The sequence below is a fragment of the Salinimonas profundi genome (assembly GCF_014750655.1).
Classification (GTDB): Bacteria; Pseudomonadota; Gammaproteobacteria; order Enterobacterales; family Alteromonadaceae; genus Alteromonas; species Alteromonas profundi_A.
Window position 1 is genome coordinate 113,652 of record NZ_JABBXD010000008.1, and the last position, 57,671, is coordinate 171,322.

Below are 57,671 nucleotides of genomic sequence, written 5' to 3' on the forward strand. Positions count from 1 at the left end.
ATAGACCGCATTGCCCTTGTTGGCATCAGCTTTAACCGAACACGCCTCATCTGTGATGAGCGACATCGGGACACTGCCACTCAATGTGCCAACCGCATCATTACTGACCAAACGCACACCTCTTGGCTTTAAGAAAACCGCGTCTTTACCCTGAGGGTTGACCAGACTTTTGCGCAAATCGAATTCAACGGTAAAAATCTGACTGGTTTCAGGTTGCGCCTCAAAACCATCAAGTTTTAGTTTATTGCTGGGCACTTCAAGGGGATACGTGCCGTCATCCATTACAATGAAGGAGTCTTCATCAATGACTAACCGCATCTGACCATATTCACCAGAAGGGATTTCCACGTCATCTACCAGATTGGCAAACTTATCACCCTGCAGCTCCAATAGATCGAACATTCGCGGGTTGCCGGAAGGGTCGGTGACATCGATAACGACAGGCTCACCCTCGCCCACAAGTTCAACTTCGCTGAAATACACCACAACTTCAGACGCATTGTCGACAGGCGCATCAGAGACATTCAATGTAAAGTTAGTAATGAATTTCTCTTCTGGTGTAGCAGCATCATTATTCGCAGACCCTGTGTCATCGCTTCCGCCGCCTCCGCCGCACGCACTTAGCAGCGTGACTGAAGATAAACAGGCCAGCGTCAGTAATCCTTTTTTAAGGCGTGATGCAGTTGCAGACCGAACTGGTAATGGATACAGCAAATCAATTTCCTCTTGTCAGTTCAAAACAGCTATCTGTAGATACACGACAACGAGATAGCGAATATACGACCTAGGTAGCGATAACCATGCCAAAGAGTAATAGTTAAATTAAATCATGGACTTAACGAGTATTAGAGACATGCAGTTCCTCGCTCAACGGTTTAAACGTTGCTGACCGGCAACACATCAGCAGGTCGAAACGCTATTGATGCAGATTCGTTCAAAAAGCAGTCTGCATACCAAGGCAGCCCGCTGATAGTTGCGCATGCGTTCAAAGGATGTGGCATATATCAGGAGAGACGGGCAGCGCACAAATTGGTTAAAGTGGCCGTTGAAAAGCGTCAGTCTGCCAATGTTGCCAGATACAGACGACGAGAATAATGAAAGGTAGCAGAACTAAGAAGCGGCCTGAAAAGTAAGCGTGTGCTTACCAACCAATTCAGACCGCCAGGGGTTGAAGTTACAGCTTCTTAAATGCTTACACGTTTGTAGGGGCGATATTCAGGACGCCAGAAGTTACGCTCTATACTGGACATCAATGCTTCCTCGGTCATCTCAAGGGCCAGATCCTGCTCCATTGCCACTCTGGCAACCGCGTAAGCAATTTGTCTGCTTAAATCCGCAATTTGGGTAAGCGGAGGCAGCAATTCACCTGTTCCGGTGTTCGCCATCGGTGACGCTGAAGCCAGTGCATTACTGGCCGCCATCAGCATCTCATCGCTAATCAGGCGGGCTTTGCTTGCAATTACGCCCAGCCCAATCCCCGGGAAGATATAACTGTTGTTACATTGTGCGATGGGATAAGTCTTACCTTTATACTCAACAGGCTTAAACGGACTGCCTGTGGCAATTACCACTTCGCCCTCTGTCCACTCAATAACCTGCTCGGGTCTTGCTTCAACCTGACGTGAGGGATTACTCAGCGGAAAGATAATCGGCAGTTCGCAGTTGAGCTTCATCGCTCTGACAACCTGTTCAGTGAATAGGCCTGGCTGACCGGATACACCAATTAGGACATCAGGCTTTGCACAGTTGACCACATCAAGCAGCGAGGCATATTCACCTGAAAAGGTCCAGTCCCCAATCTGTGACATCGGCGTGGCAAGCTTTGCCTGGAAGTCCCGCAGGTTCTCCATGCCTTCTGTCACCAAACCGTAACGATCAACCATAAAGACCTGTCGTCTGGCCTGTTCATCAGATAAGCCTTCGTGGCGCATTTGCTGAATCAACATTTCAGCAATACCGCAACCTGCAGAGCCTGCGCCGACAAACACGACATTTAAATCGGATAACTTTTGCTCTTTCATCCGGCATGCAGCCAGTATGGTGCCCAGGGTCACTGCGGCAGTACCCTGAATATCATCGTTGAAGCAGCAAATTTCATCGCGATAACGGTTTAGTAGCGGCATCGCATTAGGCTGGGCAAAATCCTCGAACTGAATCATCACGTCGGGCCAGCGGCGTTTGACGGCCTTAATGAACATATCGATAAATTCATCATAATCCTGCTGTCCGATACGCGGGTGGCGAGCGCCCATGTACATAGGATCGTTAAGCAGTTTTTCGTTATTGGTACCCACATCCAGCATAACCGGCAATGTGTAAGCCGGGCTGATTCCGCCACAGGCGGTATAAAGCGATAGCTTACCAATGGGTATCCCCATACCACCAATACCCTGGTCGCCCAGACCAAGAATGCGCTCACCGTCGGTAACGACAATCACTTTCACTTTGCGTTTAGTGGCATTACGCACAATATCATCTAACTGATGACGCTCTTCCCAGGAGACAAACAAGCCGCGTGAAGAGCGGTAGATATCAGAGAACTGCTCGCACGCATCGCCTACGGTAGGCGTGTAAATGATAGGCATCATCTCATCAATGTGACGCTGAACAAGGCGATAAAACAACGTTTCGTTATTATCCTGAATCGCGCGCAGATAGATGTGTTTGTTAAGCGGGTCATCAAACGTATTATATTGCATATACGCACGCTCAACCTGCTCCTCAATGGTTTCAAAGCGTGGCGGCAGCAACCCGGTAAGGTTAAATGAAGCGCGCTCTCTGGCAGTAAATGCACTGCCCTTGTTCAGCAGTGGTGTTTCTAGCAATGAAGGCCCGGAATGGGGAATATAAAGATATCGGTTATCGTCTTGTGACATTTTCTTTCCGAATGTTAGTTCAGGCAACAACACATCTGAGCCAGCTCAGGTACAAAAGTGAATTAAAATATTTCTTCTGGCTCAGGCGCGTTTTTCGTATCTTCTTGTGCAGGATCTACCACATCGTCGTCCCTTACATAGGATGACGGCTCAGTCCCTTTTTCGAAATACTCGAATAGTGTCGTATGGTCAGTGCGCCGGGTCAACTTTCCACTGGTACGATCAATGCGAACCCGGACAATATCTTCTGGTACCGGCAGCGCTTCTTCAGGCTTTCCTTCCAAGACGACTTTCATAAAGCGGATCCAGGCTGGCTGGGCGGCATGGGAGCCGCTTTCGCTGCCAATCATGGCATTACCAATCCAGTTGAACCGCTCAGGATTGCGATTAATAAGATTCTGATTGCGCGTGGCACGCCCCAAATTACGGTTCATGTCATCAAAGCCGACCCAGGCTGTAACCACCATATCTTTCTGGAATCCCGAGAACCAGGCATCTCTGGAATCGTTGGTGGTACCGGTTTTTCCGGCAAGATCATCACGCTGCAGCAGATTTTTCGCGCGCCACCCGGTTCCCATCCAGTACGTTTTCTTATTCCAGTTACCATTCGCCTGCACACCTGTGCGCATCATGTCCGCTACCAAAAATGCATTTTGTGCGCTGATAACCCGTGGGGCTGAGCGTTTGGGTGTTTCCATTTCAGATGCCCGCTGACTGGCCTCCAGCGCCATCGCCAATTGTGATTCCACATCCTGCTGTACTGATTCAATGCTTGGCTCATCACATTCATCACACGCCCAGACGGGATCTGCCTGCCACAGAACAGTATTTTGTTCATCCAGTACTCTGTCAATAAAGTGCGGCTTAACCAGATACCCGCCGTTAGCGATGGTGGCAATGCCTCTGGCTACTTCCAGTGGAGTGTGTGAGCCGGAACCTAATGCCAGCGTCTCGTCACGGGGAATATCTTCACGCTGAAAGCCAAAGCGCTCCAGATAAGTGGCAGTGTTGTCTAGCCCTACCCCACGCAGCAAGCGTACCGAGACCACGTTCTTAGACTTACCCAGCGCCATACGCATGCGAATAGGACCGTCGTATTCCGGTGGTGAGTTCTTAGGACGCCAGGCTACGCCTGTCGCCTGATTCCATTGATTAATTGGCGCATCGTTAATGATTGACGCTGTGGTATAGCCATTATTGAGCGCTGCAGAATAAACAAAAGGTTTGATGTTCGAACCCACCTGACGCTTAGCCTGCGTTGCCCGGTTAAACTGGCTTTGATAGAAACTGTAACCGCCCACTACCGCCTGCACAGCGCCATTTTTTGGATTCAACGCTACCAGGGCACCGCTCACAGCAGGCATTTGCGCCAGACGCCACTGCCCTTCCTGCTTGCGAATATAAATCACGGCACCTTCACGCAGAATATCGGCAGCCGACTCTGGCTCATCCCCCTGACGTGAATCCGTAATATAGGGCCGGGCCCAATCAATATTTTCCCACGTAAGCGTGCGGTTAGTTGCATCTGCATCCAGCACATCAACAGATTGCTCATTGACCGCAAGTACGACAGCGGGAACCAGTGGCGCGATACGCTCTACATCGCCAAGCGCACTGAGCATTTGCTTGTCAGTCCAGTCGTCTCTGGTCTTCTGTGAGAGAGGCTCGGTTTCTTCCACATCAACTGTGACTTGTTGCTGCTCATCTGATGCAGCCATCTGTGAATCTGCTATCTCGTTTTTGTCAGGACGATTCCACAGGTAATCGATGGGTCCGCGATAGCCGTGGCGCTCATCATAATCGTGAAGGTTTCTTACCACTGCATCCTGGGCCGCCTGTTGAATATCTGAAGGCGCGGTGGCATACACCTGATAACCGCCAGTTTCCGCCTCCTCCTTACCATACACCTCGACCATTTCGCTGTAGATTAGATCGGCAAGATACGGCGCGCTTATCTCTATCTCTGCGCCGTGTTTTTTGGCCGTTATTCCCTCATTAACAGCCTGGTCAAATTGCTGACGCGTAATAAGCTGCTCATCCAGCATTCGCAGTAATACAACGCGACGACGCGCTTTAGCGCGGTCGGGACGACTGATGGGATTAAGCACAGAAGGCGCTTTGGGTAAGCCCGCAATTGTAGCGATCTGTGCCAGATTCAGGTCCTGCAGAGACTTTCCGTAATATACCTGAGCAGCGGCACCGACACCGAACGCCCGATGGCCCAGTTCGACTTTATTGAGATACAGCTCAAGGATTTCCTCTTTAGATAAAAGCTGCTCCATGTGCCAGGCAATGAAAATTTCTTTTATCTTTCGGATATAGGTTTTTTCTCTGGTCAGGAAGAAGCCACGCGCCAACTGCATGGTCAGTGTACTGGCACCTTGTTGTTTCTCTCCGGTAATGAGCAGATTCAGCGCGGCCCGACCGATCCCGATAGGATCAATGCCCGAATGCTGATAAAAACGGCTGTCCTCGGTGGCTAGCACCGCATCAATCATTTGCTGCGGAACGTCCTCAAGTTTTACCGGGATCCGCCGTTTAACACCATACTGAGAGATTAATTTGCCGTCCTGCGTGTAAATACGCATAGGCGTTTGCAACCGAACATCCTTCAGAACAGTGACGCTGGGCAAGTCTGGTTTGATATAAAAATAGATACCGATCAACGCGGCAGAGCCGACGATCGCACCGATAAAGATAAGAATTAACAGGGATTTTAGAAACTTCACGGAGACTTCATTACCAAGGCCAAAATGCCCAATTGATTAATATTCTATACGTACGTGCTTTTATGAGAACCAAAATATTCAAAAAAAGTGCGTAAGATTCTAAATTAAAGCAGACCCCAAACTTTGGATCACCGGTTACTACCATGAAATCGTTGTTTAGGAAAAAGATGCCGTCTATTGTGGGCCTTGATATAGGCACTCGTCAAATTAAAGCGGTACTAATTGAAAAATCCGGCGACCAGTACAAACTGGCCGGTTTTGCCTGTGAGCTCATCAATAAAGAAGCATTCCAGGAACGTGAAATTCGTGATTTTGATGCGGTCGGCCTGGCGCTGAAAAAAGTGCAGAAGGCATTGAAAGTGAAAGGCAAGCAGGTGGCTATCGCCGTTTCTGGCAGCTCTGTTATAACCAAAGTTGTGCAGATGGAGCCCGATCAAAGTGACCTTGAGTTAGAAGGCCAGATTGAGATTGAGGCAGATAGTCTGATTCCTTACCCACTGGACGAAGTTTACCTCGACTTTGAAGAACTCGGCCCCAGCCAGAGCCATGCCGGAAAGGTCAATGTACTGCTTTCTGCAGCGCATAAAGACATGGTAGACAATCGCATCACGCTGGTACGCGAAGTCCCGTTTGAACCTAAAGTGGTGGATATTGAAGGGTACGCGCTGGGCAATGCGCTGACGCACTTCTATCCTGCTGAAGAGGACGAGCGCGTATGCTGTATGAATATCGGTGCCACCCTCCTACAGATGTGTGTCTGGCAAAACGGTGATGTGATTTATGCTAAAGAGCATAGCTTTGGTATGGGCATGCTGGTACAGGACATTTCTGTTATCCAGATGATGGACAAAGAAGAAGCTGAGCGTCAGCTGCTGGATAAAACGCTGACCGGTAATTGGCAGGAAGAAACATTGCCTATTTTTACCGCTAATCTGGTACAGCAAATCAACCGTGCTTTGCAGATGTACATGAGTACTTCGCACACTGAACGCCCTAAAAAGCTCTTGTTGTCAGGTGGTGGCGCGACACTGACCTCGCTGACGGATGCTTTACAGCAAGACCTCGGGCTGGAAATAGAAGTTTTTGACCCTTTTGCAGGGATGCAGATCAGCGAAAAAATCGACCCACAACGTCTTAAGAGTGTCACCCCGCAGCTTGCAATTGCCGCAGGGTTGGCCAGCCGGAGTTTCGACACATGGCACATGTAAACCTGCTTCCCTGGCGTGAACAGCAGCGCCAGTTACAAAAAAAGAATTATTTAGGCTTCCTTGCTTTGGTAGCGCTTACTATCGGGCTCATCTTCTGGGTGGCCGGCCAGACCATTGAACAACAAACACAGCACCAGAATGCGCGTAATACTTTTCTGACCCAGGAAATCGCTAAGCTGGATGCGCAGATTACTGAAATTCAGAAAATCAAAGAGAAAAAGTCTGCCATTGAACAACGCATGGCGCTGATTGGCCAGTTGCAGGTCAGCAGGAATGTGGCGCCGCGGGTATTCCACGAGCTGGCGCAGATTGTGCCGCCGGGCGTGTCTTTTAAAACCATGCAGCGTTCTGGAAACAGCATCACGATTGAAGGTATCAGTGAGTCAAATAACCGCCTGTCAGATTTTATGCGTCGCATTGAAAATTCTGAGGTGTTTTCTCACGGTGATTTATCGTCAATTATTGCCGATACTTCCGCAGCTGATGCGGTGAGTGGCTTTACCTTAACCTTTCAGATCAGCCCTGACGTTGCCCCTGTCCCGGCTGATACTACTGCCAAGAAGAGTTAGCCATGAAGTTTGATGTTAATAAACTAAAAGAGCTGAATGACCTGGATTTCGAGCAGGTTGCGATCTGGCCTAAGGAAATAAAAATTGTTGTTGCCGTATTTGTAGCAATCATCATTGCCGGAGTAAGTTACTGGTTTGTGGTCAAGCCTAAACTGCCAGTGCTTGAAGCGGCACAGAAAAAAGAAGCAGAGCTGAAAATGCAATTTGAAGCGAAATACCGGATTGCGGTCAATCTGGACGCTTACGAATCGCAACTGGCAAAAATTAAGCAGGATTTCTCGTCCATGCTGCGCTCTTTGCCCACCAGCAACGAAACCCCGGGCTTGCTGGACGATGTCACCTATGTCGGCACGTCTGCAGGATTAACATTTAAAGTGTTGAACTGGCAGCAAGAGATTCCAAAAGAGTTTTATACCGAGCTTCCCATTGAGATGGAAGTCAGCGGCGACTATCACAGTTTTGGTCAGTTTGCCTCCAAAGTGGCTGACTTGCCCCGTATCGTGACACTGCATAATTTCCGGCTTGAGCAACAGGATGAGCGACTGCAACTGCGTTTGCAGGCGAAAACCTACCGTACCGCACTCACCGGTGTTCAGGAGACAGACAATGAAGCTGAGTAATGTCATTTTTCCGTCACTTTGTGTTGGCCTGCTATCTGCATGTGCGCCCCAACTGGATGATTTAACGGCATATACTAATAAGGTCAAACAAAACACTCAGGTCCATATTGAGCCCTATCCGGAGTTCTCATCGCAACCTGCGTTTCAATATGACTCAACAGACCGCAGAAGCCCTTTTAAACGGCCCGTTGACAGAAGTGAACCGCTGGTTGCTAAAACGCAGTCAAATTGTCTGCAGCCAGATTATGATCGTCGCAAAGAGTCTCTCGAACAATATGGCCTTGATGCGCTGGCATATACCGGCAGCTTTAAAAGTAAGGGAACTGAATGGGTGTTGTTTAAAACTGCGGATGGCTCGCTTCTGAAGGGGACCCGGGGCAGTCGTATCGGCTTATTTTACGGCACGATAAAGTCTATTAACCGCCAGTCTGTAAAAATAGAACAGTTGCTTCCCGACGGTGCGGGATGTTGGCAGAGGGAAGAAACCACGTTGTCGCTGAATTCGACAGCAGGAGAAAATAATAATGTCTGAGCGATATATTTTTAATAAACGGTTAAACAGTACGCATCGCAGAAAGTGGATGCTTTTCACAGGCCTGATGGCGTTTTTCTTTGTCATGAACGGTATGCCTCTGGCCGGCGCGCAGGAACAGCCTGTTCTGCTGGATCCTTATGAAGATAGCGAAGCAGGTTTTAACAATATCCTGACCAATATCGATTTTACCCGCGCCAAAAATAACACTGCCGTCACATTGGTGTCGTTCGAAAATGACAAAGTCAGCCCGCAACTGGTTGAGTCTCAGGGTCAACTGACTGTGACATTGCCTGGTGTTGCGCTGGCAGAAGAGCAATTTGTTGAACTTGATGTCACGCAGTTCGGCACTGCCGTAACGCATATCGAAAGTTTTCAGGATGAAGAGTCTGCTCGTCTGGTTATTGACTATGTTGACCCGGTATTCGCGCGTCACACGATGACCGATGAAGGTCTGCGTATCGAAATTGAACCTATGAGCGAAGAGCAACAGGAAGCGCTGAACGAAAAATCAAAGTATACCGGTAAGCCTATCTCACTGGACTTTCAGGATGTGCCTGTTCGTCAGGTGCTACAGATAATTGCACAGGTCAATGATTTCAATCTGGTAACAACCGATACTGTAACCGGCAATGTTACGATTCAGCTTTCCGGTGTGCCCTGGGATCAGGCGCTGGACATGATCTTGCGTATCAAGGGGCTGGATAAGCGCCTTGACGGTAATATCTTACTGGTCGCTCCTTCTGAAGAGCTGGCTGCCCGCGAGACACAGCAGCTGCAGTCTGAACAGCAGGTAAAAGAACTGGCACCGATGCAAACTGCGAATATCACAGTTAATTACGCAAAAGCTCAGGAAATGGCGGCCATTCTTAAGTCTGAAAGTGGCGGCATTCTAAGTGAGCGTGGCTCGGTCAGTGTTGATGAAAGAACGAATACATTGCTGGTAAGAGATACTCAGGAGTCTATCGATCAGGCCAGGGCAACGGTCAATGCGCTGGACATTCCGGTGAAGCAGGTCCTTATCGAATCTCGCATGGTAACGGTTCGTGACAATGTCGGTGAAGAACTGGGTGTTCGCTGGGGCATCACTGATCGCGGTTCTGATGCGGCTGTATCGGGGTCACTGGAAGGTGCTGATACTGCCATCGGTGGTGGCGTGCCTGGCATAGACAGCCGACTGAATGTCAACCTGCCCGTTGCGGCTGCAGGTGCCGGTCGTATCGGTTTTCAGGTAGCCAGTCTGGTAGATGGCACCATTTTGGATCTGGAGCTTTCGGCACTGGAATCTGAGAATAAAGGTGAAATTATTGCCAGCCCGCGTATTACCGTAGCGAACCAGCGTGAAGCCTATATTGAACAGGGTACGGAAATTCCGTATGTACAGGCTACCTCGTCTGGCGCAACCTCTGTAGAGTTCAAAAAAGCCGTATTAAGCTTAAAAGTAACGCCACATATCACACCAGATAACCGCGTTATCCTGGATCTAGTTGTTACTCAGGATACGCGGGGTGAAACCGTATCAACGTCTACAGGCCCAGCGGTGGCCATTGATACCCAGGAGATAAAAACACAGGTTCTGGTGGAAAACGGCGAAACGGTTGTGCTGGGTGGTATTTTCCAGCAACTGAATACCGATGATATATCGAAAGTCCCATTATTCGGCGACCTGCCAGTGGTAGGTAACCTGTTCAAGAAAAGTTCTGAGATTTATCAAAAGCGTGAACTGCTTATCTTCGTGACACCCAAAATCGTCACCGAGACACTTTAAAACACGATAATGATTAAAAAGGCGTCATGAGACGCCTTTTTTTATGAATAAACGCTCCCTAACCCGCTGTTTTTCAAGCCTGCCGATTAAAACAACAACAAAACTTGCATCAGGACAGATGAAACTGAGATAATCCCGCTCTCGAAAATTAAGCGAGGTTCTAGAGTGGTGCTTATAAATCGAGATTTTAAGCACGCGTAAATGGGTAGGCTGAGAAGGTAAGAGACGCGCCGCCCTTAACATAATGAAAGTTGTGATATAAGCAAATATGGCTGAAAAACGTAATATCTTTTTGGTTGGCCCAATGGGTGCTGGCAAAAGTACCATTGGCAGACATCTGGCAGACGAACTTCACCTTGAATTTTTTGACTCGGATCAGGAAATCGAACGCCGCACTGGCGCTGACATTGCGTGGATTTTCGATTTAGAGGGTGAGGAAGGCTTTCGCAAACGCGAAGAAAACGTCATTTACGATCTTACCGACAAGCAGGGTATTGTGCTGGCAACCGGTGGCGGTTCAGTGATGAATAAAGACGTACGTAACCGTCTTTCTGCACGGGGTATCGTTGTATACCTGCAGACCACAATTGATAAACAGGTTGCTCGTACACAGCGTGACAAGCGCAGACCGCTACTCCAGCATGGAGAGCCTGAGACTGTACTTCGCGAGCTGGCCGAAGTGCGCAATCCGCTTTATGAAGAAGTCGCGGATTATGTTATCGATACAGATGACCAGTCTGCACGTGCGGTAGCTAACCAGATTGTCAGTAAAATCGATTTGTTTTAATTAACATCAGGAGTTGCGCTCATGTCGACGTTAACGGTGGATTTAAACGAGCGTAGTTATCCCATTGAAATAAAAGCCGGTCTGCTTGCGCAGACTGGCTTTTTTATGCCCTATATAAAAGGGCCGATGGCAGTGATCGTCACCAACGAGACCGTAGCGCCTTTATATCTGGATAAGGTTATCGCTGCCTGCGGCGATAAACAGGTTGAAACCATCGTTATCCCTGATGGTGAGCAATACAAGTCGCTGGCGCAGTATGAACATATCATGACGCGCCTGCTTGAACTTAATGCAGCCCGTGATACGACACTTGTCGCGTTGGGCGGCGGTGTTGTGGGTGATTTGTGTGGCTTTGTTGCCAGTACCTATCAACGTGGCATTCCCTTTATTCAGGTTCCGACGACCCTGTTGTCGCAAGTAGACTCGTCCGTAGGCGGCAAAACAGCTGTTAATCACCCGTTGGGTAAGAATATGATTGGCGCGTTTTATCAACCAGTGCTGGTCGCGATTGACGTTAACACGCTGCAAAGTCTTCCCCCCAGAGAGTTTGCTGCGGGCATGGCAGAGGTCATCAAATACGGCATCATCTATGATGCTGACTTTTTCTCACATCTTGAGCAAAAGGTCAGTGCACTTCGCTCGCTCAATGAAGAAGCGCTTATAGAGGTCATCTACCGGTGCTGCGCAATAAAAGCCGAGGTCGTCGCGCAGGATGAGCGCGAGGGTGGTTTGCGCGCTATTTTGAATCTGGGTCATACATTCGGACATGCCATAGAGGCTGAGCAGGGTTATGGCAACTGGCTTCACGGCGAAGCTGTTGCAGCAGGCATGGTGATGGCCTGTCAGGCGGCAGAGCAATTAGACTGGCTGAACGCCGCACAAACGGAGCGCGTCAGACAATTAATCGCTGCTTTCTCCTTGCCTGTGAAAGGGCCTGATTCGATGCATATTGATGCCTATCTGCCTCATATGCGTAGAGATAAAAAGGTAGAGGCCGGTCAACTTCGCTTCGTTATTCCAACGACTATTGGAAAGGCAGTGGTGACGCAGCAAGTCACACAGCAAATGTTAGAAGACATACTGGGCCGTTAATCGTTGTCGATAATTCCCCTTCCTGGTAAATGCTGATTACATGCAACAGGAAACCGGGCAGTTATCGACAGGCAAGTCTTTAGGGAGCGCGCGTGCAATCACCACTGCATGAACGACTGGAGTATCTGGTAACCTATTCCTCTCAGCTGATTTTTGTCAGCGGAGACTCTGTTGCCCAGCAGCAAAAGACTCTCGATGCCTTCGTTTTTAATCAAAACGACGATACGGACATTGCCTACCTGACAGCAAAACCTACTCTCGAACTTCATGATTATCGTAGACTGCTGTGTCAGCAATTACTGGGGCAACAAGTGGGAAGTTACGTTCGCCCACTTAATGAGCTGATGGCCGATTTAAATCAGCATCATGGTCCTGTCCTGATTACCATTACTCAGGCCGAGCATATGCCAGATGCACTACTTCAGGAGTTATGGGATCTGGTTTTACAAAGCCGGTTTGCCAGCAACAAACAACACCTCAATGTTCTGTTGTTTGGTCAGTCGGACTGGGCAGAACAGGCAAAACAGTGGCTTCCGGCCAAGAACACCAATACGCCCTTACTTATCTCCAGTCAGTCAGTCATGGCCCAACAGGTGGGTTCTGAGCTGGACCAGCTTATCAGCCAGCGCCGCCAGGCATTTCAGGCCAGACTGGATGAACGTAGCGCCGCACAGCACACGGTTTCACAAAACCGGTTGAAGTCTCCCTGGTTCTGGGGCATTGCCGTTTTGCTTTTCTTATTGTGTTTCACTGCACTCATCGCCTGGCAATATTCCAGCGAGCTGGAAGCATTATTTTCACCGATAGAAAAGGAAGCCGCAGAGGATAAAGCCCCCTTACCCACACCCGGTAGTGCTTACCGCGAGTTGGTCGAACAACAACCGGCGGATGTAAATGATGAAACATTGAACAAAGCGGATTCATCCGAATCGATACCGGAAGCTGGCAAATCACAAGCTGACACGTCTTCGGCTACGACTGATGATGTCACAAGCGCGCAAGCCAGAATTACCGACTGGCAAAGTGCCGTGCAGCAGATGAACGAAAAGCGCATGAGCCGGGATAATGAGGTGTCCGCCGCCCAGGATAACACCGTCAAAGAAAAACCGAGCGATGTAGAGGCCGACGTTAAACCTGTGCCTGTTATCGATGCAGAGTTTGCCACATCAATGATTCAACGGGCTCGCGAAGCAAATACAGCGATTACTGCGAATACAGCGAATACAACTGCACCAGAATCGAAAACAGACGCGTCAGATACCCTGGATAACCAGACACTTTTATCACTGCTCACCCCTAAGGACTATGTTATTCAACTTGCTGGACTGAAAGATGCGCCGCTTCTGCGCGACTTTATCAATGACCACAAGCTTGAGGACAAAGTATGGATATATCAGACACAGCGATATGGTGGGCCCTGGTACGTACTGTTATTTAAACAGCCATTTGGCTCAGTTACCGAGGCACGTCAGGCGATGTCGCTGTTGCCGGAATATCCCGGAAAAAGTAATGCCTTTGTTAAAGCCGCAGACCAGGTACTTGCTGAAATAAAGGACAACTCCTAGCCTTTCCTTTTTCTTACTTTACAAATGCTTGCCCCCTCGTACGGTTTGATTTGCAGAAAACATGATCAAACAACAATAGCCTAATGTATAAGTACTATCTCATTAACCCGGCTATCTCACAGATGTTGAAAACATTGTTTGGGAAAATTCAGGAATGTCCCGATTTAGACAATTAACCTCATGCAAAAATATTCTCAATTAATTACACGCCCCGGTAAGATGCAATATGGCATCCTGATTATTCTGGCGATCACTGTGCTTGGTGGTTCGGCGTGGGCTTTGGTTAAGGCACAGCAGCCGGGTGCACAATCAATTGGTTTTCTTGGTGCTTACGGTACTGCAATTTTTATTCTGGAAGCTATCTCAGCCATTTTACTTTATGCACATTTTCGTCGCACGGGCATGCTGACATTTGGCATTTTATCTATGGCGTATTTGTGGGTCGCGTTACTGGCACCGTTTCAGGTCGGACTTCTCACCGATAACCTGGAAACATTTTCACTCATAACCGCTTCTACCGGTGATGCAGCATGGCTTTGGATTGCCTGGCACTTAGGCTTTCCCATCATTATTACGGCGGGTATGCTGGTCGATGGCTCCTACCCTATTGTTACCAAACGGGTCTGGCGATGGACACTTGCGCTTTTCGGCACAGAGCTCTTGGTTATTGGTGGTATCATTGCCGCCACGCTTCTGTCATGGGTTGAGCTCCCCCCGTTGATTTCAGAAAGTCGTGCTTATTCTGATTCTTTATCTCTTATCTATGGCCCGGCGGTGATGTTTTGTTGCGCACTGGCCCTCACCGTTGTTGTCGTAAAAGGTAAGTTCGAGAATGAGATTTATGCCTGGTTGTCGCTGGCTATGCTTGCTGCATTGTGCGAGGCCATCCTGTCAATATATTCCGGTGCCAGGTTTAGCTACGGCTGGTATGCCGCCAGGGTCCTGAGCCTTGTGTCATCGGCAGCCGTAGTCGTCAGCTTACTAATAGAAAATATTCACCTGCAACACAAGGTAGTTAAACAAAACCAGACACTGAAGCGAATGGCGACAATGGACGAATTGTCTGGCCTATCAAATCGCCGGGAACTGGATGAACGTCTCAAAGCTGAGATTAAACGGGCGATGCGCGACAGAACCACAATCAGTATGATTCTGCTGGATATCGATAAATTCAAACAGTTTAATGATACCCACGGCCATCTGATTGGGGATCTGTGTTTAAAGCATGTCGCTAAATGTTTACAAAGAAACATTCTGCGCCATACTGATTTAGCCGCGCGTTATGGTGGCGAAGAGTTTGCTATTCTGTTGCCTAATACCAGTGAGAATGACGCATTTGATTTGGCTGAACACATTCGCAAAACTATCGCCTACTCACCCATCGTGATGGAAGATGGCAAAATGTTATCCGTCACCGCCAGCTTCGGTATTGCGTCGCTCGTTCCCAGTCAGGCAGAAGATGTCACAGAACTGTTGAGCATTGCTGATGCTTCCTTGTACAGCGCAAAAAGAGCGGGACGAAATTGCGTACAGCGCCCTTCCCAGTCATGGCACGCCAGTCGCGATGCGCTGGAAAAGAAAGTCTCTTCCAACACCCACTACCTGCGTGGAAGAACCGTGCAATCAGGACATAAACGCTAGCATTACAATCACAAATAATGGCTATTTTGCTGATAGTTCGTATTGTTGGTTGTCGCGATCGATGATGCCGGATACAATCACTTAACTGGGTATTGTGTTGGTCTGCTTCGTCTGACTTTTTAGCGCTACACCTGCCAAATAATAACAGTCCATATCAAATTGAAGCACACCTGTAGCTTCGACTGCGTGTAGGTATTAATCAATCAGCATGACGCAAAAGAAAAACCGGGCCTTTTTGAAGTGGGCCGGGGGTAAGTACAGTCTGGTAGAGCACATTAATGCGAAGTTACCGCAAGCTAACAAACTCATAGAGCCTTTTGTTGGTGCTGGCTCGGTGTTTTTAAATACCGACTACAAGCGGTATCTGCTCAACGACATTAATCCTGATCTGATTAACCTGTATAACTTGCTCAAAGCCCAACCAGATGCACTGGTATTTGATACCCAGCGTTATTTCACTGCAGCTTACAATTGTGAAGATGCGTACTACGCTCTGCGGGAAGAATTTAACCATACCAGTGATGAATATCATCGCGCGGTACTCTTCGTCTACCTGAACCGTCACGGTTATAATGGGTTGTGTCGGTACAGCCTGGGCGGCAGGTTTAACGTTCCATTCGGACGCTACAAAAAACCTTATTTCCCGGCGGAAGAAATGTACCGGTTTGCTGAGAAAGCACAACAAGCCACCTTTACCTGTCTGCCCTTTGAAAAAGTGTTTTCCCGGGCACGCAAGGGCAATGTTATTTATTGCGACCCGCCCTATGCCCCCATCAGTAAGACAGCCGCATTCACAAGTTATGCTACCCGTGGGTTTGGCATGGATGCGCAATCAAAGCTGGCATCGCTGGCGCACAAAACCTCAACACGGCGGGGCATACCTGTTTTGATTTCCAATCATGACTTACCGGTTATCAGAACAATGTATCAGGGCGCATCAATCTCGATGCTGTCGGTAAAACGCTCTATCAGTCAAAAGGGTGCGTTACGCAAACCAGCAGCCGAGGTTCTGGCTTATTTTTCGCCCCCCGATATGGCTCGTGCACTCTGATCAATAACTATTCGCTGGTGATGAAGAGAACCAGCGCCATCAACCCTCCCACCAGCAACGCCGTAACGATAATACCGGTGATAATGTAAGGAAGGGGTGACTTTTCTGAGAAATCCCGTTGATAGTTTTGCTGACTTTGCACGCCAAAGGCGCTCGCCAGGACACTTAAAATCACTGAGATAATTCGTGGACGCGATTTGTCTGACTGACTAATTGCCCTGACCAGAAAAACGGCCATCTGATTCGCCGCCATAGAGAAGCTCCAACAAATCGAAGAAGTGGAACTGAAAAGAAAGTGATTTGCCGGAAGCCCAAGCTCGCCAGCTAATCTGCATTTGTGACCCGCACTCGCTATCAACCTGCTCAGTATTCATACCTGCGGTGATTTTCTGACGGCATTGCTCTGCCTGATCCAGCGCACTGACAGAGGCTAACATCCATAAACCTGCTGTTACACTTCCCAGAGCAGCCAGCGTTTTTACCTTTTCCCTGATAAACATGATGGGCTCGTAGACTAAAATTTAACCTCATTATAATACGCTGGCAAAAATGAACAAGCTGATCTTTTGTTCGAATACAAAAAAAGCCGGTGTGCAGAATCTCTGCTCACCGACTTGCTGGTAAAGCTTGGTTAAAGCTGGAAGTCTATCGCGTACGAGACAACAAATTTAATCTCGTCATTGTCATACGCGCCGCCTGCTGCCGGCTCATCAGAGTCCATATCGGTACCGGTAATGGCAAAGCCAAACCCATCTTTAGACAACGACACAGCCCAGTCAACATAGCTATCGGTTAAACCGTTGAATGCTTCAGCGAAATCACCTTGATGATGACCCACATGTAAGCCTAGTTCAGTACCGTTCATGATCGGCATCGCGTAATCCAATGAGACATAGGTAGCTTTACCAAATCCGAAATCCTGACCAGGCGCTTCATCAGCTTCTGTATTGGCCAGAACATAGAGACTCAGGCTCAGCGCATCGTAGCCGACTGTGCCGTAGATCTCCCCGAAATCAAATTCGGCTTCAGCATCATAATTGTAATAAAGATAACCGACATCATAAGTGAAGCCTTCTGCTTCACCTGCAAAGCCTGCATACAGATCGTGCTCGTAAGAATACACATCATCCGCACCATACTGGACATTCGATGCCCAAGTGCCGGCATAAAAGCCACTTTCATGCGCATAGTCGATACCGCCCTGCACTGCAGCCTCATTGGTTGTCTGAGTGAGACCGCGCCAAATGTAGTTATTAGTGACGCTGACATTCGCCGTCAGTTCATCTGCATGGCTGGGGGCGGCCACCAAACCTGCGGCAATAAGACTGGCAACGACTGGTGCTAGCAATGACTTTCTCATGTGTGTTCTCCAAATTTCGATAAGTCGATAATAATTAAGTTTTTTCTGTCTATTTTTATTGTTGGCATGACTCAACGCAAAAGCGGTGCCCGTGCGTCGCAGAGATGGAGATTCCACCAAAAGAAATGCATAACTAGTTGTTTAAAATGAATAAATATTTTATTTATTCAGGGAGGATTTTGAGTTTTCAGCATGTATAAAAAGATGCTTATGCACCATAAGAAAGCAAGCTTTGTGCAACTGCACAAATTGTGCGCAAACCACCCGATTGAAGTGAAAGATGTGGTAAATCTGCTTCTTACATGACGACATGGTGAAAATGCGGTAGTCTGTGACTCCTTTGCATGCCCCCTGAAAGCACGGCATCTGACCCCACTGTGCCGGTGCTGCGTATCAGGTCACGTTTGAGTACTGAGGAAAAAAGCATGTCTGACTTTTTGATTGCACCATCTATCCTTTCTGCCGATTTTGCGCGTCTTGGCGAAGAGGTAGATGCTGTGCTCGCAGCAGGGGCTGATATTGTCCACTTTGATGTGATGGATAATCATTATGTGCCCAACCTGACTATTGGCCCGATGGTCTGCAAAGCGTTGCGGGACTATGGCGTTACTGCGCCCATCGATGTGCATCTGATGGTTGAGCCGGTAGACGACATGATAGAAAAGTTCGCCGAAGCCGGTGCCAGTTATATCAGTTTTCATCCTGAGGCGTCAGCCCACGTGGATCGCTCAATTCAGGCGATTATCGATGCGGGCTGTCAGCCAGGATTAGTCCTTAATCCAGCGACGCCGTTGCACTATCTTGATTACACGTTGGAGAAGCTGCATCACGTACTGATTATGTCAGTGAATCCGGGGTTTGGTGGGCAGCAGTTTCTGGATTCAACTTATGATAAACTGCGCGACGTTAAACGCCGCATCGATCAAAGCGGCAAAAATATTCGAATTGAAATTGACGGTGGCGTAAAAGTGGATAACATTCGTGCCGTAGCTGAAGCTGGCGCAGACATGTTCGTCGCCGGTTCAGCCATTTTCAATGCGCCAGACTACAAGGCTGTTATCGATAAGATGCGCAACGAGCTAAGTCAGATAGCGCGATAAGTTTTATATTCTTTATTAGTGTCAGGAACCATCATGAGTCATAAACCTGTTGTTTTAAGCGGCTGCCAGCCTTCAGGGCAGTTAACCATCGGCAATTACATGGGCGCACTGAAACAGTGGGTATCAATGCAGGACGACTTTGAGTGCCTGTACATGCTGGTTGACCTGCACGCAATCACTGTTCGTCAGGATCCTAAAAATCTTTACGAGGCTTGTCTGGATGGGTTGGCTTTATACCTGGCCTGCGGCATTGACCCCGATAAAAGCACGCTGTTTATGCAGTCACATGTGCCTGAACATGCCCAGCTTTCCTGGGTGCTGAATTGTTATGCACAGATGGGCGAGCTCAACCGCATGACCCAGTTTAAAGACAAGTCAGCAAAGAATATAAACAATATCAATGTCGGCTTATACGCTTACCCGGTATTACAGGCAGCCGATATTTTATTGTATCAGGCAGATAAGGTTCCGGTGGGTGAGGACCAGAAGCAGCATCTCGAACTGACTCGTGACATCGCAACGCGGTTCAACAATTTATATAGCGGTGATGTTTTCACCCTGCCCGACCCGTATATTCCGGAATTTGGTGCCCGCATAATGAGCCTGCAGGAACCAGATCGTAAAATGTCTAAATCTGACACCAACCCGAACAATTTTATCGGGTTGCTGGAAGAGCCTAAAAAGCTGACCAAGAAAATTAAGCGGGCCGTGACGGATTCTGACGAGCAAGCCAGAATTTATTTTAATCCGGAAGAGAAGCCCGGCGTGTCAAACCTGCTTACGCTGCTTTCACTGGCAACGGGTAAGTCAATCGACGCGCTGGTACCCGAATACGAAGATAAGATGTACGGTCATTTAAAAGGCGATGTTGCGGACGCCGTTGTCGCACTGGTTGAGCCTATTCAACAGAAGTTCCACACGTTAAGAAATGACCGTGCCTATCTGGACAGTGTCATGAAAGACGGCGCGGCCAAAGCCTCTGAAAAAGCCAGTGTAACGTTGCAAAAGGTTTACGAAGCAGTAGGTTTTATCGCCAAACCATAGCGTGCCTTTCGTGTTACTACTTATTGATAATTTCGATTCGTTTACTCACAACCTTGCCCGGTATTTTGTCGAACTGGGCGAGGACGTGATGGTTGTGAGAAACAATCAACTTTCCCTGCGTGAAATCGAGGCGCTGGCCCCGCAAAAAATTGTGATATCACCGGGTCCCTGTACGCCAAATCAGTCAGGCATCAGTCTGAAAGTGATTGAGTATGCGTCCGGGCATGTGCCACTGCTTGGTGTCTGCCTTGGCCATCAGGCTATCGGTCAGGTATTTGGTGCCAGAGTGACCAATGCACGGCATATTCTGCATGGCAAAGTCTCCAGCGTGGACCATGCAGGTACGGGTCTGTTTACCAACCTGCCGACACCGTTCAGTGCCACCCGCTATCATTCATTAGTCATTGAGCCCTCGTCTCTGCCCGATGCTTTTCATATTGATGCGTGGGTAGAGGACAGCACCGGCTATCGGGAAATCATGGCCATATCCCATCAAACCCATCCCATCTGGGGAATTCAGTTTCATCCTGAATCATTGCTGACTGAGCACGGCCACACCATGCTCAACAATTTTTTGCTGAAGGCTCAAACCTTTACAGAATCTGCATGAGTTAACCTTTTTGTACTGCTGCCGATAAAAGGTAAGTTATCAACGCCAACTGTCGGGGCAAGACAATGTTAGCTACATGGTCGTCAGAAAATTCAGCCAGTCACTACCTTCCGAAAGGCCCGGAGTTTGCGACGACAAGCACCCGCTCAGGGCAACTCTCGCCAGCAGCGCCTGCTGGCATTGAAGCACAGTTTGAACTATTTATGCTTCAGCCCGACAGAGTTCGCATGACGCGGCGACGACCGGGCGAGGTGAAATTTGAAGATTCAGAGCAAAGCTATGCCCGGCGTCGTTTGCTTGAGATTGAACAGATTGCGCTTAACAGTAAGCTGCGAAATGCCCAAAACAGTGCATCTATCGGTGATAAAATCAGTCAGTCTTTGCACAAATCGGTTCATGATCAAGTCGAACACAGGCTTTCGCGCCCTGCAACGCTGTTTAGCGAGTATGTTGGCTGTACCACCACGATGGCCAGACTGTTTAGTCTGCTACATTCAGATGCTGGCTCAATCACGCAAATTACGCCGCTGATTGCTTCGATCCCCTGGATGGAACATGCGCTTATCAGCGTTGTAAACACGTCTGCTTTTCGCCGCAGGTATGCCCAGGGAAAGTCTGGAACAGTAAAGCAGCTGCGTACCGCGTTAAGTTATCTGGGAATGAATAATTTAGCCGTGCTTATCCCTAAGCTGCTATCTGAACATATTGCCCCAGCATCACGTGACCCATTTCCAAAGCTTTATGAGCAGCATCAGACCTTCACAAACGTTACTTGTGTAGCAGCCGTCCACCTGGCAAGGTACACCGGCCAGAGTGCTAATAGCGCAGCACTTCTGACAACGATGTACTTCATTGCCCGCTCTATTCTGAGCCACATGTTTTTTGCTGAATTTGATACAGCGCACAAGACTATGCTGAACGACGCACGTCTACGTGCTACAAAAAAGCAGTATGCAATTTTAAGCAGCATCGCTCCATCTGCGCATCACCTCCAAGCCCTTATTAAACAAAAAGCCGACATGCTTTGTGCCAGTCTGCTAGGGGTGATTAATATTCCTTCTCAAGCAATAAATGAGACTACACTGGCAATGGCCGGAAACGCTGAAACTTGTTCCCCTTTGACAAAGATTATTGTTCAGGCACGCCAGTATGCCAAAGTACGGATGCTGTTTCGCGCCAGATTGCTTAATAAGGAAACAGGTAAGTTTGCGTTACGATCGCAACATTACCCTGCCGGTTCTCTGGAAATGCTGAAATCTGCCGACATTTTCGAAAATCCGGCTGCGGTTATGTTAACGGCGTGAAAAAAATTTTGTGGATATTCATGCACAGTGAAGCGGCTACCGCTGAATCGTTGTGTATTACCATTACTCATCCCCTCTCCGGCTTTGCGCGTATTCACTCTGTTCTGCGGCCACATTAGATAGTTATTCACTTTTCCTGCAAAACAAGCCAAACCCCTTGAAAATAAAGGGCTTGCAGCTGCATACAGGAAGACAAACGCGGCTGACAATGACATAATATTGACCAAATTTATTTTCTAATTGTGTTTCATGCCTGCGCAAATACGCACCTGAAACGCCTGATAGAGAGGTAATGACCTATGAATGTAACTCGAGCAACGTTTGATGAAGTGATGGTTCCCAACTACAACCCGGCTGGAATGGTACCGGTGCGGGGCGAGGGTTCTCGTGTATGGGATCAGGACGGTGCGGAGTACATCGACTTTGCTGGCGGAATCGCGGTGAATGTACTGGGTCACTGTCACCCTGAGCTGGTTAAAGCATTAACCGAGCAAGGCAACAAGCTGTGGCACCTGAGTAATGTATTTACCAACGAGCCAGCCCTTCGTCTGGCTACTAAGCTAACGGAAGCGACTTTTGCTGATCGCGTTTATTTCGCGAACTCCGGCGCTGAAGCCAATGAAGCGGCGCTGAAACTTGCGCGTCGCTGGGCACTGGACAAATTTGGCGAAGAAAAAAATCAGATTATTGCATTTAACAAAGGTTTCCATGGCCGTACTTTTTTCACGGTTACCGTGGGTGGTCAGTCTGCTTACTCGGATGGCTTTGGTCCGAAGCCGGGTGCGGTCGACCATTGCGAATACAATAACCTTGAAGCATTTGAAAAGCTGATTTCTGACAAAACATGTGCGGTAATGATGGAACCGCTACAAGGTGAAGGCGGTATTATTTCTCCTGATCCGGAGTTTGTTAAAGGCGTCCGTGAGTTGTGTAATAAGCACAATGCGCTACTTATCTTTGATGAAGTGCAGTCTGGCGTAGGCCGTACAGGTCACCTCTATGCCTATATGGGCCTGGACGTCACACCTGACATTCTGACATCGGCCAAATCATTGGGCGGTGGCTTCCCCATTGGCGCCATGCTGACAACAACGGCAATTGCTGAGCATCTGAAACCAGGCACACACGGTAGTACTTATGGCGGCAACCCATTAGCCTGCGCAGTTGCTGAAAAAGCATTAGATATTGTCAATACCCGTGAGGTACTTAGCGGTGTTGAAGCCAAAGAAGCCCTGTACCGTGAGCTTTTAGGCAAAATTAACGACAAATACAATGTCTTTGAAGAAATTCGCGGTAAAGGCATGTTGTTAGGCTGTGCACTGAACAAAGACTACGAAGGCCGTGCCCGCGACTTCCTGGTTGCGTCAGCTAACGAACACCTGATGGTACTGGTAGCCGGTGCCAATGTTGTACGTTTTGCGCCGTCTCTGATCATTCCGGAAGAAGATATCCGTGAAGGTCTGGCGCGTTTTGAGCGTGCGGTTGCCGCTGTTGTTGAAGCCAAGTAAATAACCAGTTGAGTAAGCGAACATGAATATCATTCGCCCAATCAGACAAAGCGATTATTCGTCGTTGCACGAAATTGCCGTGGAATCTGGCATCGGCTTTACTTCATTGCCGGTCAATGAAGAGCTGCTGAAAAATAAAATTGAGCGCGCAGAAGCCGGCTTTACCAGTCAGGTTAGCCAACCTGGCTGCGAGTCCTATTTGTTTGTGATGGAAGATACCCAGACGGGTAAAGTGGTAGGAACGACGGGTATCGAGGCAGCGGTAGGCCTGGACGATGCATTCTACCATTACCATCTGGGTAAGGTTGTTCACGCGTCCCGGGAACTGAATATTCACAACACAGTGGATATTCTGACATTTTGCAATGATTACACCGGCGTGACTGAGATCTGTACGCTATTTTTGCGAGAATGCGCACGAGGCGGCATCAATGGTCGTTTTCTGTCAAAAGTCAGATTTTTGTTCATGATGGAACATCGGGAACGTTTTTCCGAAACCATCATTGCCGAAATGCGCGGTGTTAGTGACGAAGAAGGGCGTTCTCCGTTCTGGCAATGGTTGGAAGAGCACTTTTTCTCGATGGATTTCCCCACCGCGGATTATTTATCAGGAATTGGCAATAAGGTCTTTATTGCAGAGCTTATGCCCAAATATCCTATTTATGTCAGCTTACTGAGTCAGCGCGCCCAGGAAGTGATTGGTCAGGTTCACGAAAAAACACGGCCGGCGCTGCAGCTTCTGCAAGAGGAAGGCTTTAGCTGTCGAGGCTACGTCGATATTTTCGATGCCGGCCCGACGGTTGAGGCTAATCTGACACATATTCGTACTGCGCAGGAAAGCCGCAAATTGCCCATCATTATTGATGACCAGACAGCGGCTCAGGGACGTAGCTATTATATTATCAATACATCGGTAGATGATTTCAGAGCGGTTGCTACAGAGATGGTAGTCAGTGAAGAACAGCAGGTCGCCGTTATTTCGCGCCAGGCAGCCGCCGCATTAAATATCAATGCCGGCGAGTACGTGCGCTTTGCGCCCGTACATTCAAGAAATTAATACAGGATAACTACATGCAAACGACACACTTTATCAATGGTGAATGGGTCGCAGGTGAAGGACACGACATCACGTCCACCGATCCGGCAAAGAACGCAGTTATCTGGGAAGGTAAATCTGCCTCCGCCCAGCAGGTCGACAGTGCCATTTCAGCAGCGCGACAGGCATCCCCGGAATGGGCCAGAAAAACCGTTGATGAGCGGTTGGCTATCATCAAAAAGTTCGGTGAACTGTTAGAGCAGAATAAAGACGCACTGGCTAAAGTCATTGCCAGAGAAACCGGCAAACCTGAGTGGGAAACTGCCACTGAGGTGGGTGCCATGATGGGTAAGATCGGCATCTCTGAAAAAGCATATAATGAGCGTACCGGTACGGTTGAAAACGCGATGCCCGTCGGCAAAGCTTTTATCCGTCATAAACCGCATGGTGTAGTTGCGGTGTTCGGGCCTTATAACTTCCCGGGCCACCTGCCAAACGGACATATCGTTCCGGCTTTACTGGCGGGTAATACGGTTATCTTTAAGCCCAGCGACCTGACTCCCATGGTCGCTCAGGAAACCATCAAGCTATGGGAACAAGCTGGTTTGCCTAAGGGTGTTCTGAACCTGGTACAGGGTGAAGTAGAAACAGGCAAGGCGCTGGCTTCACACGCTGGGATTGATGGCTTGTTTTTCACTGGCAGCTCGCGCACTGGAAAAATGCTGCACGAACAGTTTGCCGGTCATCCGGGTAAAATTCTGGCCCTGGAAATGGGCGGTAATAACCCGCTTATTGTTAAGGAAGTCGAAGATACTGAAGCAGCAGTGCACGATATTGTGCAATCTGCGTATATAACGTCAGGGCAACGCTGCACTTGTGCACGTCGGGTCTTCATTCCGGCAACCGAACAGGGTGATACCATTCTGTCACGGTTGATCGAAGTGACTAAAGATATCCATGTTGACGAATATGATGCGCAGGAACAACCGTTCATGGGCGCCATGATTTCGGCACACGCTGCGAAACTTATGGTTGATGCACAGCAACAACTGGTAGATATGGGCGCTAAAGTACTGCTTCCGCTGGAACAGCGCGATCCTAAAAAGGGTTTTGCGACGCCCGGGATTATCGATGTAACGGACATGCTGGATAAGCTCCCGGACGAAGAGCATTTTGGCCCCTTAATCAAAGTCATTCGCTACACCGACTTTGATAGTGCCATTGAAGAAGCGAACAACACCAGCTTTGGCTTGTCAGCGGGTCTGATCAGCGACAGTGCCGATGACTGGCAGTACTTTTTCGAGCGTATCCGCGCGGGCATCGTTAACTGGAACCGTCCTATCACCGGCGCAAGCAGTGCAGCCCCCTTCGGCGGCGTAGGCGAAAGTGGTAACCATCGCGCCAGCGCATTTTATGCAGCAGACTACTGTGCGTATCCGGTAGCATCTGTTGAGCTTGAAAAGGTGACACTACCAGGCAAATTGAGTCCTGGCCTGACCATGTAAGAGGGAGTTTTTATGCATTCTAATGTCGATACCCTGTTCGAAAATTTGTGGGAAGACTATGTAGATATCACCCCATCTGCTTACAAGATTCATGAATTGTTGGCAGATAGTGAAAATGACGACGAGATTGTGAATGATCATGTCGCGTTTCGTACCTTTAATTTGCCAAAAACGTCGCTGGACAAACTCGCGGCACATTTTCTGGCATTAGGTTACGAAGAAAAAGGTAATTACGATTTTGAGGCGAAAAAGCTGGATGCCAAGCATTTTGAGCATCCCGACGAAACTAAGCCCAAAGTTTTTATCAGCGAGCTTCGTGTTCAGGATCTCTCTGAAAAAGCTCAGAAAATCATTCACCATCTCGTAGAGCAAATGGATGACGACGCTGTAAAAGCGGACAACTTTTTGTATTCAGGCAAGCACTGGACAGTGTCTAAAGCGGAATACGATATGTTGCTGGAAGAGTCTGAGTATGCGGCCTGGCTGGCGGCGTGGGGCTTTCGCGCAAACCACTTTACAGTGAGCGTGAACTTCCTGAAAAAGACGCAGGAGCTCACTGACGTTAACCAGATGCTTAAAGACGCGGGCTTCACCCTGAACGACTCAGGCGGTGAGATCAAAGGCGGCGAATCTGTTTATCTGGCACAGTCCTCTACCATGGCTGACCACGCCTACGTGAAATTTGAAGCGGAATCTAAAATGATTCCAAGCTGTTTTTACGAGTTTGCTCAGCGCTACAAGATGCCGGATGGTAAATACTACAAGGGATTTGTTGCCGCTTCGGCCGATAAAATCTTTGAAAGTACCAATGCTAAGTAACAGATAAATAGCATTAAAAAAGCCTTAACAGTTACTGTTAAGGCTTTTTTGTATGTCTGTCGTCAACTTAGCTGACGGACAGGCTGAATTCATAGGTATGTGGTGTTGACGTTTTAAATGTCTCACGCTTAAGTGCATCACCAAAATGATCGGCTGCAGCATCCATCAGCCCTTCTGCCAGCGCATACAAATCTCTGGTGGAAAAATAGCGTAACCGCATCGCCTTCTCGGTACGTGACAACACGGTAAACTGGGGCAGATCGGCATCCGGATACAGCTTCTTTACCTGAACATGAATATCATCATCCAGTACCTCAAGTGCATCGAGCAGGCTCTCACGCCCAGCCATTACCTGTCCGTGAGACTGCGCAAGCCGCCCAAATAGATAATAGCCGAAATCATGCTGAAGCGCTTCCTGCGTTTTGCCCGTCTTTTTTTCAAGCACATTCAGGATTTTAACCAGTTCTGCGAATGGATAACGCCCCACTGCGGTGTAAGCGCCCTGACTGTCTAACCCTGCTTCGGTAATCACTTCATCAGCAAATTCCGGAGATACCTTTTCTTCGAGCATTTCAATAAGCGATGTAAACACAATACCTAACATCAGATGATACTCAGACGGTTAATTTTAAGAGTGTAGTTCAGTGATGTCAGAACCACCACTGAGTACGCGCACATACCACTTATTCCGGCTCATCCGGCACATCATTGCTTTGAGCAGGGATGATTTGAATCTCGTCGACCCGCTGTAATCCGCGAGGCAGTTTATTGCCTCTGCGCCCGCGCTCACCACGATAATGCTCCAGGTCGGAGGGCGTCAGCGTCATGTTGCGCTTTCCAGCGTGTACCTTCACAGAGGCCCCTTGTGGGACTACCGTAAGCACTTTGACAAACTCCTCGCGGCTTTGCGCCTTGGCAGAGGGAATATTAATAATTTTGTTGCCTTTACCCTTGCCCAAACTAGGCAGGTCCGTTAACGGGAAGAGCAGCATCCTGCCTTCGTTAGAGATTGCCATACACAAATCAGTATCGGGTTGAGTAACTGTTACCGGCGCAAGTACTTTGGCAGCTTTAGGAAGGCTCAGGTAAGCTTTGCCCGCTTTATTTTTACTGACCATGTCAGCAAACGTGCCGACAAAGCCGTAGCCGGCATCCGACGCCATCAAGAAGCGCTGTTCATCCGCGCCCATCAGGACGTGGGTAAATTGCTCGCCGCCAACAATGTTGAATCGTCCGGTCAGGGGCTCTCCCTGACTCCTGGCTGATGGCAGCGCATGGGCGTCGCACGCAAAGGTGCGACCGGATGAATCCAGGAACACGGCAGGCTGGTTACTGCGCCCCTTGGCGCTGGCCTGATAGGCGTCGCCCGCCTTGTAATTTAGCCCTTCCACGTCAACATCATGACCTTTGGCTGCACGTGCCCAGCCTTTTTCGGACAAGACTACCGTTACCGCCTCACTCGGAATAAGCTCTTTTTCAGATAAGGCTTTGGCTTCCACCCGCTCAACCAGCGGTGAACGACGATCATCACCGTAGGTTTCAGCATCAGATAAAATCTCTTTCTTAACCAGTGTTTTCAGGCGCCGATCTGATCCCAGAATCAGCTCCAGTTTATCGCGCTCTGCTTCAAGCTCTGACTGTTCACCGCGGATTTTCATCTCTTCAAGTTTGGCAAGATGACGAAGTTTCAGCTCCAGAATGGCTTCGGCTTGTTTGTCCGACAAAGAAAAACGCTGGATCAGCTCTGGCTTGGGCTTGTCATAGGTACGAATGATCTCAATCACTTCGTCAATGTTTAAGAACGCAACCAGTAAACCTTCAAGGATGTGCAGTCTTGCCAGCACCTTTTCCAGCCGATAGGAAAGACGCCGCGTCACCGTATCCTTCCGGTACTCCAGCCATTCAGTCAAAATCGTGCGCAGATCTTTGACCTGAGGCCGGCCATCCAGCCCAATCATATTCAGGTTAACCCGGTAATTCTTTTCGAGGTCGGTCGTTGCAAACAGGTGCTGCATCAACTGCTGTACGTCTACCCGGTTGGAGCGCGGAGTGATAACCAGGCGCGTCGGATTCTCATGGTCGGATTCATCACGCAAATCACTGACCATCGGCAGTTTCTTCGTCTGCATCTGTGCGGCAATCTGCTCCAGTACCTTGGCACCGGAAGCCTGATGCGGCAATGCTGTAATGATAATGTCACCAGCTTCTTCGCGATACACAGCTCGCATTTTAATGCTGCCGCGGCCGGTTTCGTACAGTTTGGTAATATCATCACGCGGCGTGATTATTTCCGCTTCAGTTGGATAGTCAGGCCCCTGAACCAGTGCCAGAATTTCTTCCATACTGGTTTTGCTGTTATCCAGCAGCGCCGCACAGGCCTGGGCCAGTTCGCGCACATTGTGTGGCGGAATATCGGTGGCCATCCCTACCGCAATGCCGCTTACTCCGTTTAACAGAATATGGGGCAAACGTGCAGGCAGTACTTTGGGCTCGTTAAGTGTGCCGTCGAAGTTGGGCATCCAGTCAACGGTACCCTGCCCCAACTCATTAAGCAGCACTTCGGAGAAGCGTGACAACCGCGCTTCGGTATAACGCATTGCAGCAAATGACTTGGGATCATCCGGCGCGCCCCAGTTGCCCTGACCATCCACCAGCGGGTAGCGATAGGAAAATGACTGCGCCATTAACACCATGGCTTCATAACAGGCAGAGTCGCCATGGGGATGAAATTTACCCAGCACGTCCCCGACCGTTCTGGCCGACTTCTTATATTTCGCGGCGGCGTTAAGCCCCAAGTCGGACATCGCATAGATAATTCGCCGCTGAACCGGCTTAAGGCCATCGGCAATATTGGGAAGCGCCCTGTCCATGATGACGTACATGGAATAGTTTAGGTAAGCATCTTCTGTAAAACGGCGTAACGGGAGTTGTTCGACCCCGTCCTGACTAATCGTGATCTGGTCGCTCATGGAATATATCGTTATTGTTTAATACCACTGCATCTAGCGCCATTGTGGGGCAAAGCGGGGGGTAACGCAACTGGCTGTGCATGGCACGTGATAATTCACTATACGTGATGTACCGTTCATCTAAGTTTTGATATCCACCCTGAAGTGGTGTTTTAATAGACGCTTCGATGTTTACTGATTCTGGCCCCATGCGCGTTGCACCTATAATCTGGTTTTTATTCATTTTTTTATCTGCGGTCTTTCCGGCGCAGGCACAGACAACCATCCAATTGTTTGACGAAGATGCCAGCGTTGATCTGTCTGGTAATTATGCGATTTACAGCGAGGGCGATACGCCACTGACCATTGGCGAGATTCTGGAAAATAAAAAAGAGTTTCAGTGGTATACCGAAAATAATCCTAATTTCGGTTTTCGTGAGAACGGTATTTGGTTATCAAATCGCATCAGTAATGTCAGCAACTTATCCAACTGGGTTTTCAGTATTAACTTTAGTCAGTTAGATAAGGTTGATTTTTATCTGGTCGCTGATGATGAGGTAATCCTGCAAAGTCATCAGGGTAAATTACAGTCAGAGCAACGCTTCAGAGTGCCTACATTACGGGCTGATTTACCGGTTGCTACTCCATTGGAATTGTACATCCGGGTGCAAAGTCACTCATCCAGTCTCATTGTCCCGCTTAATGTCACACCTGAGCCAATCCATAGTGCCCAATGGCAAATCGACAGCACCATGTGGGGGCTGTTCTATGGCGGACTGTTTATTCTTGCCATTTACAACCTGGTGCTTTTTTTCCAGGTCAGGGAAGCCAGCCTGCTTGCCTATGTGGGGTATATTATGGCGGTTATTATCTGGCAGATTGTCTGGGGCGGTCATATTCAGGTCTTTACCGCCGGCCCTTCGCCTGCCTGGCTAGCCAGTCATACTGAGTTAATCTTTACCATCATCGGTATGAGCTCGGGCATCTTCTCTGTGTTATTTCTCAATACTAAGAAGAACGCGTCTACCGCGCACCCCATTGTGATGTCGCTGCTAGGAGCGCAGGCGCTAGTCGCGCTTATTTGCCTGCTGGGAGTGCTACCCATGACCTGGAAACATAACCTGGTTTATGGGGTGGGAATGGCAGCCATTTGTAGTTACATCTATGCCGGTTTTGAGGCCTTTTTTAACCGCTTCGAGCCTGCCCGTTATTTTATTTTTGCCTGGACGATGCTGGCAGCCGGCGCAGTTACAGGAATGCTGAGCCTGGTTGGGCTTTTACCCTCCAACCAGTTCACAACCTACTGCTTTCAGGTGGGCGTATTTCTGGAATCGGCGCTGTTTTCTGTCGCGCTGATGGAAAAAAGTCGCGGTCAGCTTGAATCAGAAGTGCAACAGGCTACCGATGATCTGCGCAATAATATGGAGCTGATTGAGGAGCAGAACGCACGTCTGGATATTGCCCGCAAAGACGCCATTAAAGCCAGTAACGTCAAATCGCAGTTTCTGGCCAATATGAGTCACGAGATTCGTACCCCCCTCAACGCCATCCTGGGCTTCAGCCGGGAACTGGGTAATGCGACGTTGCCGGCCGACCAGCAGGAGCAGGTACGTATTGTTAATACCGCTGCAGACAACCTGCTTAGCATCGTGAACGATGTGTTGGATTTTTCTAAAATTGAAGCTGGCAAACTGCAAATTAACAATCAGCCCTTTTCACCGATTAAGGAGCTGGAAGAGCTGGTTACTATCATGTCCAAATCGGCTCACTCCAAACGGCTGGAGTTTGTTTTTGACATGGATCCGTTGCCTGAAAAGCTCATCGGGGATCTGTTCAGAATTAAGCAGGTACTCAATAACCTGCTGAGCAACGCACTGAAATTCACCTCCAGTGGCTCAGTGGCGCTGAGAGTCAAAAACAAAGCGCTGGCGCACGGGCTACAAGAGATTGAGTTTATTATCGAAGACACGGGTATAGGTATTAGCCGTGAAGGTCGTAAAAAGCTGTTCAGCGCCTTTTCCCAGTTGGATGACTCTACCAACCGCAGCTATCAGGGCACCGGTTTGGGACTGGTGATTTGTCGCGAGCTGGTGAGACTGATGCGCGGTAACATGAACCTGCGCAGTGAGCCCGGACTAGGCAGCACCTTCACCATCACGCTGAAAATGAACCGCCTCAGTCATAAATATTCCATGATGCCTAACAGTCGCTGGCAGGATAAACGCGTGGTGGTTTTTGACCCGATACCGGAAACGCGTCGGGCAACTGCCACCATGCTTTACAACTTAGGCGCCCGGGTAACCAGTGTCGAAAGTCTGGACTTTCTTAAATCCCTGTCTTTCACCCCGGACTATCTGTTTGCCACGTTACCGGTCAGTAAGCTGGATTGTCGCGATGCCATGCTGGGAGAGCTGGTCCAGATTCGCGCCATGCAACGCGTTTTATGGTATTCCGGCTCCGAGCCGTTTAATCAGTACCCCAGCCTGACCCAGCATTTCCACTCGCAGATACGAATGCCGGTCACCCTGACAAAACTCGAAGATTTGCTTCATCATAAAACCACGCAGCATAAAAACCCGCTGCAATCGAAGCTGGACAGTCTGCCAAGAGCGCGGGTGCTGGCCGTGGATGATATGGAGATGAATCTGAAATTACTGCAAACGTGGCTTCGTAGCAGCCCACTTGAGTTAACGGTATGCACCAGCGGGCTGGAGGCGGCTAACCGTTGTCAGTCGAACGAATATGATATCATTTTGATGGATGTTCAGATGCCGGGCATGGATGGTTTGCAGGCAACAAAACGCATCCGTAAAACAGCATTAAATATGGGTACGCCGATTATTGCGGTGACGGCCCACGCGTTCAAAGAGGAACAAGAGCGTCTGCTTGCATCAGGCATGGATGACTATCTGCCCAAACCCATTGACCAGTCCAGCCTGGTAGAGCTAATCCGGCGCTGGTGTCAGTCCAATGCGCAGCCGTGTAACAGCAAACCCACACTGGACTGGAATCTGGCAGTAGAGCGTACTGAGCGCGATGATGCCACCGCCAGGGAGTTGCTCAGCGATTTTATCCGTTTGCTGCCTGACTCAATAGAAACCATCAAGGCAGGCTGGGAGGATTCGGATTTTCTGGCGATGCAAAAAGAAGTACACCGCCTGCATGGCGCATGCTGTTACACCGGCGTACCGAAATTACAGCAAATCGCCAATGATCTGGAAAGCGCTCTTAAGCGCGATAAGAAAATGCTGGTAGCCGAACTGTTACCGGTCTTTCTGGAAGAGGCCGAGGATGTAGAGGTGGAAGCAACAGAGTGGCTGGGCAAAGCCGCCGGACGCTGAGTCAGGAGCCGACGGAGTCTGTACGTGCCTGCTGACAATCCCGCATAAGGTGAACAAAGTCCACTGGCGGTCTGTCAAGATCCGATGCCGAGACGTAAATATCATAACCGAGGCGGCTGCGAAGCTGCGTCATCCGATTAGCCAGCATTGCTTTTATACCGGTAAGTACTTCACCGGTTTCCAGCGTAAAATGCTTATCGTCGAAAAGTTCCTGATTAAAGCAGTCGCCCGATGCGCAGCTTTTATCGAAGTTATGCAATAACAATGGCCGTTGTTCCATCAGCAGGTGCGTGGCCAGCCGGGGCGAAACGGTATTTAGAAAGGGCGCATACTGCTTAAGGCGAATGCCCACCGCTTCAATGTTTACGTGATCCAGCCCCTGTCTTACCCGGGGGCAGTCCACCCGCTGAACATTGTCCCAGTCAATTACCCAGTTCCCTCGCCGGTGGTGGTAAAGAATGCGCTCAGGAGAGATTTCAATGCTGTGGTCAGGCTCACGTAGCTTGAACCACCCCACCAGCAACGTTACCAGTGACGCACTGGTAAAAAATATGCCTGCAAGGAATAACCAGTCAGGGGCAAAGCTAAGCCAAAGCGCAGAAATCATGAGCGCGACACCACCGATAAATAACGTGGTGATACCGTTGCGCTTTGAGGTAGCCCTTATCAGGATAGGGCCGGTTTCATTCGAAGACATAAAAATAGACTACCAACATTAGAATCGCCCACACGATATACAAACGTATCCGCCGACATTTTTCACACTCAGTATGCCACAGACTGTCAGTCCGTGAGCGGGATTTGTTCTTCTTTTGCACCATTAAGGCTACGTACGCTGGGTTAAGTACTAAAGTTTAGCGTGTCAGGCGGCCTGAAACAAAATGAAGTGAATGTAATTCGACGCAACAGCATCATCCCTAGCAATCCTCTACACATCGCCAACTTTTTGGTATTCTATCGGCGTTTTCGTTTAATGATGAGACTCTCAATGACAGCGTTTACCGGTAACCATATTCTTTCGGTCGATCAGTTTGACCGCGAGGCGATTGAGAAAGTGTTTGAGGTGGCTGCCACCATGCAGCCCTACGCCAAACGTCAAAAGCGCACCACCGTGCTCGACGGTGCAATTCTGGGTAATTTATTCTTTGAGCCAAGCACACGTACCCGCGTAAGTTTTGGTACAGCATTTAACCTGCTGGGCGGAGAAGTGCGCGAGACCACCGGCATGTCCAGCTCGGCACTGGCTAAAGGCGAGTCACTGTATGATACAGCACGCGTGTTGAGCGGCTATTCAGACATTATCGCCATGCGTCACCCAGCGGCCGGCTCGGTAGCAGAATTTGCCCAGGGCAGCCGGGTGCCCGTCATTAACGGCGGCGATGGTGCCAATGAGCACCCCACTCAGGCATTGCTTGACCTGTATACAATCCAGCGTGAACGAGAGTATCAGGGTAAAGGGATTGATGGCTTGCATATCGCCATGATTGGTGACTTGCGGTATGGAAGAACCGTTCATTCACTCTCTCGTTTGCTGAGTCTGTTCAACAACATTCGCTTTACCCTGATATCGCCAAAAGAACTGGCGATGCCTGCACCAATCATTGATGCTATTGAAAATGCCGGCCATCAGCTGACCATTACTGAGCAGCTGGAAGGCAATATGGATGCGGATATTTGTTATCAGACACGCATTCAGGAGGAGCGCTTTCCCTCGCAGGAGGAGGCCAATAAATACCGCGGTAAATTCAGGCTTAACCAGTCAATCTATACCCGTCACTTTCAGTCTAATACCGTCATTATGCACCCGCTTCCCCGCGACTCCCGCGCCGAAGCCAATGAGCTGGATAATGATCTGAACTTAAATCCGAACCTCGCCATATTCAGACAAACTGATAACGGCGTCCTGGTCAGAATGGCGTTGTTTGCCCTGACATTGGGCATTGAAGATAAAGTCGCGCACTACGAGCGTGATGTGGTGTGGTTTAGCAACAAGAGTAGCGAATAATATGCAAAAATCTGAAGCACTGTTTGCCCGAGCGCAAAAAACCATTCCCGGTGGCGTAAACTCGCCGGTCAGAGCGTTTAAAGCGGTGGGCGGAACGCCACGTTTTATCACCAAAGCCGACGGGCCTTATATGTGGGATGCCGATGGCAAGCGCTATATCGACTATGTATTGTCATGGGGCCCGATGGTGCTTGGTCACAATAATGCTAAAATTCGTGAAGCGGTCATCGAAGCCGCCGGCAGCGGATTAAGCTTTGGCGCACCGACCGAAGCTGAAATTCTGATGGCTGAGAAGGTTATCGAAATGGTGCCTTCGATGGAAATGGTGCGAATGGTGAACTCCGGTACCGAGGCGACCATGTCATCAATTCGGATTGCCCGCGGCTATACCGGACGCAACAAAATCGTTAAATTCGAGGGCTGTTATCACGGCCATGCTGATTCATTACTGGTCAAAGCAGGTTCAGGTGCATTGACTATGGGTGTGCCCAGCTCTCCGGGCGTGCCTGCAGAAGTTGCTCAGCATACTCTCACCGTTGAGTTTAATAACCTTGAAAGCGTAGAGGCCGTATTCAGAGAGCACGGCGACGATATTGCCTGTATTATTGTTGAGCCTGTAGCCGGAAATATGAACTGCATTCCGCCGGTAGAAGGCTTTTTAGAGGGCTTGCGTGCTATCTGCGATCATCATGGCACTGTGCTGATATTTGACGAGGTCATGACCGGATTCAGAGTGTCCCGTGGCGGTGCGCAGGAACGCTACGGCGTTACACCTGATATCACCTGTTTGGGTAAGGTTATTGGCGGGGGAATGCCGGTCGGCGCATTTGGCGGCAAGCGCGACATCATTACGCATGTTTCACCAACCGGACCGGTTTATCAGGCCGGTACCTTGTCGGGTAACCCGGTAGCAATGGCAGCTGGCATTGCGGCCCTGACACAATTGCAGCAAGACGACTTGTACGACGGCATTTACCGCAGTACTGAACAACTGGTGGAAGGTATGCAGAAGCTGGCAGACAAGCATGGTGTGCCCATGACCACCAACCATGCAGGCAGTATGTTCGGCCTGTTTTTCACCGATGTTGAAAAAGTCGTCAATTACCAGCAAGCTATAAACTGCAACACAGAACAATTTAAGCAGTTTTATCATGGCATGCTGGAACAAGGCGTTTATCTGGCGCCGGCATCCTACGAAGCGGGATTTGTCTCCAGCCAGCATGACAGCGCTGTAATTGAAGAAACACTGCATGCAGCTGATAAGGTATTGGCTGCGTTGTAAATTTGCAGTAAAACGAGAATGGACGTGACCAACGACACCCTGATGTTAATCATTGCAGTAACGATTCTGGCTATCTACGGTGTCGTTGTCACAGTATTGCTGTATCGTCAACGCGCTGCAGCGGGTAAAACTGCCGAAGTACCAGCCCCGGGCCGTCAGCGTCCGGTTGCCGCCAGTGAGCAGGACAAAGAGCGATTATTCGCCCAGCGAGCAGATGATGCACTGAAGCTGACCACGACCTTTCAAAAATTTATTCCCCGGCAGTTTGTCGACCATTTTGCCAAGCATGGCAAAACTGAACTCGCCCTGGGTTATGCGGATGAAGACGAGGTTGCCATCCTGTTTTGTGATATTCGCGGTTTCACCGGTTTATCAGAGCAGATGGTGCCGCAACAGCTTATGAGTTTTTTAAACTCTTACTTTTTGCGCATGAATGAGCCCATCCATCAGAACCGTGGCTTTATTGATAAGTTCATCGGCGATGCGATTATGGCATTGTTTGACCACCCCGGTGGCAATGCGTCACAAAAAGCCACTGATGCACTTAACGCGGCGCTGGATTTGCGCAAAGCGCTGGCCCTTTACAATGAACATCGTAAAAAAAGTGGTTATGAGCCGGTAGATATAGGCATCGGCATTCATTTCGGACCTGTGATCATCGGTACGGTGGGATCAGAAGACAGAATGGATACGACGGTTATTGGCGATAGCGTAAATATTGCTTACCGGCTTGAAACCCTGTCCCCGATTTACCACGCCGATATTATTGTCAGTGCCACTACACTGAATGTTATCGATAGTGCCAACTCCCGCGCAACACGATTACTTGACTGGGTGAGGGTGAAGGGCAGACAGGCGCCCATTGAAATTTATGAGGTGCTGAATCATCTGCCAGACGAGCAACAGCAGGAAAAGATAGCCGCCGATGCCGCGATTCGCGCCGGCATTAAAATGCGATGTAAGCAGCAATGGCAGGAGGCTATCGACCTGTTTGAAGAAGCCCGGGCACTTAGCTCGCATGATAATCTGGCATCATTGCACATTGCTGCCATTCATCAGCTAAAAGAAACAACGCTCGGTCCGGACTGGGACGGCGCAATAGTGGTAGAAACCATCCACCCGCGCTGATTATTGCACGCCCCGCTTGCGGATAAACGGCACCGAGGGAGCAAAATACGCCCCGCCCGTCTGTGCACTGGTAAAGTCCAGCCATCGATCGTAATCGCCTTCACTGTTTCCATATATCTGACTATGTAGCATTGCCTTGAAAGGTTGGGATGACGCGGCGCAGCTGACAAATACCAGTCCCTGTTCATTTAAATCGCCATAGGGCATTCCCTGCTTGACCAGCGAGGGCAAGTCGCTGTGCGGACCGAGGGTCGAGGCGCGCACGCAGTGCGAAGAATCAGACTGCTCAGCGCTGGGCAGGTTGTGTTCCTGCGTCAGGCCCATGACCTGCTCTTTTTGTCGGGCAGACAAGGTTTGCCACCGTCTTAAATCGTGGCGGTATCGTTGCACGTGCAGATAACTGCCGCCGGCAAACTCAGGCACGTCATCGCCTACCACCGCCACCTCCCGGCGTTTCATGCCCCGGGGATTATCGGCGCCATAGATATAGCCGTTTAGGTCCCGGCCATCTAAATAGCGAAACCCCCGAGTCTGCTCCACCAGCTCGACGTGCAGATGAAGCAAATCCATGATCTCTATACCAATTGCATGACAAATATCCAGTCGGTCGGCGCGTATCTGGATAAACAGATCGGTGGTGGTATCCGGCGCAGAACGATCCTCACACTGCATTTGCGGAAAAGGCGTGAGCGCTTCGGGAATAAGACCGGGGTACAGCTCTGTCCAGTACCCTGCACCGACCGCCACGACACCTGTGACCATCGCCTCAAAGTGTTCATTTTCGTAATGCTCAAAAATATCCAGGACCCGGGCCAGCTTTTCTCTGATTACGTCACTTTCGTCATCCACGACATTCAGCAACAAATACTGCGCATGCAGGTTTGGCTCGGCACATACCCCTTTTTGCGGTTGGCTCACGCGTTTTTCCCTCGCCACCTTCAGGTGGTTGTTTTCGTTATTATTTAAGTGTGGCTAATAGCCAGCCGCTTGTCCATCTTTACGACTTTCTGAGGCGCCAATATAAATCTTCCTGTCACCATCCCACTGTATAGCCTGATAACCGCCATACAACCCAACTGCAGGTTGCAGGGTGTGACCCATTTTCATCAGCTGACGCTGGGTTTTCATCGAAAATCCGGTCTCCAGATGGACCTGTCCGCCATCTGTCATGCGCTCGCCGGTAGGACTTGATGAGCCGGTATGCACGATGCGTGGTGCATCGCCTGCTTCTTGCAGATTCATACCAAAATCAATCAGATTCATCACGATCTGGGCGTGCATCTGGGGTTGCGTTGCTCCACCCATCACACCAAAGCTAAGCCAGGGTTTAGCATTTCGCGTGACGAAAGCCGGAATAATAGTATGAAAAGGACGTTTACCCGGCGCATACTCATTGAAATGTCCCGTTTGCAGGGTAAACAGTTCGCCGCGATTTTGCAGAATAAACCCCAGACCTGGCGGCGTCATGCCAGATCCCATACCGCGATAATTAGATTGAATAAGCGAGACCATATTACCTTTTTCATCGGCAACAGTAAGATAGATCGTATCGCCTTCATTAAGCCCGGCATCAACGCGTTTCGCAGCCTGTTCAGGGTCGATCTCTTTTTGGCGTTGTCTGGCGTAAGGCTTTGAAATCAGACGCTCTACCGGAATATCGTTAAACTCAGGATCAGCATAAAACTTCGCTCTGTCGGCAAACGCCAGTTTTTTTGCCTCAACAAAGGTATGCACGTATTCGGCTGAGCCAAATCCCATGCCTTCGACATCAAACTGCTCCATAATGTTAAGTATCTGCAGCGCTGCAATGCCCTGACCATTTGGTGGTAGCTCCCAGACGTCGTAACCGCGATAGTTAGTTGAAACCGGCTCTACCCAGGTTGAACTGTGGGCAGCAAGATCGTCATAGGTCAGATAGCCACCCTGCGCTTTCATATAAGCGGCAATAGTTCTGGCAATATCTCCTTTGTAAAACGCATCGCGCCCACCAGTAGCGATTTTTTCATAGGTCGTCGCCAGCCCGGGATTTTTAAAAATATCCCCTTTAGCCGGCGGCTTTCCCCCAGGTAGGAAAGTGTCTGCAAACCCTTCATACTGGCCAATACGCTTAGTGTTGACCTGCCAGTAATAGGCAATAAGTTCACTGACCGGAAAACCGTCTTTGGCATAGTTAATCGCGGGGGTCAGGATCTTTTGCATAGGCAACGAACCAAACTTTCCGTGCAGCTCAAACCAACCGTCTACTGCACCGGGGACTGACACCGGCAGCGGCCCGAATGAGGGGATCTGACTAAGTCCTTTTTGCGCAAACACATCTTTGGTTAAAGACTGGGGTGAGCGCCCGGATGCGTTCAACCCGTATAATTGCTGTGACTCAGCATCCCAGACAATGGCAAATAAATCGCCCCCAATGCCAGAACCTGTAGGCTCTACCAGGCCCAGTACCGCATTTGCAGCGATTGCAGCATCAATGGCATTGCCCCCTTGCTTAAGAATATCCAGCGCGGCCTGTGTCGCCAGTGGCTGACTGGTTGCAGCCATACCGTGCTGTGACAGTACTTCAGAGCGGCTTGCAAAAGGTTCGCCGGTCACTCTGTCATAGGCTATCGCTGATACCGCCACGGTCATACTGATTAAACCTGCAAGCATGCGTTTGAACGCCATGATTTCTCCTCATCCGGTCAATTTTTTACATTCACTGATTAAATACTGCACTATCAGGGATACAGTTTTACTGTAATTCTTACTGAAAGTCTTGCGACCATTCTCACATACTTGCAGCAAAAACCCTATTATCAGCAACTTAGTAATCTCAACAGCTGGCGCTATTTTTGCTGCCGTTAGCACAGGCGGTTTTTGCACAACAAGGACAGACACAATGAAAACCTCTTGCCCCTCACTTCTGTTCTGGCGAGCCCGAACAGGTCTTCTACACTGTGTGGTAATGAACGATATTTCGATTGATATAGCACGCGTATGAATACCCAATTCAGTATCGTAACGATTGTAAAAAACAGAGTGCGGCAGCTGACAAATCTGATACGCAGCATAGAGCAATCCTCCGTGATGCCGCAGGAAATGATTGTCGTGTGGATGGGTGCCCCTTGCACTGAGTCACTGATTAAAAGCGACGCTTTTCATATTCAGCATCGTTTTTTTGTCGACGAAACGTTGCCCATCCCACAGGCGCGCAATAAAGGGTTCAGCAGCTGTTCTCACGACATTATTTTTTATCTTGATGTGGACTGTATCTGCGCTGAGGATCTGTTTGCTCAGTTTTTGGAGGTCGTGCGTCCTGGGGTGGTCGTTACTTCCGTGATTAAATATTTGCGGGAAACACCAGCGCGTGTAGATTTTTCCGCTCTTGAATCACAAGCCATGCCGGCAAGCGGTGGCAATGCACCCAAAGCGCCCCGACGGCTGGACATGATCCGGGACTTCACAACCAACCTGTTTGGTATCTGCAAACAGGATTACGACATGGTAAATGGGTTTGACGAGCATTATTCAGGCTATGGCGTCGGCGATATTGATTTTGCTACCCGCTGCCACAAACAGGGGATTGTACTAGAACAGGTACCCGCTACGGTGCTTCATCAGTATCATCCCTATTGCGATCCGCCTATCAATCATCTGTTCGATATTGTGTCCAACGCCACGCGCTACAAAGAAAAATGGGGCATTTATCCGCTTACGCCCTATCTGGAACAATTTGCAGAAGAAGGTCTAATACATCCGGACTATCAAACATCAGGATTGCGAGTGAGGCGGTTGCCTACTGATGAGGAAATTAAGTCGCATATCAAGCTGCAACCATCCTGAAAGTGCGCGAATTTCACTTATTTCAGGCACTATAAAAAAACACCCGCGACTTAGCGTCAGCGGGTGTTGTTTGTAACTGCAATTTCAGACTATTGGTCATCCATTGGCGTATCTTCGGTTACCGGTACCGCATTGACATCCGTATCCAGTGACTCCACCGCTTTACGCACACCGGCTGCATAATCCGGGTGCACTTTTTCAAGTACAGCGTACCAGCGCTGTTTCACGCCATCTGAGCACGGTCCCATCGCGGCAGCATAGTTCTTATACAAACGTTCTTTCTGATCATCAGAGAACATTTCGTACAACTTACGCGGCTGTTTATAATCAATATCAGATTCTTCCTGATAATAGCGATCCGCATCACCATCAATGCGCAAAGGTGGTTCCTTGACGGTTTCATCCGCTACGGGCCCCTCATACTGATTCGGCTCGTAATAGGCGTCAGGGTTGCCAAAATCATTTGTGAAGAAGCGCATGGCGCCGTCTTTGTGATAATGATTAACCTTGGCATTTTTCGGCGCATTAGCAGGCAGCGCTTCATAATGTGTTCCCAGACGATACCGGTGCGCGTCAGCATAGGAGAATACACGTGACTGCAGCATCTTATCCGGACTAAAGCCGATACCCGGCACTACGTTAGATGGGCTGTATGCCGCATTTTCAATCATCTGGAAGTAGTTTTCCGGCACCTTATTCATCTCAAGCTCACCCACTTCAATCAGCGGGTAATCATCATGTGGCCAGACTTTCGTAATATCGAACGGATTGTATTCCTGCTGACCCGCCTCTTCTTCTGGCATGACCTGAATATAAAGCGTCCACTTAGGGAACTTACCCTCTTCCACCGCATTAATCAGATCTTCCTGATAAGATTCACGGGTTTTACCAATCAGCTTTTCTGCTTCTTCATTGGTATAGTGTTCGTGGCCCTGCTGAGTTTTAAAGTGAAACTTCACCCAAAAACGTTCGCCGCTGGCATTCCACATACTGAATGTGTGCGAGCCATAACCGTTCATGTACATAGGGTTTTTAGGAATACCACGGTCAGACATCAGAATGGTTACCTGATGCACTGACTCTGGCTGCGCCGCCCAGAAGTCGAACATGGCTTCGGGACTACGCAGATTGGTTTTAGGATGACGCTTCTGCGTGCGGATAAAGTCAGGGAATTTATACCCGTCGCGGATGAAGAAAATGGGGGTATTGTTGCCCACCATGTCCCAGTTGCCCTGCTCGGTATAAAACTTCAGACTGAAGCCACGTACATCGCGTTCAGCATCGGCTGCGCCGGATTCACCGGCAACGGTAGACCAGCGACTTAATACATCGGTTTTCTTACCTATTTCTGAAAACAGGTCGGCGCAAGTATATTTGGTAATATCGTGGGTAACAGTAAAGGTACCCTCAAGCCCCCAGCCTTTAGCATGAACCGTACGTTCTGGAATACGTTCTCTGTTTTGATGAGCCAGCTTCTCGATCAGTTGATAATCATCGAGGAGCAGCGGACCACGGGGACCGGCTGTTTTTGATGTTTCGTTAGTAGGTACCGGCGTGCCCGCCGAAGTGGTAAGCGTTGGCTTTTTCATGATGCCTCCAGCATGTTTAGAATTAATATCCTTACCCCGTTCAAGGCCATTTCGATTAATCGCTTTTCTATGCATAGTGCTTTTGAAAATCAGATTAGTCGCTGGCCGCGTGATGCCAACGCGTCTGCAGCTCACTGTCTCTTTGGTTTTACAAATAAAAAAGCCCCGCTGAGCGGGGCTAACTGAAGTGACCTGGGCTTATAAATATTATTATTTTGCCCGGTTAGTTATCTGAGGAGCTATTTGCGGCTTCCCACAAAATCCGGATAGGCTTCCAGGCCACATTCGCTGACATCGACGCCATCAAACTCTTCTTCAGCTGAAACCCGGACACCCATAACCGCTTTAATGATAAGCCAGGCGATGAGACTGGTAACAAATACCCAGATGAAAATAGTAAGGGCACCTAACAACTGACCACCCACACTGGCGCCATCGTTAGTCAGTGGTACCAACAGAAGGCCAAGTAAGCCAACCACACCGTGCACTGAAATTGCACCGACAGGGTCATCAATCTTCATTTTGTCCAGCGTAACGATGCTGAAGACCACCAAAAGACCACCGATAGCACCAAATACCGTTGCCAGTAGTGGAGTAGGTGTTGACGGCTCTGCCGTAATTGCAACCAGTCCGGCCAGCGCACCGTTTAGCGCCATGGTCAGATCCGCTTTGCCAAACATCACCCGCGCCAGTAACAGAGCAGCGATAGTACCGCCGGCAGCAGCTGCATTAGTATTCATAAACACAACAGCCACGGAATTTGCACTTTCTACTGTCGCTGTAGCCAGTACAGACCCGCCGTTGAAACCAAACCAGCCCATCCAAAGAATGAATGTACCCAGTGTCGCCAGTGGCAGGTTGGCACCCGGGATTGCATGAATTTTTCCATCAGCGGTGTATTTACCTTTACGCGGACCAAGGATTAACACTCCTGCCAATGCTGCAGCAGCACCCGCCATGTGCACAATGCCTGAGCCAGCAAAATCAGAAAAACCGTTATCGCCAAGACTGTAAAGGCCGAATACCGATTCGCCGCCCCATGTCCAGGCACCTTCCATCGGATAAATAAAGCCCGTCATCACGACAGAAAAAGTCAAAAATGCCCATAGTTTCATTCGCTCAGCGACTGCGCCTGATACGATAGACATCGCTGTTGCAACAAAGACAACCTGGAAGAAAAAGTCAGCCGATGGTGCATAGGTCGCCGCATCGCCTTCCACGTCGGTGGCACCGTCGCCCATAATGCCACTTAAAAACCAGCTAAAATCGTCGCCGCCGTACATGATGCCGTAGCCGCAAACCATGTACATGGTGCAGGCAATGGCAAACAGTGAAATGTTTTTGGTCAGAATTTCTGTCGTGTTTTTTGCCCGAACCAGACCGGCTTCAAGCATGGCAAAGCCGGCAGCCATCCACATGACCAGCGCACCACAGATTAAGAAATAAAAGGTATCTAGTGCATACCCAAGCTCAAAGGTGATTTCCATTATACTCTCTCCGCAATTTTTATAGTGGCTTACAACGCGTCAACATCTGACTCGCCGGTCCGTATCCGAACGGCTTGCTCGAGATTGTAAACAAAGACTTTCCCGTCACCGATTTTGCCTGTTTTCGCTGCATCAACGATGACTTCTACAAGACGATCAACCTGATCGTCCATCACGGCGATTTCCAGTTTTACCTTAGGCAGAAAATCTACCTGATACTCTGCGCCCCGATATAGTTCGGTGTGTCCTTTTTGACGTCCGAAACCTTTTACTTCGGTCACGGTCAAACCTTCTATGCCGATTTCCGATATGGCTTCGCGAACATCATCAAGCTTGAATGGCTTGATTATCGCTGTGACTAGTTTCATGTGCAGCTCCAATTTTCGATGAGGATGTTATTGCACGTTGCGTGCGTTTTACTGCAACAATACAAAAGCCAAGCCACAAATTATTATTCATTTAAATCAAATACTTATTCATTTTTGACTTACACAACATGTAGTTTTTTGCACAATTATGGTGCGCTATGATTGTAGTGCGTTATTTTTGTGCACTACGACAGCACGGTAATAGTTTGCGCTAAAAGGAATTAGAAAATCATATGGACATTCAGTGGGATCGCATCGATATTCCGGAAGATGCGGATGATAAAAAGGCAGGCAGCACTGCGTGGATTGCAACTAACGACCGCCTGCTTACCTTTGCCATTGCTTTCGTGCTGCATGGCATTATTGTGATTAGCGCCGCCCTGTTTGTCACCCTGCCGACCAGTGAAAAAACACAATCTGTCTCTCAGCCTGTTCGTGCCCGTCTCGTCGTGGCGCCACCGGCTGTGCGGGATAGCGTGCAACCAGAGCCGATAAAGGTTGACCCGAAGACGCCTGCCGAAAAGATTGTCACCGAGCAAAACAAGACACCGAACACGGATAAGCGTTTGGACAATGCCCCTGACGCGGACAACCTTCCTGAAAAAACGTTGTCCAAACCCGAGCCCACACCGCCGCCATCTTCCCCAACGTCATCGGTCAGCACGAGCAACGTTCACCAGCGTGGCACGTCGGTCAGTTCTGCTGCTGCACTGAATAACTATTTCTCACAACATAACGAGTCACAGATATCCGAGCTGGGAAAAACAGAGTCGCGACAGGCCCGACACCAACAACGACATCCTTCGCTGACCGATGCCCGCAAGGGAGCGCCTGAAAAGGACAAATCTGCCCCAAAAATTAGGCGTTTACGGTGTGACAGGGTGGCAGGCGAGGTAGTTGCCACTCTTAGCACAATTACAGGAGGGACATTACGCTGCTCGTCAGAAGCGCAGCTTGCACCACACATCAATAAGCGATTGGAAGAGGCCGGCGCAAAGCGCTGAATATTATGCTGCTTTTAAATACCTGCATACACATTTACCGCGAGTCATATTGACCATGTCCGAACTATAAATGTGATCGTGAGGTATTACTTAACGATATAGTCATAACGGCTATTCAAACGTCTATTGTCAACTTACCTGAGTCGGCGATATGCTAAATAAAATATGTATTTGAGGAATTGCTTTGGCTGCTGCAAATTTACTGGCCCTAATCGATGATATTGCGACACTGCTCGACGATGTCTCTGTCATGTCTAAAGTGGCCGCGAAGAAAACAGCCGGTGTGCTGGGTGATGACCTGGCCCTGAATGCTGACCAGGTACGCGGCGTAAAGCCTGAACGCGAATTGCCGGTGGTGTGGGCCGTTGCGAAAGGTTCGCTACTCAATAAGGTGATTCTGGTACCCGCAGCCTTACTAATCAGCGCTTTTGTGCCGGTGCTAATTGCAGTTTTACTGGTTATCGGCGGGCTTTATCTGTGCTTTGAAGGGGCCGAAAAGGTGTTGCACCGATTTTTTCCCCATCATGACGCTGAAGAACGCGACGCGCGACTTGCTCAACTTGCTGATGCCAACGTTGATTTGGTGGCCATGGAAAAAGAGAAAATAAAGGGGGCCATTCGCACCGACTTTATTCTATCAGCAGAAATTATTGTCATCGCGCTGGGTAGCATAGCCGGTGCAGACTTTATCACGCAGGTCGGTGTGCTTGTGGCGTTAAGTCTGGCAATTACTGCGGGCGTTTATGGCCTGGTCGCAGCCATTGTTAAAATGGATGATCTGGGTTTGTATCTGCTGCGCAAATCGCTGACCGGTAATTTTAATCGTTTTCAGAAGGTCACCGGCAGAGGATTGCTGATTACCGCGCCCCTGCTAATGAAGTTTCTGGCTATCGTCGGCACCATTGCTATGTTCCTGGTTGGTGGTGGGATTCTTACCCACAATATTGGTTTTATTCATCACGCTGCCGAGGTAGTGATTCATGCCATACCCCTCCCAGAATTGCTTGTCAGTATAATTGTAGACGGCATAGCAGGTTTCATTGCTGGTGCGCTTATTGTCGCATTAATGTCTGTTGTCAGTCGTATTCGAAAATAAAGCATTCCAGCCCCCTATCAAAACGCGATCCGGTAAGCTGTAATGGTGCAGCCTGCCGGACAGCACTTTAGCATTTTAATCAAATTCACTTCCCCTGCAGCTCATCCGCCTGTTAGGTGATAAACGCTTCGCTGCATCATCCTTCACGCCTTTTTTTAGCAATCAAACAATATTTGCAAAAACGCGGCCTTACCGAGTTGGCGTAATCCACCAATACTGGTGTGAAAATCACAACATTTTAGCCACTCTCTTTTTTGAACTGTTTAACTACGTTTTCGCAAAACCCTGCAAACCTCTATCTTTCATGCACTTATAAATTATTTTTGCATTGGCACAACTATCGCTATAGCTATTGCGACTTAACAATAACTGGCTGCCAGACGTGCCGAGCAGTGTTTAACATGAATTAAGGAATGAAGATGAAAACTGTTTATAAAATCAGCTGTATGGTCGCTTTTGCAATGGGTGTTGGTAATGCACAGGCTTGTGAGAAAAATACAATTGAGCTGGAAGCCGATCAGATGATCGCCAGCAGTGCACAACAGACGAAGACAGAAATTCGTCATGCTATCCGACAGGATCTGAGTCAGGAATGGTTATTGGCCCCTGCGCCACTGCAACGCAAAGAAGTCTTAACAGCCAAAACAAATAACGCCAGCGATAACGGCGACAACGACGCTTAAGTGAGTTAGTCATGATTATCAGCCACACTGCCGTATTTTTTGCTGCGATGGCACCGCTTGCAGCTTATATTGCAAGCGCCGTCATCTTCTCAGGTTTGCGTAAGCTGTTCGCGCCCCGTTAACGAATTTACCCTGGATGATCCTCCCGCTTTCGGATCCCCCTGACGGAAATTGTGTTGAGTATTACAGCCTTGCCTGTTTGCTAAAATTCTTCCCGACACAATTTTCCTTCAGGGCTTTTTTTTTAAAACCAGCGTTCCCACCAGCTTTTATCCTCATCATCCTCTGTATCGCTTTCGACCGGTTTGCCTGCACAGTCATTTCGTGGCGGTGGCAGTACCTCCAGTATCGCAGGCACGCTGAGTGAATATGGACAGCCAGGCACCGTGACCGCGCCTGTGGTAGCGTTAAAATGTGCAATACCCAGCCCGTCAGGGAAGCGGCGTGATAACGACTTGGGGCTTTGCAACCGCTGGTAATTGATAAATACCGGTAACGCCCCACTGGCACCGGTCAGATTAATCGTTTGATTATCATCATTACCCACCCAGACTGTGCTGACATTATTGCGATCAAAACCACTGAACCAGGCATCACGGTAGTCATCCGTTGTGCCCGTTTTACCCGCCATATTAATATTGGGAAATACTGTACCAAGGCGCTTTGCCGTGCCTTCACGAGTGACTTTAAACAACCCGTAGTTAAGCAGATACGTCGCCGCTTCATCAGCGCGTTGAGAGTAAAAATCAGCATGCTTCCACAGCAGATTATTTTTTGCTGACATAACTGCTGTGACCGTATGCAGGGGTACGTAACGACCATTATTCGAAATAGTCTGGTACATCTGGTTGGTTTGTGCCGGCGTCATGCTCAGTGCACCCAGTGTCATTGCTGGTACTTCTTTAATCCGCGTTTCCACACCAAGACGCTTGACCGTGTTCGCCACTTTATCCAGCCCCAGCGCCATTCCCAGGTTCACAGTTGGTACGTTTAACGACTCCACCAGCCCGGTAATAAGCGGTACATGATCTCTGAATTCTTTATCGTAGTTACGCGGCGACCACAGCTCTCCATCGGTGCTTTTCAGGGTGATGGGTTTGTCGTCCAAAGGTGTGGCCAGATTATATTCTGTGGGATCTTCCAGTGCCGTCAGATATACCGCAGGCTTAACCAGCGAGCCTATTTGGCGTTTGGCATCCAGCGCGCGGTTGAAGCCACTGTAACCGGCGTCTTTTGAACCCACGATAGCGCGGATTCCGCCTGTTTTAATATCCGACACCACCATCGCACCTTCAAGTTCCGCCTTGCGGTTCTTCTGTAAGCTGGCCAGCGTAGAAGTTAGTGCCTTTTCGGCTCTGCGCTGCGCGTAGATGTCCAGCGTTGTAAACACCTTCACTCCTGAGTCGCGCAAGCTGGGGTCTGCCAGAATATCTTTAAGCTCTGACCGAACCCTTTGCATGTACGCAGGGTGCTTGCCACTGGCCAGGCTGGCACCGGAGGCCAGATCCAACGGCGCATTAAGGTATTGCTCGTATTGTTTGGCGGTTATTTCGTTAGCTTCGAATAACAGACGCAGAATAAGATTTCTGCGCTCGGTCACACGCTCAGGGTAGCGGCGTGGATTGTAATAAGACGGCCCCTTGATCATCGCCACCAGCGTGGCGATTTCTGGCACATTCAGCTCAGTGGCCGGCCTGTCGAAAAAGTAATAACTGGCCAAACCAAAACCGTGCACAGCCATATCCCCGTCCTGGGCCAGAAACACCTCGTTCATGTAGGCCTGCAGAATTTCGGTTTTGCTGTAACGGGCATCGATAATGATTGCCATCATGGCTTCTTTGGCTTTTCTGATTATCGATTTTTCGCGGGTCAGATACAGGTTTTTAACCAACTGCTGCGTTAAGGTGCTGCCGCCCTGAACGGTACGGCCCGCCTTTAGATTGGCGATCAACGCCCTTAATATTGATAAAGGCGCGACGCCGTGGTGATCATAAAAATCTCTGTCCTCAACGAGGGTTAAGGTTTTAGGCAGCATATCTGGTACAGAATCAAGGGTGACCAGCATACGATCTTCGCGGGAACTGCTCACCAGTCTGGTCACAAGCCAAGGCTCCAGCCGGATACTGTTTATCTGCCGGCCCGCGCTATCATCGGTAATAGAGGCAATGCGATTACCGTCCCAGGTAACCGTAATTCTGCGTAATGGCTCGGGCCCGTTTGCAAACTGAAACGCCCGTCTCATGACGATCAGTTTTCGATTCCAATACGCGTACTCACCGCTTCCCTCGGGGCGGGAAACTTTGCGGTAGCCTAATAATTCAAGTTCATCAAGCACTTCCTGGGGCGTTATTTCCAGACGCTCGTTGAGGATCAGCGGACGCGCGAATATCTGCGCCGGCACTTCCCACTTATTCCCCGTAAACGTATGTTTAATTTGCGCGTCCAGATAAATCGTATACCCGGCAACAACGATGAATGCGACGAGAATCAGCTTGAAGAAAAAGCCGTAGAAACCTTTACGATTTTTTTTCGCTTTAGTTTGTTTTTTAGCCACTTATCATGCCATGATGAGAAAACACTGCGTGAATTCTGCGTGTTTCACACCGCAATTTCCAGTGTATTGACTGTCAGATTGGCCACGGTAGTGTCAGCGAGTTGTATGCACTTGCTTAACCGTCTGATCAATAGGCATTTTATTCGTGAGGAATGAATCATGAAGATTTCCATTGATGTGGATATTTCCCCCCAGGAGGCCCGCGAACTTTTCGGCTGGCCAGATTTAAGCCAGCTCCACGAAACCACGCTTTCAGCGCTCAACGAGCAGCTTGCAAACGGCAATCAGGAAGCCTTAATGGCAATGCTTAAGCCCTATCTGGCAAGTAGTCAGAACGCGTTTTCCATGTATCAGAAATTTTTCGAAAACATGGCCACTCAAGGCCAGAAAAAATAAGCATCAGGACGTTTTATGCAACAGCAAGATTACAGTGATGTGATGGCGATGCTCAATCAGTACGCCACCCAATTCAACACCATGGTGCATGATATCCTGGCCAAACGTGACGCGACAAATGGCGCGCCAGGCGTGTTTGATCCGGAGCACTTTTCGTCACTACTGAGCGATAAGGTGGAAGTGGATACGGCCAGCCTGATGCAGCATCACATGGATTTCATGCGAGAGCAGAACGCTTTGTGGCAGCAAGCAACCAAAGCGATGATGGGTGAAAAGATGCAGCCGGTTGTCCAGGAAGAAAGTAGTGACAAACGATTTGGCCATCCTGACTGGCAGGAAAATCCGGTTTTCAGTTATCTCAGGCAATCATATTTAATTAATGCAAAAATGTTCCAGGGCATGCTTGATTCGATGCACTTTAAGGATCCCAAAGCCGCGGAGCAGGTACGATTTTATACCCGACAGTATATAAATTCGGTATGCCCCACAAACTACTTACTTTCCAACCCGGAAGTATGCGAGGAAATTCTTAAAACAAAAGGCGAAAACCTGGCTAATGGCTTAAAAAACTTTCTTCGGGATTTAGAGCACAGCCCGCTTGAGGCGTTCAAAATAACGCAAACGCCGGCTGATGCATTCACTATTGGTGAAGATCTTGCGACGACGCCCGGCAAAGTCATTTACCAGAATGAATTGATTCAGCTTATTCATTATACGCCCACTCAGGAAAAACAATACGCCCGACCGGTTTTGTTTGTCCCGCCGTTTATTAATAAATACTATATATTGGATCTCAACGAGAAAAAGTCTGCCGTGAAAGGCCTGTTAGATGAAGGCTTTTCCGTGTACATGATTTCCTGGGTAAATCCGGATGCAACGCTGGCAAACCAGGATTTTGCCGACTACATGCACAAGGGGCCCATCGCCGCTATGGATGTGGTCTGCACTGTTTCAGGGCAGAAAAAAATCAATATGGTCGGATTTTGCGTCGGCGGTACGCTGCTAAGCATGACCGCGGCTTATTTGCGAGCCAAAAAGGATACCCGGATCGGTTCGCTCACGCTGCTCACCACGTTACTCGATTTCACTGAGCAGGGTGAAATTGGCAATTATTTGACTGAAACGACGCTACCTGTGATGGAGCAAAACGCAGACATCAAGGGGGTGTATGATGGCAGAATTCTCGGTCTGAGCTTCTCGCTGCTTAGAGAGAACAATCTTTTCTGGTCCTATTTCATTAATAACTATCTCAAAGGGCAGGATCCCGCTCCGTTCGATATTCTGTATTGGAACAGTGATGCAACCAATATTACCGCTGCGTGCTTCAAACAATACGTAAGAACCACCTACTGGGAGAATAAACTCAAAGAACCCGGCGGCGTGAATGTAGATGGTATAGACATCGACCTGGGTAAAATTGACATGCCCGTGTATTTTCTTGCCACTATGGCTGATCACATTGTTTTGTGGCAGGGGGCATATCGGGGTACACAATTGGTGAAAGGAAAAACCCGTTTTGTGCTGGCCGGATCGGGTCACCTGGCGGGAGTGATCAACCCTGTTAAGGGCGGAAAATATCCCCACTGGCTGAATGAAGAATTACCGCCCACCGCTGAACAATGGTTTGAAGATGCTGACAAAGTCGAAGGCTCATGGTGGCCGGACTGGTATCAGTGGATGCAGGGACAAAGTAAGCAAAAGGTGGCAGCCATTGCGCCAGGAGAGCATAAAGACTATCCCGCTATTGAAGATGCGCCCGGCAATTATGTAAAAAAGCGACTTTAATCACTCACAGACAATAAAAAAGGCAGCCAACCGGCTGCCTTTTTTTAAAACTCTTAAAGAATGCTAATTAGCTGTTTTCCTGCTGTTTTTCGCGCGCGATAGTTAATACGCGCTCGCGCAATGTTTCATCCGTTTGTACACGCTGTGCAATCGTGGTGTACTTTTCAACAGTCAGACCGGTTTTTTCAATTTCATCAACCATTTCAGCCTGCGCCTGCTTTTGAATTTTTTGCGCTTTTTCCGGGCTCTCTACTTCTTTGAACTTCGGATCGTACTTGTTCGCGACATTACTTACCGCTTCCATCGCCATTGTAAACTTAAGCAGCGTTGCGTCATCGTATTTAGCCATTTGCTGCTGTTCAGAAGACTGTTGCATTGACTGCGAGGATGCTTCCTGAGCTTGCGCAGTGAAAGAGGCACATGCAATAACAGCGCTTGCGGCGAATGTTTTAACAAATTTATTCATACTTTGACTCCAGGTCAGTGTAAATTTGCCCCCTTCAGAGGGCGCGCACTAAAGGTAGAAGCCAGAACCATACCAACTTCCTTTTAGGTGCTGTGAATCATAGGTTTACCTTTTGGTCGCACGCTAACATAGACAAACGCCGCTACGAAAGGGGGCAATTGTGTCGCTTCACGGACACACTTTTTAACCAGTTTAAGTGCTTATTGTGGTACTTCTTGCCCTTACAGGCGCTATTAGCTACTCTGGTCGCTGCTCTTTTTCTGTACATGGTGCAAAATGATAACCATAAAAAAGTATCCTAACCGTCGTCTCTACGACACATCACAAAGTCAGTATGTGAATCTGGACTATATTAAGCATCTGATCGATGAGCGCACCGAATTCACGGTTATTGACTCCAAATCGGAAGAAGACATTACCAAAACCATCTTGCTTCAGATAATCAGTGAATCCGAAACCAACGAAAACCAGTCACTGTTAACCAATACATTGCTTAAGCAGCTTATCCGCTATTACGATACCGATATGGAAGTATTCGTCAGGCAATATCTAGAGCAAAGCCTGGTTCATTTTATTGAGCAGCAGGACCAGATGCAGGGCATGATGAAAAACATGATGGATAATAATCCGTTCAACGTTTTTAATAAGATGGTCGAGCAGAACATGAATATGTGGACTGATAAATCGAAGAAGAAATAACAATGCTGCATCGCAGCATTTAAACCCTCCTCTTTATAGCAAATCGATATAACAAAACATGCTGCAGTGCAGCAAAACCATTTGACGACACCCCTTTCACTGTTTATTATTTAAACATGTTTGCTGCAACGCAGCATTTTAATGATTGAGGGAGAACACTATGTTTGGCTTTTTTTCAGAATCACTGAAATCGACAACCAACCCTGTGCAAACCTTATTCGCACTAAACGCGAAGACGTTTGAGACACTTGCACAACAACAGACTGAGTTATGGACAGGCATGCTGTCTGATGGCGTCAAATATGTTGAGACGGTCAGTGTTCAACCTGAAATCAAAACAATTCTTTCAGCCAACAGTGAATATGCGACCTCAGTACGTGAGCGCTGGGTATCAGCCTCGCGGGCAACATTTGAAACACTCAGTTCACTGGGCGAACAGGCTTCAGACTCTGTTGAGAATATGGCAACAGAAGCAGCAGACACTGCAAAGGCTAAAACAGAGGAAGCAAAACGCGCGACATCTGCGTCTGTTCAGGAAATGAAAAAACAGGCTGAATCAATGACAGAGGCCGTCACTCAGTCGGCGAAGCAGGCCACCAAAGCGACCACTGAAGCCAGTGAGAAGGTCACTGAGGCCACAGCCAAATCAGTGGAAAAAGCTAGCGAAAAAGCGACCGACTCGGTAAGCAAGGCTGCTGAAAAAGCAACAGAGACGGCGCAGAGCACTGCTTCAACAGCGAAAAAGTCTGCATCCGGTTCTCGTCGCAGCACCTCGACATCAAAGTCGACGACTGCGGCCAAAACCACATCGTCTAAATCAACCCGTTAATTATCTGTCACCTATTGGAGAATGACTATGTTTGAACAAATGAACGAGCAATTTAAAACTGCAATGAAGCCTATGACAGACCTTGCCAGTCTGAATATGAATACCATGCAGAGCCTGGCTGAAAAGCAAAGCGAACTGTACTCAACAATGATGTCTGAAAGCATGAATTATGTTGAGCAGGTTAGCGGCAAAAAAGACCTGATGGCGGTTGCTGAAACGCAAAAAGCGTATCTTGAAACCATGCAGGAAAAAATGTCTGAAACGGCAAAAAGCTCGTACTCAATCATGAGTGAAGCACAACAGAAAGCCGGCGAAATGTTCAAAGGCATGAGCGATTCAATGACCTCATCATTTTCTGCTGCTACCAAGAAGTAACATGTTAGGGCTGGCCGCTCGGCCAGCCTGCTTTGCTATCAGTCAGCACACCATCTTAACGCAATGGTCGCACTGCCCCACCCTTTGTTTTTCGGAGATTTGCGATGAATTATCAGGCTTATGATTATCTCACCCGTACTGCCAATATTATGCATGAAGGCTTCAGCCTGATGAATGCAGTGGTAAGTAATCCTGCCAACCTGTATTCACACACTTTACCTGGAAAAATCACGCGCGCGTCATTAGAAACCGCGATGCGCCTTACCCAGCGGTACGAAAAACTGGGCTTTAACATCAATGAGGTGACGGTTGACGGCAAACGTCATATGGTGCGCGAAGAAGTATCCCTGAGCTACCCGTTTTGCGATCTTATTCATTTTAATCGCAAAGGTGTAAAGGACAACCATAAGGTTTTACTGGTCGCCCCATTATCAGGGCATTTTGCCACCTTGCTAAAAGGGACGGTTGGAGCCTTGCTGCCTGACCACGAAGTGTATGTAACCGACTGGGCGGATGCCAAAGAGGTTCCTGTGGATGAGGGCCCGTTTACCTTCGACTGCTACGTAGAATATCTGATCAATTTTCAGGAGTTTCTGGGGCCGGATACTCACCTTATTGCGATTTGTCAGCCTACTGTGCAGGCGCTGATTGCAACAGCGGTGTTGGCCGAGAAAGGCAGCCAGGGCGTGCCTAAAACACTGACTCTGATGGCAGGTCCCCTGGATACGACGAAAAACCCCACACGGGTGAATGAATTTGCCCAGCAACACTCTATGTCGTGGTTTAGAAACGTTGCCATTATGAAAGTGCCTCACGGGTATCCCGGAGAAGGCAGAGAAGTCTATCCCGGCTTTATGCAGCTGGGTGGCTTTATCAGTATGAATCAACAATCGCATATGCGTAAATACGTTAACTTCTTCCAGAACCTGGTCTATGGCGAAGAAGAAGATGCCGATCGTTTTCGCGCATTTTATGACGAATATATGGCTGTGTTGGATATCCCTGCAGAGTTTTATCTGGAAACCATCGAACGTGTATTTAAGAACAACGAGCTGGTAAACGGTGCGATTACCTATAAAGGTGAGCCGGTAAATTTTGAAGCGATTACTGATACACCGCTGCTGACGGTAGAAGGTGCTGATGATGATATTTGCGGGCTTGGGCAGACCGAGGCGGCTCATAAGATTTGCCGCAGCTTACCGGCCAGTAAGCGTCAGCATTATATCCAGCAAGGTGCCGGTCATTACGGTATCTTCAGTGGTTCAAAATTTCGTAAGCACGTTCGCCCGCTTATTTCAGAGTTTATTCATAAAAACGACTGATTCTTAGCAATTTAATTCGCCTCAGGAAGCCGCTTTAAGATAGCATGGTGGCTTCCGGATTCGAGGTGAATGTATGAAACGTGTTTTAGCTATTGTGTCCGCACTGGCCACAACCACCTTATTTTCTCCATTGTCTGCCGCCCAGGCAGAGAGTGAATTTGAACAATGCAAAACCCGGCTTTCCGCTCAGGCGAAAGATGAAGGTGTATCAGGCAAGGTTATCGACGATGCCTTTGCCAGCATCGCCTTTCAGCCACGGGTTATTGAGCTTGACCGCAGTCAGCCTGAATTTGTCACCACATTTCCTTCCTATTACAGCAAGCGGGTAACAGACTGGCGCGTATCCAAAGGTCGTGAGTTGGTTAGCGAGCACCGTGATCTGCTTAACGAGCTGGAAAAGGAATACGGCATTCCGCCTCATTATCTCGTTGCCTTTTGGGGTCTGGAAACCAACTATGGTGGCTACAAAGGTAAGATGCCGGTGTTAAGTTCTCTGGCCACCCTGGCATGCGACAAACGCCGAAGCAGCTATTTCACCCAGGAGCTGATGACTGCCCTTAAGTTGATGGAGCGTGAGTCATTAAGCGCTGACGCGATGGTCGGCTCGTGGGCTGGCGCAATGGGTCACACGCAGTTTATGCCTTCTGCTTATTTTAAATATGCCACCGATGGCGACGATAACGGCCAGGTCAATTTATGGGACAGTGAAGCGGATGCACTGACCAGCGCGGCAAACTTTCTGGCCAATCTTGGCTGGGAGCCCGGTTTTCGCTGGGGACGTGAGGTTAAATTGCCAGATACCTTTGACTATCGCCTGTCAGGTTATAAACAGCGCAGACCGGTAAATGAATGGGCCGATCAGAATGTCACTTTGCCTGGCGGTGGGACACTCCCGGACAGTGATATTGATGCCTACATTGTGGTGCCAGCGGGTCATGAGGGGCCTGCTTTTCTCGCGTATCAGAATTTCCGCGTGATCATGCGTTGGAATAACTCAGAGTTTTATGCCATTGCTGTTGGCGAGCTGGCCAGCCAGATCTCAGGCGGTAAGGGATTAATGCAGTCGCTACCGGAACTGCCTGCCTACAGTCGCGATGACATCATGCAAATGCAGAAAAAACTCAATCAAAAAGGTTTTGATGTTGGCAAGCCTGATGGCATTTTAGGCCCTGCAACGCGCTCGGGTATCAGAGAATACCAGTTGGCGAATTCGCTCATCGGTGACGGGTTTCCGTCATTGGAAGTAATGAAGTCATTGGGCGTGGAACTTCAGGCAGACGCTAACAGCTAACTGGTCTGCCTGATAATACCTCAAGCGGGCGGTTAGTACATGTGCTGGCCGCCGTTGACGGAAATCGTCGACCCGGTAATAAACGTCGCGTCATCATCAACCAGAAATAGTACTGTTCTGGCGATATCCTTCGGCGAGCCTAAGCGACCGACGGGGATTTTTGCGATGATCTTCTCCAGTACTTCCTCTGGTACAGCGCGTACCATATCGGTATCGACATACCCGGGCGCTATCGCGTTAACCGTAATTCCTTTGCCTGCACCTTCCTGCGCCAGTGCTTTAGTAAAACCATGAATACCTGATTTGGCTGCTGCGTAGTTGACCTGACCATATTGTCCGGCTTGTCCGTTGATAGACCCTACGTTGACGATGCGACCGAACTTGCGATCACGCATCCCTTCAATAGCAGCGCGGGACGTATTAAAACACGAACCCAGATTAGTTTTAATGACCGCATCCCATTGGTCGGCGTCCATA

At 48.9% G+C, this 57,671-nt stretch carries 50 protein-coding genes (2 of these 50 cut by a window edge); 33 read left to right on the forward strand and 17 right to left on the reverse strand.

Annotated elements, in window-relative coordinates:
* The 3 genes from HHX48_RS13830 to HHX48_RS13840 all read right to left on the reverse strand — a co-directional run.
* Positions 1-714, reverse strand: partial view of a DUF4382 domain-containing protein gene (locus HHX48_RS13830; RefSeq protein ID WP_191026020.1) — the 5' portion only. 279 nt of this gene lie to the left of the window's left edge; only the first 714 of its 993 coding nucleotides appear in the window; the start codon lies at positions 712-714; its stop codon lies beyond the left edge, outside the window.
* A gap of 470 nt (positions 715-1,184) precedes the next feature.
* On the reverse strand, positions 1,185-2,876 hold the full coding sequence (locus tag HHX48_RS13835) for an NAD-dependent malic enzyme (protein ID WP_191026021.1): 1,692 nt from the start codon (positions 2,874-2,876) through the stop codon (positions 1,185-1,187).
* A 62-nt stretch (positions 2,877-2,938) separates the two neighbouring features.
* A complete protein-coding gene (locus HHX48_RS13840; protein WP_191026022.1) occupies positions 2,939-5,605 on the reverse strand; it encodes a penicillin-binding protein 1A in 2,667 nt (888 codons plus the stop codon).
* A gap of 143 nt (positions 5,606-5,748) precedes the next feature.
* Here HHX48_RS13840 and pilM point away from each other — a divergent pair, with 143 nt between their 5' ends.
* The 10 genes from pilM to HHX48_RS13890 all read left to right on the forward strand — a co-directional run bounded on the left by pilM (position 5,749) and on the right by HHX48_RS13890 (position 16,438).
* Positions 5,749-6,813: a type IV pilus biogenesis protein PilM gene (pilM, locus tag HHX48_RS13845; RefSeq protein WP_191026023.1), complete on the forward strand. Its 1,065-nt coding sequence runs from the start codon at positions 5,749-5,751 to the stop codon at positions 6,811-6,813.
* On the forward strand, positions 6,801-7,382 hold the full coding sequence (locus HHX48_RS13850) for a PilN domain-containing protein (protein ID WP_191026024.1): 582 nt from the start codon (positions 6,801-6,803) through the stop codon (positions 7,380-7,382). The genes pilM and HHX48_RS13850 overlap by 13 nt, the downstream gene beginning before the upstream one ends.
* A 2-nt stretch (positions 7,383-7,384) precedes the next feature.
* Positions 7,385-8,002 (forward strand): type IV pilus inner membrane component PilO, encoded by a 618-nt coding sequence (gene pilO, locus HHX48_RS13855; protein ID WP_191026025.1) that lies wholly within the window; start codon positions 7,385-7,387, stop codon positions 8,000-8,002.
* Complete coding sequence (locus tag HHX48_RS13860) at positions 7,989-8,534, forward strand: pilus assembly protein PilP (RefSeq protein WP_191026026.1); 546 nt, start codon at positions 7,989-7,991, stop codon at positions 8,532-8,534. Before pilO ends, HHX48_RS13860 begins: the two co-directional genes overlap by 14 nt.
* Positions 8,527-10,302 (forward strand): type IV pilus secretin PilQ, encoded by a 1,776-nt coding sequence (locus HHX48_RS13865; RefSeq protein ID WP_191026027.1) that lies wholly within the window; start codon positions 8,527-8,529, stop codon positions 10,300-10,302. The genes HHX48_RS13860 and HHX48_RS13865 overlap by 8 nt, the downstream gene beginning before the upstream one ends.
* A gap of 268 nt (positions 10,303-10,570) precedes the next feature.
* Positions 10,571-11,089, forward strand: coding sequence for a shikimate kinase AroK (gene aroK, locus HHX48_RS13870; protein ID WP_191026028.1), 519 nt, complete (start codon positions 10,571-10,573; stop codon positions 11,087-11,089).
* Between the two features lie 21 nt (positions 11,090-11,110).
* Positions 11,111-12,181 carry a 3-dehydroquinate synthase gene (aroB, locus tag HHX48_RS13875; protein ID WP_191026029.1) on the forward strand — a complete coding sequence of 357 codons (1,071 nt, stop codon included), beginning with the start codon at positions 11,111-11,113 and terminating at the stop codon, positions 12,179-12,181.
* A 92-nt stretch (positions 12,182-12,273) separates the two neighbouring features.
* A complete protein-coding gene (locus HHX48_RS13880) occupies positions 12,274-13,746 on the forward strand; it encodes an SPOR domain-containing protein (RefSeq protein ID WP_191026030.1) in 1,473 nt (490 codons plus the stop codon).
* A gap of 180 nt (positions 13,747-13,926) precedes the next feature.
* Entirely contained in the window at positions 13,927-15,387 is a 1,461-nt protein-coding gene (locus tag HHX48_RS13885; protein WP_191026031.1) for a sensor domain-containing diguanylate cyclase, read from the forward strand.
* Between the two features lie 208 nt (positions 15,388-15,595).
* The gene (locus tag HHX48_RS13890; protein WP_191026032.1) at positions 15,596-16,438 is read left to right on the forward strand and encodes a Dam family site-specific DNA-(adenine-N6)-methyltransferase; all 843 of its coding nucleotides are present in this window, start codon (positions 15,596-15,598) and stop codon (positions 16,436-16,438) included.
* Positions 16,439-16,445: 7 nt separating this feature from the next.
* Here the strand turns inward: HHX48_RS13890 and HHX48_RS13895 are convergent, their stop codons facing one another.
* The 3 genes from HHX48_RS13895 to HHX48_RS13905 all read right to left on the reverse strand — a co-directional run bounded on the left by HHX48_RS13895 (position 16,446) and on the right by HHX48_RS13905 (position 17,798).
* Entirely contained in the window at positions 16,446-16,676 is a 231-nt protein-coding gene (locus HHX48_RS13895; RefSeq protein WP_191026033.1) for a DUF2970 domain-containing protein, read from the reverse strand.
* Complete coding sequence (locus tag HHX48_RS13900; protein WP_191026034.1) at positions 16,648-16,875, reverse strand: hypothetical protein; 228 nt, start codon at positions 16,873-16,875, stop codon at positions 16,648-16,650. The genes HHX48_RS13895 and HHX48_RS13900 overlap by 29 nt, the downstream gene beginning before the upstream one ends.
* A gap of 194 nt (positions 16,876-17,069) precedes the next feature.
* Positions 17,070-17,798 carry a TorF family putative porin gene (locus HHX48_RS13905; RefSeq protein WP_191026035.1) on the reverse strand — a complete coding sequence of 243 codons (729 nt, stop codon included), beginning with the start codon at positions 17,796-17,798 and terminating at the stop codon, positions 17,070-17,072.
* A gap of 425 nt (positions 17,799-18,223) precedes the next feature.
* Here HHX48_RS13905 and rpe point away from each other — a divergent pair, with 425 nt between their 5' ends.
* The 8 genes from rpe to HHX48_RS13945 all read left to right on the forward strand — a co-directional run bounded on the left by rpe (position 18,224) and on the right by HHX48_RS13945 (position 26,724).
* Positions 18,224-18,898 carry a ribulose-phosphate 3-epimerase gene (gene rpe / locus HHX48_RS13910; protein WP_191026036.1) on the forward strand — a complete coding sequence of 225 codons (675 nt, stop codon included), beginning with the start codon at positions 18,224-18,226 and terminating at the stop codon, positions 18,896-18,898.
* 33 nt (positions 18,899-18,931) lie between these two features.
* Positions 18,932-19,942, forward strand: coding sequence for a tryptophan--tRNA ligase (gene trpS, locus HHX48_RS13915; RefSeq protein ID WP_191026037.1), 1,011 nt, complete (start codon positions 18,932-18,934; stop codon positions 19,940-19,942).
* Positions 19,943-19,952: 10 nt separating this feature from the next.
* Positions 19,953-20,552 carry an anthranilate synthase component II gene (locus tag HHX48_RS13920; RefSeq protein WP_191026038.1) on the forward strand — a complete coding sequence of 200 codons (600 nt, stop codon included), beginning with the start codon at positions 19,953-19,955 and terminating at the stop codon, positions 20,550-20,552.
* Positions 20,553-20,617: 65 nt separating this feature from the next.
* The gene (locus tag HHX48_RS13925; protein WP_191026039.1) at positions 20,618-21,856 is read left to right on the forward strand and encodes a hypothetical protein; all 1,239 of its coding nucleotides are present in this window, start codon (positions 20,618-20,620) and stop codon (positions 21,854-21,856) included.
* A gap of 299 nt (positions 21,857-22,155) precedes the next feature.
* The gene (locus tag HHX48_RS13930; protein ID WP_191026040.1) at positions 22,156-23,364 is read left to right on the forward strand and encodes an aspartate aminotransferase family protein; all 1,209 of its coding nucleotides are present in this window, start codon (positions 22,156-22,158) and stop codon (positions 23,362-23,364) included.
* Positions 23,365-23,386: 22 nt separating this feature from the next.
* A complete protein-coding gene (astA, locus tag HHX48_RS13935) occupies positions 23,387-24,421 on the forward strand; it encodes an arginine N-succinyltransferase (protein WP_191026041.1) in 1,035 nt (344 codons plus the stop codon).
* 14 nt (positions 24,422-24,435) lie between these two features.
* Positions 24,436-25,905: a succinylglutamate-semialdehyde dehydrogenase gene (gene astD, locus HHX48_RS13940; RefSeq protein ID WP_191026042.1), complete on the forward strand. Its 1,470-nt coding sequence runs from the start codon at positions 24,436-24,438 to the stop codon at positions 25,903-25,905.
* Between the two features lie 12 nt (positions 25,906-25,917).
* Positions 25,918-26,724, forward strand: coding sequence for a DUF1338 domain-containing protein (locus tag HHX48_RS13945; protein WP_191026043.1), 807 nt, complete (start codon positions 25,918-25,920; stop codon positions 26,722-26,724).
* Between the two features lie 67 nt (positions 26,725-26,791).
* Here the strand turns inward: HHX48_RS13945 and HHX48_RS13950 are convergent, their stop codons facing one another.
* Both HHX48_RS13950 and parC read right to left on the reverse strand, forming a co-directional pair.
* Positions 26,792-27,328, reverse strand: a complete 537-nt coding sequence (locus HHX48_RS13950; RefSeq protein WP_191026044.1) for a heme NO-binding domain-containing protein — start codon at positions 27,326-27,328, stop codon at positions 26,792-26,794.
* Between the two features lie 79 nt (positions 27,329-27,407).
* Positions 27,408-29,693 (reverse strand): DNA topoisomerase IV subunit A, encoded by a 2,286-nt coding sequence (gene parC, locus HHX48_RS13955; RefSeq protein WP_191026045.1) that lies wholly within the window; start codon positions 29,691-29,693, stop codon positions 27,408-27,410.
* A gap of 188 nt (positions 29,694-29,881) precedes the next feature.
* Here parC and HHX48_RS13960 point away from each other — a divergent pair, with 188 nt between their 5' ends.
* On the forward strand, positions 29,882-33,013 hold the full coding sequence (locus HHX48_RS13960; RefSeq protein WP_191026079.1) for a hybrid sensor histidine kinase/response regulator: 3,132 nt from the start codon (positions 29,882-29,884) through the stop codon (positions 33,011-33,013).
* A 1-nt stretch (position 33,014) separates the two neighbouring features.
* Here the strand turns inward: HHX48_RS13960 and HHX48_RS13965 are convergent, their stop codons facing one another.
* On the reverse strand, positions 33,015-33,710 hold the full coding sequence (locus tag HHX48_RS13965; protein WP_191026046.1) for a DUF2982 domain-containing protein: 696 nt from the start codon (positions 33,708-33,710) through the stop codon (positions 33,015-33,017).
* A gap of 291 nt (positions 33,711-34,001) precedes the next feature.
* Here HHX48_RS13965 and HHX48_RS13970 point away from each other — a divergent pair, with 291 nt between their 5' ends.
* The 3 genes from HHX48_RS13970 to HHX48_RS13980 are packed head-to-tail and all read left to right on the forward strand — an operon-like array spanning position 34,002 to position 37,428.
* A complete protein-coding gene (locus HHX48_RS13970) occupies positions 34,002-35,018 on the forward strand; it encodes an aspartate carbamoyltransferase (protein WP_191026047.1) in 1,017 nt (338 codons plus the stop codon).
* Between the two features lies 1 nt (position 35,019).
* Positions 35,020-36,300, forward strand: coding sequence for a glutamate-1-semialdehyde 2,1-aminomutase (hemL, locus tag HHX48_RS13975; RefSeq protein WP_191026048.1), 1,281 nt, complete (start codon positions 35,020-35,022; stop codon positions 36,298-36,300).
* 18 nt (positions 36,301-36,318) lie between these two features.
* A complete protein-coding gene (locus HHX48_RS13980) occupies positions 36,319-37,428 on the forward strand; it encodes an adenylate/guanylate cyclase domain-containing protein (RefSeq protein WP_223858382.1) in 1,110 nt (369 codons plus the stop codon).
* On the opposite strand, the gene HHX48_RS13985 is transcribed toward HHX48_RS13980, so the two are convergent.
* Both HHX48_RS13985 and ggt read right to left on the reverse strand, forming a co-directional pair.
* Positions 37,429-38,346, reverse strand: coding sequence for a Dyp-type peroxidase (locus HHX48_RS13985; protein ID WP_191026049.1), 918 nt, complete (start codon positions 38,344-38,346; stop codon positions 37,429-37,431). It lies immediately after the preceding gene.
* A 54-nt stretch (positions 38,347-38,400) separates the two neighbouring features.
* On the reverse strand, positions 38,401-40,092 hold the full coding sequence (ggt, locus tag HHX48_RS13990; RefSeq protein ID WP_223858383.1) for a gamma-glutamyltransferase: 1,692 nt from the start codon (positions 40,090-40,092) through the stop codon (positions 38,401-38,403).
* A gap of 312 nt (positions 40,093-40,404) precedes the next feature.
* Between ggt and HHX48_RS13995 the strand changes: the two genes are divergently transcribed.
* Positions 40,405-41,250 carry a glycosyltransferase family 2 protein gene (locus HHX48_RS13995; protein ID WP_191026050.1) on the forward strand — a complete coding sequence of 282 codons (846 nt, stop codon included), beginning with the start codon at positions 40,405-40,407 and terminating at the stop codon, positions 41,248-41,250.
* Positions 41,251-41,339: 89 nt separating this feature from the next.
* Here the strand turns inward: HHX48_RS13995 and HHX48_RS14000 are convergent, their stop codons facing one another.
* The 3 genes from HHX48_RS14000 to glnK all read right to left on the reverse strand — a co-directional run bounded on the left by HHX48_RS14000 (position 41,340) and on the right by glnK (position 44,694).
* On the reverse strand, positions 41,340-42,839 hold the full coding sequence (locus HHX48_RS14000; protein ID WP_223858385.1) for a catalase: 1,500 nt from the start codon (positions 42,837-42,839) through the stop codon (positions 41,340-41,342).
* Positions 42,840-43,078: 239 nt separating this feature from the next.
* Positions 43,079-44,326, reverse strand: a complete 1,248-nt coding sequence (locus tag HHX48_RS14005; RefSeq protein WP_191026051.1) for an ammonium transporter — start codon at positions 44,324-44,326, stop codon at positions 43,079-43,081.
* Positions 44,327-44,355: 29 nt separating this feature from the next.
* Complete coding sequence (gene glnK / locus HHX48_RS14010) at positions 44,356-44,694, reverse strand: P-II family nitrogen regulator (RefSeq protein WP_139757567.1); 339 nt, start codon at positions 44,692-44,694, stop codon at positions 44,356-44,358.
* Positions 44,695-44,927: 233 nt separating this feature from the next.
* On the opposite strand from glnK, the gene HHX48_RS14015 reads away from it, so the two are divergent.
* The 3 genes from HHX48_RS14015 (at position 44,928) to HHX48_RS14025 (ending at position 47,477) form a co-directional block, all read left to right on the forward strand.
* Positions 44,928-45,698: a hypothetical protein gene (locus HHX48_RS14015; RefSeq protein WP_191026052.1), complete on the forward strand. Its 771-nt coding sequence runs from the start codon at positions 44,928-44,930 to the stop codon at positions 45,696-45,698.
* Positions 45,699-45,882: 184 nt separating this feature from the next.
* The gene (locus HHX48_RS14020; RefSeq protein ID WP_191026053.1) at positions 45,883-46,794 is read left to right on the forward strand and encodes a DUF808 domain-containing protein; all 912 of its coding nucleotides are present in this window, start codon (positions 45,883-45,885) and stop codon (positions 46,792-46,794) included.
* A 419-nt stretch (positions 46,795-47,213) separates the two neighbouring features.
* Positions 47,214-47,477, forward strand: coding sequence for a hypothetical protein (locus tag HHX48_RS14025; RefSeq protein ID WP_191026054.1), 264 nt, complete (start codon positions 47,214-47,216; stop codon positions 47,475-47,477).
* 244 nt (positions 47,478-47,721) lie between these two features.
* Here the strand turns inward: HHX48_RS14025 and mrcB are convergent, their stop codons facing one another.
* Complete coding sequence (gene mrcB / locus HHX48_RS14030) at positions 47,722-50,031, reverse strand: penicillin-binding protein 1B (protein ID WP_191026055.1); 2,310 nt, start codon at positions 50,029-50,031, stop codon at positions 47,722-47,724.
* Between the two features lie 159 nt (positions 50,032-50,190).
* Between mrcB and HHX48_RS14035 the strand changes: the two genes are divergently transcribed.
* Together HHX48_RS14035 and HHX48_RS14040 are read left to right on the forward strand one after the other, a co-directional pair.
* The gene (locus HHX48_RS14035; RefSeq protein ID WP_191026056.1) at positions 50,191-50,427 is read left to right on the forward strand and encodes a DUF6489 family protein; all 237 of its coding nucleotides are present in this window, start codon (positions 50,191-50,193) and stop codon (positions 50,425-50,427) included.
* 15 nt (positions 50,428-50,442) lie between these two features.
* Positions 50,443-52,212, forward strand: coding sequence for a PHA/PHB synthase family protein (locus HHX48_RS14040; RefSeq protein WP_191026057.1), 1,770 nt, complete (start codon positions 50,443-50,445; stop codon positions 52,210-52,212).
* A gap of 67 nt (positions 52,213-52,279) precedes the next feature.
* On the opposite strand, the gene HHX48_RS14045 is transcribed toward HHX48_RS14040, so the two are convergent.
* A complete protein-coding gene (locus tag HHX48_RS14045; RefSeq protein ID WP_191026058.1) occupies positions 52,280-52,678 on the reverse strand; it encodes a DUF4168 domain-containing protein in 399 nt (132 codons plus the stop codon).
* Positions 52,679-52,954: 276 nt separating this feature from the next.
* On the opposite strand from HHX48_RS14045, the gene phaR reads away from it, so the two are divergent.
* The 5 genes from phaR (at position 52,955) to HHX48_RS14070 (ending at position 57,194) form a co-directional block, all read left to right on the forward strand.
* Positions 52,955-53,377 (forward strand): polyhydroxyalkanoate synthesis repressor PhaR, encoded by a 423-nt coding sequence (phaR, locus tag HHX48_RS14050; protein ID WP_191026059.1) that lies wholly within the window; start codon positions 52,955-52,957, stop codon positions 53,375-53,377.
* A 160-nt stretch (positions 53,378-53,537) separates the two neighbouring features.
* Positions 53,538-54,206, forward strand: coding sequence for a TIGR01841 family phasin (gene phaP, locus HHX48_RS14055; protein WP_191026060.1), 669 nt, complete (start codon positions 53,538-53,540; stop codon positions 54,204-54,206).
* A gap of 27 nt (positions 54,207-54,233) precedes the next feature.
* The gene (locus HHX48_RS14060) at positions 54,234-54,581 is read left to right on the forward strand and encodes a phasin family protein (protein ID WP_191026061.1); all 348 of its coding nucleotides are present in this window, start codon (positions 54,234-54,236) and stop codon (positions 54,579-54,581) included.
* 104 nt (positions 54,582-54,685) lie between these two features.
* Positions 54,686-55,903, forward strand: a complete 1,218-nt coding sequence (locus HHX48_RS14065; protein WP_191026062.1) for a polyhydroxyalkanoate depolymerase — start codon at positions 54,686-54,688, stop codon at positions 55,901-55,903.
* Positions 55,904-55,976: 73 nt separating this feature from the next.
* Complete coding sequence (locus tag HHX48_RS14070; RefSeq protein WP_191026063.1) at positions 55,977-57,194, forward strand: lytic murein transglycosylase; 1,218 nt, start codon at positions 55,977-55,979, stop codon at positions 57,192-57,194.
* Positions 57,195-57,226: 32 nt separating this feature from the next.
* Here HHX48_RS14070 and phbB read toward each other — a convergent pair whose 3' ends face one another.
* On the reverse strand, positions 57,227-57,671 hold the 3' portion of the coding sequence (phbB, locus tag HHX48_RS14075) for an acetoacetyl-CoA reductase (protein ID WP_191026064.1). The gene runs 278 nt beyond the window's last position; 445 of the gene's 723 nt are visible here — the last part of the coding sequence; its start codon lies off the right edge, out of view — the gene reads right to left on this strand; the stop codon is at positions 57,227-57,229.

Bases quoted from the DNA above. Each gene is read 5' to 3' on its own strand.
- HHX48_RS13835 (WP_191026021.1), bottom strand. From the start codon at position 2,876: ATGTCACAAGACGATAACCGATATCTTTATATTCCCCATTCCGGGCCT.
- pilM (WP_191026023.1), top strand. From the start codon at position 5,749: ATGAAATCGTTGTTTAGGAAAAAGATGCCGTCTATTGTGGGCCTTGAT.
- HHX48_RS13850 (WP_191026024.1), top strand. From the start codon at position 6,801: ATGGCACATGTAAACCTGCTTCCCTGGCGTGAACAGCAGCGCCAGTTA.
- pilO (WP_191026025.1), top strand. From the start codon at position 7,385: ATGAAGTTTGATGTTAATAAACTAAAAGAGCTGAATGACCTGGATTTC.
- HHX48_RS13860 (WP_191026026.1), top strand. From the start codon at position 7,989: ATGAAGCTGAGTAATGTCATTTTTCCGTCACTTTGTGTTGGCCTGCTA.
- HHX48_RS13865 (WP_191026027.1), top strand. From the start codon at position 8,527: ATGTCTGAGCGATATATTTTTAATAAACGGTTAAACAGTACGCATCGC.
- aroK (WP_191026028.1), top strand. From the start codon at position 10,571: ATGGCTGAAAAACGTAATATCTTTTTGGTTGGCCCAATGGGTGCTGGC.
- aroB (WP_191026029.1), top strand. From the start codon at position 11,111: ATGTCGACGTTAACGGTGGATTTAAACGAGCGTAGTTATCCCATTGAA.
- HHX48_RS13885 (WP_191026031.1), top strand. From the start codon at position 13,927: ATGCAAAAATATTCTCAATTAATTACACGCCCCGGTAAGATGCAATAT.
- HHX48_RS13890 (WP_191026032.1), top strand. From the start codon at position 15,596: ATGACGCAAAAGAAAAACCGGGCCTTTTTGAAGTGGGCCGGGGGTAAG.
- HHX48_RS13895 (WP_191026033.1), bottom strand. From the start codon at position 16,676: ATGGCCGTTTTTCTGGTCAGGGCAATTAGTCAGTCAGACAAATCGCGT.
- HHX48_RS13900 (WP_191026034.1), bottom strand. From the start codon at position 16,875: ATGTTAGCCTCTGTCAGTGCGCTGGATCAGGCAGAGCAATGCCGTCAG.
- HHX48_RS13905 (WP_191026035.1), bottom strand. From the start codon at position 17,798: ATGAGAAAGTCATTGCTAGCACCAGTCGTTGCCAGTCTTATTGCCGCA.
- rpe (WP_191026036.1), top strand. From the start codon at position 18,224: ATGTCTGACTTTTTGATTGCACCATCTATCCTTTCTGCCGATTTTGCG.
- trpS (WP_191026037.1), top strand. From the start codon at position 18,932: ATGAGTCATAAACCTGTTGTTTTAAGCGGCTGCCAGCCTTCAGGGCAG.
- HHX48_RS13925 (WP_191026039.1), top strand. From the start codon at position 20,618: ATGTTAGCTACATGGTCGTCAGAAAATTCAGCCAGTCACTACCTTCCG.
- HHX48_RS13930 (WP_191026040.1), top strand. From the start codon at position 22,156: ATGAATGTAACTCGAGCAACGTTTGATGAAGTGATGGTTCCCAACTAC.
- astA (WP_191026041.1), top strand. From the start codon at position 23,387: ATGAATATCATTCGCCCAATCAGACAAAGCGATTATTCGTCGTTGCAC.
- astD (WP_191026042.1), top strand. From the start codon at position 24,436: ATGCAAACGACACACTTTATCAATGGTGAATGGGTCGCAGGTGAAGGA.
- HHX48_RS13945 (WP_191026043.1), top strand. From the start codon at position 25,918: ATGCATTCTAATGTCGATACCCTGTTCGAAAATTTGTGGGAAGACTAT.
- HHX48_RS13950 (WP_191026044.1), bottom strand. From the start codon at position 27,328: ATGTTAGGTATTGTGTTTACATCGCTTATTGAAATGCTCGAAGAAAAG.
- parC (WP_191026045.1), bottom strand. From the start codon at position 29,693: ATGAGCGACCAGATCACGATTAGTCAGGACGGGGTCGAACAACTCCCG.
- HHX48_RS13960 (WP_191026079.1), top strand. From the start codon at position 29,882: ATGCGCGTTGCACCTATAATCTGGTTTTTATTCATTTTTTTATCTGCG.
- HHX48_RS13965 (WP_191026046.1), bottom strand. From the start codon at position 33,710: ATGTCTTCGAATGAAACCGGCCCTATCCTGATAAGGGCTACCTCAAAG.
- HHX48_RS13970 (WP_191026047.1), top strand. From the start codon at position 34,002: ATGACAGCGTTTACCGGTAACCATATTCTTTCGGTCGATCAGTTTGAC.
- hemL (WP_191026048.1), top strand. From the start codon at position 35,020: ATGCAAAAATCTGAAGCACTGTTTGCCCGAGCGCAAAAAACCATTCCC.
- HHX48_RS13980 (WP_223858382.1), top strand. From the start codon at position 36,319: ATGGACGTGACCAACGACACCCTGATGTTAATCATTGCAGTAACGATT.
- ggt (WP_223858383.1), bottom strand. From the start codon at position 40,092: ATGGCGTTCAAACGCATGCTTGCAGGTTTAATCAGTATGACCGTGGCG.
- HHX48_RS13995 (WP_191026050.1), top strand. From the start codon at position 40,405: ATGAATACCCAATTCAGTATCGTAACGATTGTAAAAAACAGAGTGCGG.
- HHX48_RS14000 (WP_223858385.1), bottom strand. From the start codon at position 42,839: ATGAAAAAGCCAACGCTTACCACTTCGGCGGGCACGCCGGTACCTACT.
- HHX48_RS14005 (WP_191026051.1), bottom strand. From the start codon at position 44,326: ATGGAAATCACCTTTGAGCTTGGGTATGCACTAGATACCTTTTATTTC.
- glnK (WP_139757567.1), bottom strand. From the start codon at position 44,694: ATGAAACTAGTCACAGCGATAATCAAGCCATTCAAGCTTGATGATGTT.
- HHX48_RS14015 (WP_191026052.1), top strand. From the start codon at position 44,928: ATGGACATTCAGTGGGATCGCATCGATATTCCGGAAGATGCGGATGAT.
- HHX48_RS14025 (WP_191026054.1), top strand. From the start codon at position 47,214: ATGAAAACTGTTTATAAAATCAGCTGTATGGTCGCTTTTGCAATGGGT.
- HHX48_RS14035 (WP_191026056.1), top strand. From the start codon at position 50,191: ATGAAGATTTCCATTGATGTGGATATTTCCCCCCAGGAGGCCCGCGAA.
- HHX48_RS14040 (WP_191026057.1), top strand. From the start codon at position 50,443: ATGCAACAGCAAGATTACAGTGATGTGATGGCGATGCTCAATCAGTAC.
- HHX48_RS14045 (WP_191026058.1), bottom strand. From the start codon at position 52,678: ATGAATAAATTTGTTAAAACATTCGCCGCAAGCGCTGTTATTGCATGT.
- phaR (WP_191026059.1), top strand. From the start codon at position 52,955: ATGATAACCATAAAAAAGTATCCTAACCGTCGTCTCTACGACACATCA.
- phaP (WP_191026060.1), top strand. From the start codon at position 53,538: ATGTTTGGCTTTTTTTCAGAATCACTGAAATCGACAACCAACCCTGTG.
- HHX48_RS14060 (WP_191026061.1), top strand. From the start codon at position 54,234: ATGTTTGAACAAATGAACGAGCAATTTAAAACTGCAATGAAGCCTATG.
- HHX48_RS14065 (WP_191026062.1), top strand. From the start codon at position 54,686: ATGAATTATCAGGCTTATGATTATCTCACCCGTACTGCCAATATTATG.
- HHX48_RS14070 (WP_191026063.1), top strand. From the start codon at position 55,977: ATGAAACGTGTTTTAGCTATTGTGTCCGCACTGGCCACAACCACCTTA.